Here is a 57,551-nt window from a genome sequence, read left to right on the forward strand (position 1 = left end):
TCAAGGTTTTCAAACGTTCTCTCAAGATCCGAAGACCTTGGACGAGTCGCTTGCCTTGATATTTGGTGATTTATCACCCTCATCGGCAAGCGCCCACATGAATTACCTGATCACATTATTAAAGAGCAGTCGCTTGCGGGCCATAAAACATGACGTGACCGCTGCTAAGCGAGGAAGGAGCATTCTACGCACTTCTAAAGACTTGTCAATCACTGTTTGGCGGAAGCGAAGGAAATGTTCGTCTTACTCACTCTTCCAACCGCTTGCCTAACCTACTGACAAATCAAGGTTTTCAACCTCAACCACCGCTGGCAACGCCGTGCGTCCCCGGCAGCGGATGCGTACTTTACGGTGTTGCTGGCGGGGACGCAAGGGGCGTGCGAAAAAAATTTACCTTTTCGGCTTTGCCTTGCGCATGACGGCCAGTACAGGCCCCGAAAGTACATAGGCACCGAACAGCAGAAGCAGCATGACAGACGGCTCAACGGAGATCATCACAAAGCCCAGCACCACGGCCAGCAGAACCACGAAAGGCACTGGTTTTTTGAAGTCGAGGTCTTTGAAGCTGTAATAACGAATGTTGCTGACCATCAGTACGCCAGCCGCCGCCACAACCACCAGCATCAGCAGCTTGAAACCAAAAGCATCCGCATCGAAGCTATGGAATGTCCATACACTCGCCGCCACCAGGGCCGCGGCCGAGGGACTGGGCAAGCCGAAAAACCATTTCTTGTCCACACTGCCGATCTGCACATTAAAGCGCGCCAGACGCAGTGCCGCGCAAGCAACGTAGAGAAACGCCACCACCCAGCCGGTTTTGCCAATGTCTTGCAGAATCCAGGTAAAAGCAACGAGCGCAGGCGCCATGCCAAAAGAAATCATGTCGGCCAGACTGTCGTACTCGGCACCAAAAGCGCTTTCTGTATTGGTCATACGCGCAACTCGGCCATCCAGGCCGTCAAGCACCATGGCAATAAAGATGGCGACGGCCGCCGCTGTAAAATCACCATTGATACCCGCCACGACGGCAAAGAACCCTGAAAACAGCGCCGACGTAGTAAACAAGTTAGGCAGCAGGTAGATACCCTTGCGGCGAACCTTTTTGCCATCTTCGACCGCTTCTTCAACCACTTCCGTGTCGCGCAAAAAGGCTGCTGCCAAGTCCTCATTGCCGCCTATTTCTGATTGGTCAGCGGTATCTTGTCGCGTATTGCCTGCCTGGTTTTCGCCAGAATGATCTGAACTTGGTTGCTCTTGATCGCGAGCGTCCTGGGTCATAGGTCTCATCCATTAAAAGTAAATCACGGGAACAGCAGTGACCACTTTCATTCTACACGCTGAAGACTTATCAGCCAGCCAATTGCGCCCGAGCGCACATAAACAATCGCACCATACAAAACGGGGCGCGCCAATGCGCACCCCGTCAGTCACCCCTGTGGCGTTAACTGCTTACCACCATCAGTTTTTAGACTTATCAACCAGCTGGTTAGCGGCGATCCACGGCATCATGCCACGCAGCTTGGCACCTACCTGCTCAATGTCGTGCTCGGCATTGAGGCGGCGACGCGCGGTCATTGACGGATAGTTGCTGTTACCTTCATTGATGAACATCTTGGCGTATTCACCGGTTTGAATGCGCTTCAACGCATTGCGCATAGCAGCACGAGACTGCTCATTGATGACCTCGGTGCCGGTCACGTACTCGCCATACTCCGCGTTATTGGAGATGGAGTAGTTCATATTGGCAATGCCGCCTTCGTACATCAGGTCGACGATCAGCTTGAGCTCGTGCAGACACTCAAAGTAGGCCATTTCCGGTGCATAGCCAGCTTCCGTCAGGGTTTCGAAGCCTGCTTTTACCAGCTCAACGGCGCCACCGCACAACACTGCCTGCTCACCGAACAGGTCGGTTTCGGTTTCATCTTTGAACGTGGTTTCGATGATCCCGCTGCGGCCACCACCTACGCCTGCAGCGTAGGAAAGTGCCAGTTCTTTGGCGTTGCCCGACGCATCCTGATGAATGGCAATAAGATCGGGAATACCACCGCCCTTGACGAACTCGGAACGGACCGTATGGCCCGGCGCCTTGGGTGCGATCATGATGACATCGAGGTCTTTGCGCGGCTCGATCTGGTTGTAGTGGATATTGAAGCCGTGAGCGAACGCAAGCGTCGCGCCTTCTTTCAGGTTTGGCTCGACTTCCTGCTCGTAAATCGCCTTTTGGTTTTCATCCGGCGCCAGAATCATCACCACATCAGCGGTTTGGCATGCCTCTGGAACGGTGGCCACTTTCAGGCCAGCACCTTCTGCCTTGGCCGCCGACGAGGAACCTTTGCGCAATGCAACGGTGACATCGACACCTGATTCTTTAAGGTTGTTCGCGTGGGCATGGCCCTGAGAACCATAGCCAACGATGGTGACTTTTTTGGCCTGAATAAGGGACAGGTCACAATCCTTATCGTAATAAACGCGCATGGCGAAACTCCAAAAGCAGGTTGAATCAGAAAGTTGAATAGCGTGCGGTTCAGCGTTGATGGCCACCCGTGCCGTCTTTCGCGGCACTGGGATATGGCATTGAGATCACTCTACGACAGCATCGCCGTTGCGTAAAACGCTATGTTTGCAACATACTATTTCACTTTACGAAATATAGCCGAGAATACTGGCCTGCCATGGACTTCCGCTTACTCAAACACGTGGCCACTCTGGCCGAGACGCTACATTTTGGTCGCGCCAGCGAACTGTGCCATATCAGCCCGTCCACGCTAAGCCGTTCGATCCAACAGGTTGAAGCGGAACTGGGCACTCGCCTGTTTGAGCGCGACAATCGCCATGTCACCCTGACCTCGCAAGGTTTGGCGTTTCACCACTATGCGAAAGAAACGCTGGAACAGTGGGAAACACAAAAGCGGACGCTCGCGGCCACCACCGAACAACTGCGCGGCGAAATCAGTATTTACTGCTCGGTCACCGCCAGCTACAGCTTCCTGTATGAGTTGTTAAGCGATGTCCGCACGCGTCACCCGGGCATTGAGCTCAAGCTGCACACCGGCGACCCCGCCAACGCCATGACCCGCGTGCTGGATGGCGCTGACGATATGGCGATTACGCCGCGCCCGCGCATTCCGCCTGGCGCATTGGCCTTTAAATCGCTCACACGCTCGCCGTTAGTGTTCATTGCGCCCAACGAGACACAGGACTGGCTACCCCTCGAACCCGAAAGCTCGACCGCCGCGCAGTGGCAACGGGTGCCCATGATTCTGTCTGAAGCGGGGCTTTCCAGGGAGCACACCAACACCTGGTTCAAGGCATTGGGCATTGCGCCGCGGATTTATGCCCAGGTGGCCGGGCATGAAGCCATCGTCAGCATGGTGGGCCTGGGGTTTGGCGTGGGTGTCGTGCCGAAAATCGTACTGGATAACAGCCCACTGGCCGGGCGGGTCCAGGTGCTGAACGTGAAGCCTGAGCTACCTCACTACGATGTTGGATTATGCGTACTCAACCGGCGCTTGAAAAACCCCATGATCGACGCCTTCTGGGCCACCGTCAGCGCTCGTTGAAGAACGTCACTTATAAAAAAAGCCGCCCCTTCACAGGGGCGGCCTTCTTGAACAGCATCAACGACCAGCTGTTTAAAGCGACAACACCTTGTCACCACGGGCAATGCCCGACACCCCGGTACGTGCCACTTCCAGAATACCCACCGGCGCCATGGCCTGCAGGAAGGCATCCAGCTTGGCAGCATCGCCGGTGATCTGCACGGTGTAGAGGCTCGGCGTCACGTCGACGACCTGCGCGCGGAAGATATCCACCGTGCGCTTCACTTCATCACGGGCAGCGCCTAGCGCTTTCACCTTCACCAGCATCAGCTCGCGCTCAATATGGTTGCCTTCGGTGAGGTCCACCAGTTTCACCACATCAATCAGCTTGTTGAGGTGCTTGGTGATCTGTTCGATCACCCTGTCATCGCCCACCGTGGTGACCGTCAGGCGGGAGAGCGACGGGTCTTCCGTGGGCGCCACGTTAAGCGTTTCAATGTTGAAGTTTCGCTGGGAAAACAGCCCGACCACACGTGACAGCGCACCCGGTTCGTTTTCCATCAGAATCGAGATGATATGACGCATCAGGTACGCTCCGTTTTAGACAGCAGCATGTCGCGCATGGCGCCTAACGGCACCTGCATCGGATAGACGTGCTCAAAGGGGTCGACCTTCACGTCCAGAAACACCAGTTCATGCTTGTCGGCAAACGCACGCTCCAGCGCTGGTTCCAACTCCTCAAGGGTGGTCACGGTGATCGCAGTAAACCCATAAGCCTCAATCAGCATATGAAAATCGGGCAGCGACTCCATGTAGGAATGGGCGTGGCGTGACTTGTAGTTCAAGTCCTGCCATTGGCGTACCATGCCAAGCGAGGCATTGTTGAGATTGACAATCTTGACGCCGACACCGTACTGCTTGCAGGTCGATAGCTCCTGCATCATCATCTGAAAACTGCCTTCACCGGTGACGCATACCACGTCATCATCCGGGAAGTTCTGCTTGATGCCCATGGCGGCGGGAAAGCCAAACCCCATGGTGCCAAGCCCACCTGAGGTAATCAGTCGGTTGGGTTTATCGAACTTGTAGTACTGTGCCGCAAACATCTGGTGCTGACCGACGTCGGTCGTGACATAGGCTTCACCGCGTGTCACCCGGCACAGCGCCTCGATCACCTCTTGAGGCTTGAGCGCTTCGCCTGGGCTGGACGGCTCATAGAGCTTGCCCTCACGCTCAGCACGCCAATCATCAATTTTCTGCCACCAGTCGGTGAGCGCTTCCGGATGCGCAACTTCCCGACCCTGCACCAGGCTGATCATCTCATTGATGACGCTTGACGCCGGGCCCACGATCGGCACGTCGGCGCGCACGGTCTTGGAGATCGAGCTGGGGTCGACATCAACGTGAACAATCTTCGCCGTTGGGCAGAATTTCGATGTGTTGTTGGTGACGCGGTCATCGAAACGCGCGCCGATGGCGATGATCAGGTCCGCATGGTGCATGGCCATGTTGGACTCATAGGATCCGTGCATCCCAAGCCAACCCAAACACTGCCGGTCACTTTGCGGGTACGAACCAATCCCCATCAGCGTCGTGGTAATGGGAAAGCCCAGTTGCTTGACCAGATCGGTCAAGCCCTCACTCGCTTTATCAAGCACGACGCCGCCACCCGTATAAAATACCGGTCGCTTGGCCTTGAGCATCATGTCAACGGCTTTCTTGATCTGGCCGGTATGGCCCCGGGTGACCGGGTTGTACGAGCGCATCTTGACCTTTTTCGGATAGACGTACTCGTAACGCTCGGTAGGCGCGGTCATGTCCTTGGGAATATCGACCACGACGGGGCCAGGACGACCGGTGGCCGCCAGATAGAAGGCTTTCTTGAGCACTTCCGGGATTTCGGACGGGTGACGAATCGAAAAGCTGTGCTTCACGATGGGACGGGTCACACCGACGATGTCAGTCTCCTGGAAAGCATCATCGCCGATCAGGTGGCTCATTACCTGCCCGCATAGCACCACCATCGGAATCGAGTCCATATAGGCGGTGGCAATACCGGTCACGGCATTAGTGGCCCCCGGGCCTGACGTGACCAGCACGCAGCCGGGCTTGCCCGATGCGCGTGCGTAACCGTCCGCTGCATGGGTGGCCGCCTGTTCATGCCGCACCAGAATGTGCTTCACCTTGTCTTGGCGGAAAAGCGCGTCATATATATGCAGCGCCGCACCGCCGGGATATCCATAAATGTATTCGACGCCCTCATCTTGCAAGAAGCGGGCAATCATATCTGCGCCGGAAAGCAGTTCCACAGTGTTTCTCCCCTGGAGGTCTCGAGTGCGATCCGCAGACGATTCTACGGTGTCGAGTGCGGCGGTATGCCGCTGCCAGCCATTGCTGGCACCTGATGCCAAACCCTGGCATAAGGCCCGGTTAGGGCCTGCACTCTTGTCACGGCGGTTTGCCGTGTCGGGGCGTTGGCCAGGTCGGGCGGTTAGCCCAAGCCCGGAAGTCCTTCGGCGGGTAGAGGCCTTCGCCTACCCTTCGCGCGGGGAGTGGGGGTTACCCGTTGGTTCCGCGCCCGCAAATCAGGAACCCACAAGATTCCATTAGCATCCTCAGCCTGTCAACCTTCGATCCAGCGAAAGCCGACAAACAGCCTGATTCAGGGTAAAAAAAGCCCCGCAGACGTGGTCAAGCGGGGCTGGCAGGTAAAGAAGTAAATTTTAAGAGAAGACTAATTTACCTTCTTCTGCGCTGATATGAATGGTGTCGCCGGGCGAGAACTTGCCGGCCAGCAGATCCTGGGACAAGGGATTCTCAATACGGCTTTGAATCGCCCGCTTGAGCGGCCTTGCCCCATAGACCGGGTCGAAGCCCACCACGGCCAACTGTGCCAAGGCATCGTCGCTGATTTCCAGGCTCAAGTCATGCTCAGCCAGGCGTGCCTTCAGGCGTTCCAGCTGGATACCGGCAATTGCCTGGATTTGCTCCTGACCCAGCGCGTGGAACACGACCACTTCATCGATGCGGTTGATCAGTTCAGGCCGGAAGTGATTGCCCACCACCTCCATGACGCTGTTTTTCATGACGTCATAATTACTGTCCTGGTCATCACCAGCGCCACCGCCCATGCGCTGGATGATGTCAGAGCCCATGTTGGAGGTCATGACGATCACGGTATTGCGAAAATCTACCGTGCGGCCCTGACCGTCGGTCAAACGCCCGTCTTCCAGCACCTGGAGCAGGATATTGAACACATCGGGGTGAGCCTTCTCCACCTCGTCGAGCAGCATCACCGAATAGGGTTTGCGGCGCACGGCCTCGGTCAAGTAGCCACCTTCTTCATAGCCTACATAGCCGGGCGGCGCACCGATCAGGCGAGCCACGGAGTGTTTCTCCATGAACTCCGACATATCGATGCGCACCATAGCCTCCTCGGTATCGAAGAGGTAGTTGGCCAGCGATTTGCACAGCTCGGTCTTGCCCACCCCGGTGGGACCGAGGAACAGGAAGGAACCGTTGGGCCGGTTGGGGTCAGCCAAACCGGCCCGCGACCGGCGCACCGCATTGGCCACGGCCTCGACCGCTTCATCCTGGCCGATCACCCGCTCATGCAGTGCCTCTTCCATACGCAGCAGCTTGTCCCGCTCGCCTTCCAGCATCTTGGCGACCGGAATCCCCGTCCAGCGGGAAACCACCTCGGCAATCTCTTCCTCAGTCACGTTGGAGCGCAACAGCTGATGGCTTGAGGTATCCGTTTCGCTGTCGGCGCTTTCGGCGATTTTCTTCTCCAGCTCAGGGATCTTGCCGTACTGGATCTCCGACATGCGGCCCAGGTCACCCTGGCGGCGGGCCTGCTCAAGATCGATGCGGGCCTGTTCCAGCTCGGCCTTGAACTGCGCCGCCCCCTGAATACTGGCCTTCTCGGCTTTCCAGATCTCATCGAGATCCGCGTACTCGCGCTCCAGCTCGTGAATCTGGTTATTGAGCGCTTCCAGGCGTTTTTTGGTCGCCTCATCGGTCTCTTTCTTAAGCGCTTCGCGCTCCATCTTGAGCTGAATCAAGCGGCGGTCGAGCTTATCCATCTCTTCGGGCTTGGAATCCAGCTCCATGCGAATACGCGAGGCCGCTTCGTCGATCAGGTCGATGGCTTTATCGGGCAGTTGACGGTCCGTAATGTAGCGCGTGGAGAGTTTCGCCGCGGCAATAATCGCCGAGTCGGTGATATCCACGCCGTGGTGGACTTCGTAACGCTCCTTCAAGCCGCGCAAAATCGCCACGGTATCTTCTTCCGAGGGCTCGTCGACCAGCACCTTCTGGAAACGGCGCTCAAGGGCGGCGTCTTTCTCGATATTCTGACGATACTCGTCCAGGGTAGTGGCGCCCACGCAATGCAACTCACCGCGGGCCAGTGCCGGTTTGAGCATATTGCCCGCGTCCATGGCGCCCTCGGCCTTGCCTGCGCCGACCATGGTGTGCAGCTCATCGATAAACAGGATCACCCGGCCCTCTTCCTGAGAGAGCTCCTTGAGCACTGCTTTCAGGCGCTCTTCGAAATCGCCGCGGAATTTGGCCCCCGCCAGCAGCGCGCCCATATCCAGCGACAGCACGCGCTTGTCTTTCAGACCTTCAGGGACTTCGCCATCGACGATCCGTTGCGCCAGACCTTCGACAATGGCGGTTTTACCGACACCGGGCTCACCAATGAGAACAGGGTTGTTCTTGGTGCGCCGCTGCAGCACCTGAATGGTGCGGCGAATTTCGTCGTCGCGGCCAATCACCGGATCAAGCTTGCCGTCCAGCGCGCGCTGAGTCAGGTCTTGGGTGTACTTGTTGAGCGCCTCACGCTGGTCCTCGGCGTTTGGATCGTCCACCTTGGCACCGCCGCGCAAGCTATCAATGGCCGCTTCAAGCGCTTTGCGGGTAAGCCCGACCTGCTTCATCAACTTGGTGATGGCACTGTTCATTTCCAGTGCGGACAGCAGCACCAACTCGCTGGCAATAAACTGATCGCCACGCTTCTGTGCTTCGCGGTCGGTCAGGTTGAAAAGCTTGACCAAATCCCGCGAGGGCTGCACTTCGCCATCGAACTGGCCGACCTTGGGCAAATCGTCCAGTTGCTGAACCAAGCCATCGCGCAGACGCGAGCTGCTGGCCTCGGCTTTCTCGACCAGGGCCTTGATGCCGGTATCTTTGGTATCCAGCAGCGCCAGCAGCAAGTGAGCAGGCTCAAGCTGGTTGTGCCCGCGACCCACGGCCAGCGATTGCGCTTCGGCAATGGCGGCCTGGAGCTTGGCGGTAAATTTATCAAATCGCATAATTTCCTCCTGGGGGTGGCCGCGCGTTTGGACGTGCGGCGTATCCCGATAACCTGTCGTCATTCGTGCTAATCACGATTAGCTTGACTAGTTAAATGGCGTCAGCGCCAGGAGGTTTCAAGGGCAAGAGTGACGGTCTGCTGATTTACTTGATCCAGATCACGCTGGCCATTCTGCCGGTACGGCCACCATCTCGGCGATAGGAGTAAAAGCGTGACTCGCAGGCGGTGCAGAAGTGACCACCGCTGATGTGATGAATGCCCAACGCCTCAAGACGAAAGCGGGCCAACCGGTAGAGGTCGGCCATGTGATGCCCCAGACGATAAGGACTGTGGTCGAACGCATCCGCCGTTTCGGGCTGCGCTGCCACAAAGGCCCCATAGACTTCAGGACCCACTTCAAACTGCGCGTTCGATATCGCCGGCCCCAGCCACACCAGAATATCGTCCGGCTCACTGTTCATCGCCGAGACCGTGGCTTCCAAAACGCCTGTTGCCAAGCCACGCCAGCCCGCGTGGGCAACCGCCACCTGAGTCCCCGCCCGGTTGCAAAACAACACCGGCAGGCAGTCGGCTGTCAGCACCACGCAGGCGTAGTCGCGGTCATTGGCAATCGCCGCGTCAGCCTCTGGCGCCCCGGCCTGAAAAGCCTGCTGAACGCGCGCGCCATGGACTTGATTGAGCCACAGCAAGGGACGCTCATCGCCGAGTTCTTTTCCGAGTAAACGACGGCACAGGTCGACATGGTCGGCGTTATCACCCACATGGGTGGCCGGATTGAAGGCCGCAAAGTCACCTTGGCTGGGCCCTGTCTCACGGGTAGTGACAAACGCCCCCACGTTAGCCGGTGCCGGCCAATCTGGCACCAACAGCGTGGGCTTCAGGTCAATGGCATCGCTCATCGCATGGTCTCGCTATCGTCGCGCAGGTAGTCCAACAACATTAGTAGATCATCGGGCAGGCCCGCGTGGAAAGTCAGTGTTTCGCCGCTAACAGGGTGGACAAACCTCAGCTTGCGCGCGTGCAGCGCCTGGCGGGGAAATTCACGCAGTATGTCTTTCAATGGCCCCGCAGCGCCAGGCGGCAGCTTGGCGCGCCCGCCGTAGAGCTGATCCCCAATCAGCGGGTAGCGGGCGTGGGCCATATGGACCCTGATCTGGTGAGTCCGCCCGGTTTCCAACTGACAGCGGACGTGCGTATGCGCTCGAAAACGCTCTACCACACGAAAATGGGTCACCGCCGGTTTGCCTGAGGCGTTCACCGCCTGTCGCTTGCGGTCTTTGGGATGGCGTCCAATCGGTGCATCGATCGTGCTGCCCGCGATCGGTTTGCCAATCACCACGGCATCGTACTGGCGGGAAACACTGCGCGCCTGTAGCTGCTCAACCAAGGCGGTTTGAGCGGGCAGGGTCTTGGCCACCATCATCAGGCCGGTGGTATCTTTATCCAGCCGATGCACGATGCCTGCCCGGGGAACTTCCGCCAGGGCTGGGTGATGATACAACAGGGCGTTCAGCAGGGTGCCATCCGGGTTGCCCGCCGCCGGGTGAACCACCATATCTGCTGGTTTGTTGACCACCATCACCGTCTCGTCCTCAAAAACGATGTCCAGCGGAATCGCCTGAGGCTCGAAACGCGTATCTTCTTCAAGTGTCGCTTGCAGCACGAGCGTCTCGTTACCGTGCAACTTTGCCTTTGGCTTGGCTTTTTCGCCATCGACCGTCAATTCACCGGCATTGATCCACGCTTTCAACCGTTCACGGGAGTAATCACTGAACAACTCGGCCGCCGCTTGGTCCAATCGGGCACCTGCCAAAGAGGTTGGCACGCGTTGCGTCGCTTCAACACTGCGAGGCATGGGATAATTTCCTTTGACGACACCCCGGCAATGTCATGCGAAGCCTGCGTTTTTTGCCGAGGTGATTTATAGTGGGCTGACTGTGACTTATTCTACCATTTCTACTCATGGCCATCGTCGCTTTTCGGTGATTGAGGCTTGTTTGCAACGAGGATGATGATGCGCGTTTTTTCCGCTGCCAATCGCTTTGGCGTGTTTGCTTTAAGCTTTGCTTTACTTGCTGGGTGCGCCAGCAATGGCAACAACGACACAGCCTACGACGAGGACGAATACGCTGGCGTTGCCGAGCGTGAACTCTACGAACGGGCGCGCGATGCTCTCGATGCGAACCGCTTCAATACCGCGGTAGAACGCCTTGAGGCGCTGGACACCCGCTACCCGTTTGGCGAGCACGCCGAACAGGCGCAGCTGGAGTTGATCTACGCCTATTACGAGAATGGTAACTGGGAAGAAGCGCGCGCCGCCGCCAGCCGATTCATTCGCCTGCACCCCGACCACCCTCAGGTAGACTATGCCTATTACCTGCGGGGCCTGTCTGCCTGGCAGGCGGGGCGCTTCAGCCTGGAGCGCCTGCGCTTGATCGATATCTCCAAGCGCGACCTGGGGGCCACGCGTGATGCTTACAGCGACTTCCGGGAGCTGATTCAACGCTATCCTCAAAGCGAGTATGCGCCGGACGCTCAGCAGCGGATCGTGTATCTGCGTGAATTGCTCGCTCGCCATGAACTGCACGTGGCAGACTACTATCTGCGCCGCGGCGCCTATCTCGCTGCCGTTGAGCGCGGTCGCTGGGTGGTCGAAAAATATCCTGAATCCAACGCTACTCACGACGCACTCGCCACCATGGTGGAAGGCTACCAGGGCCTGGAAATGGACGACCGTGCCAATGAGGTACTCGCGGTGCTGCGTGACAATGCGCCCAACCACGACCAGCTGGAAGGCAACCGGTTTGTGCCCAAGCATATCGATTAGCGCTGCGCGTATCCGCTATGCCAAGCGTTGACGTGAACTAACAAACACGCTGTACAAGTTTTCGGCAAAGACCCATTTAAAAGCCACGCAAATGCGTGGCTTTTTTTAATTTTTATATTCTTATTTATCATAGAGTTATCTCAAAAACCTATCAAACCTGCCAGTGAAAAATTGTACAAAAGCTATATACATGACTACTATCCTCATACCAACATGATCAAGCATCTGAACGGTGCCTAAGGAGAAACTCAATGCTTTTGTCAAACTCACGGTTCACGGGAACCAAGATCAGCACACGCCTTACCCTGGGGTTTTCAGCACTCCTCGCGCTTCTCGTGATATTGACGGGCATTGGCATCTACCAGGTCAACCAGATTGACCGTGACCTCACAATCATTAACGACGTCAACGGCGCAAAGCAGCGTCACGCGATCGACTGGCGCGGCAGCGTCCACGACCGCGCCATCGCGCTGCGCGATATCGTCCTCACTGGCGATGGCAATATTACCGCGCTTCAGGACACCATGCAGCGCTTGCAGGACAACTACGCAAGCGCCTCATCGGGCATGCAGAGCGTTATTGCCGAGAACGCTAACCTGCAAGGTCAAAACAATAGTGAAGAGCAAACTTTGCTCAGTCGTATTGAAGAGCAAGCCGAGTCAACCCGTGCGCTCACCGACGAAGTACTGGATGCCCATGCGCAAGGAAATTATCAAGCGGCTGAGCAGTTACTGCTGACTGAAGCCGGGCCTGCCTACGCTGAATGGCTCAACCGCATCAACCAGTTCATTGATTATCAGGAACAGCTAAATAACGCCACCACTGCGTCCGCTCGCGATACCGCCTCAGGTTTTCAGATGCAGATGCTCGGCCTGACGGTGTTCGCCTTGCTGGTAGGCGGCTTTATTGCGGTCTTCATGACCCGTCAGCTGATGCGTGAGCTGGGCGCCGAGCCCCACGAAGTCAAGGCGTTTGCCGAAGCCATTGGGCGTGGCGAGCTGAATAGCCAGGGGCGTCTGAAGAAGGACGACAAGCGCAGCATCATGGCCTCTCAGGTGGAGATGGCCCGTCAGCTGCAGGGCATCGTCGCCGAAGTGCGGGCATCGGCCCAGGCGGTCGCCAGCAACAGCGAGCAAATTGCCGAGGGCAACAACGACCTGTCATCACGTACCGAGCAACAGGCCAGCGCACTGGCAGAAACTGCCTCTGCCATGGAGCAGCTCAACAGCACCGTCAAACTCAATGCCGACAACTCCGAGCAGGCCAGCCAGGAAGCGGCCAGCGCTTCCCGCACAGCCACACAAGGCGGTGACGCCGTGCGTCAGGTGGCCGACACCATGAACGACCTCAACAAGAGCTCACAGGAAATTGCCGGGATTATCTCCACCATCGATTCCATTGCCTTCCAGACCAACATCCTGGCGCTAAACGCTTCCGTGGAAGCGGCTCGTGCCGGCGAGCACGGCCGCGGCTTCGCCGTAGTGGCGGAAGAAGTGCGCAAACTTGCCCAGCGAAGTGCCGACGCCGCCCGCGAAATCAATGACTTGATTTCCAGCAATCTGGAGCGCGTCAAGCACGGCAACGAACGAGCCGCCGACGCCAACAAGTCAACCGAAGAGATCGTGGCGGCGATTGGTCGGGTCACCGACATCATGAAAGAAATCAGCCATGCCAGCGCCGAGCAGAGTGCCGGGGTACAGGAAGTCGGCCAAGCGGTTACCGAGATGGACCAGGTTACCCAGCAAAATGCTTCCCTGGTACATGAAAGCGCCACGGCGGCCAACAACCTGCGCCAGAATGCTCATAAGCTGATCGACGCCATGTCCATCTTCAGGCTGCCCTCTAGCGGATCCGACCACGCGATGGCCCTGGCCTCGTCTCAGGCCACCGCCAATGCGGCACCAGCCGCCTCTGGCACCGCATTGCGCCAGCAGAAACCCCAGCCCGAGTGGGAAAGCTTCTAAGCTAAAGAACGCTGTTTTCATTGCCACGGATAGGCGCTCACCAAAAGGAAGGCTCCCGATTGGAAGGGAGCCTCTATTTTAGACCCTCTGTGCTGAGGCGGACATGAAGCCCACTCAAAGCCTTATCGTGTTTTTCCTGCTGCCCGTCTTGATGTTTGCCGTTCCTGCCTTCGTGCTGGGCATGCTGGCCCTGAACATTGCCAGAGAACAGTTCCTCGACAGTCATCAGACGCAATCACAAGACCTTGCCAACCTGGTTGAAATGGCCACCTTCGAGCGCCGACTCGGCGCCCTTCATGAACGCCTCAGCCAGGTTCTCGCGGAAGCCGACAACGATCAGCTCAGCGCATTCGATAGCTATAGCGAATACAGCCAGATTCATCTCCAGCTGAACGAAATGGGCCAGCATATCAAGCATTTGGCGTCGTCGGGTCTGGTCAATGGCCTGCACGCCGACAGTGCTGAAACGCTACTGTCAGCTTTTCAAAAATATCGCCGTTTCATCGAAATGGCTAACGAAGCCGCCACGCTGAATCAGACCGACATCAGTTTTTTCATGCAGGAAGCTGAAACCAACTTCAATCATTTCATGATTCTCACTCAAGGTACCTTTGAAACACTCACCGAGCGGGCGAGTGAGCGTCATCAACAAACCTTCCATACCCTGAGCCGGTCTATCAATACCCTTGTCTGGGTAGGGTTGGGGTTATTGGGCATATTGGTCGTCGCCGCCGTCTTTGCCGCCTGGCGTATCAACCGGCGGCTGGTGATGGTCGGCGATGCCATCCTGGCACTCTCCAACACTCGCCAAGCACTGCCTGACTTTGCCGATATTCAACGCCTCAGCCAACGTCATCGGGGGCCACTGAAGCGGATTGCATCCGCACTGCTATCGTTTCGCAAAACCGAGCAGCAGCGTCGCGAGGCCGAGCGCAAGGTACACCGGCTGGCCTACTACGACAGCCTTACCCAACTGCCTAACTGGCAATTAATGAAAGAGCACCTTCACCATTCACTGGACACCAACCAGCGGACGGAGACCTACGGCGCGCTGCTATACCTGGACGTAGACGACTTCAAACGCATCAATGACAGCTGCGGTCACCGGGCAGGTGATAGCCTGCTTCAAGAAATTGCCCGGCGGTTATCGGCCCTTGGCATCGAGGGGACAACCATTGGACGCATAGGCGGCGATGAGTTTGTCATGATTGTCGATGGATTACCGGCAGATCAACTGAAGGCCGCAGAGAAAACCGAGCTGCTCACCGAGAAGCTCCACCGCGCTCTCGGCCAGCCGTATCTGTGGGAAGAAAGAGAGCATTTCCTGAGTACGAGTATTGGCGTTGTCCTGTTTGGCGGCGCTGCATATAGCGTCGACAACCTGTTTCAATATGCCAACGCGGCTGCCCACCTTGCCAAGCAGTCAGCTCCCAACGGCCTGAGGTTTTATGACCCGGCGGTGCAAGCGGAACTTGAAGCCAGGACAGAGCTGGAGCGTGACCTGCGCCTAGCCATTGAACGTCAGGAATTCGTACTCGTTTATCAAACGCAGGTCGATAGCAGCGGTCGGGCGATTGGCGCAGAGGCGTTGATTCGGTGGCAACATCCACGACAAGGCTTTGTCTCGCCAGGCACCTTTATCCCCCTGGCCGAAGAAACCGGACTGATCGTGCCAATCGGCCAGTGGGTGCTTGAAGCCGCATGCGAGCAGTTGGTTGCCTGGGCCGACGATGACAGCACCGCGCACCTGACACTCGCGGTCAACGTCAGCGCTAAACAGTTTCAGCAGCCTGATTTTGTCGATAGCGTAAGCTGCGCTCTCGCCAAGAGCGGCGCCCTACCACAACGGTTGAAGCTGGAAATCACGGAAAGCACGGTGATTGGTAATGTAGACGATACCATTGCCCGCATGCATCAGTTGAAAGCGCTGGGGATCAGTTTCGCCATAGATGATTTTGGTACCGGGTACTCATCGCTTCAGTACCTGAAGCGGCTGCCGCTGGATCAGATCAAAATCGATCAGTCGTTTGTCCGCGACCTGCACAAGGACGCGGACGACATGGCAATCGTGCAAACCATCATTGCCATGGGGCAGGCACTGGGGCTGAACGTGATCGCCGAAGGCGTGGAAACCCAGGAGCATTGGCGCCACCTGAATGATCGCCAATGCCACGCCTACCAGGGCTATTATTTCAGCAAACCGGTCTCTGCTATCGAAATGGTAAAGCGCAGCCTGGCACCGCCACCGATGCTCGACTAGGCCCCGTCATGCCCGACTACTCGCCGGGCTGCCAGCCATTGACGATCGGATAGCGCCGGTCGCGGCCGAAGCCACGCGGGGTGACACGCACGCCCACCGGTGCCTGGCGCCGCTTGTATTCGCAGCGATCGACCAGCTTGACGACCTGATAGACATCCTCCCGGGCAAAGCCTGCCTCAATGATGGCTTCGGCACTCATGTCGCCTTCGATATAGCGCGCCAGGATGGCGTCGAGCACGTCATAGTCGGGCAAGGAGTCGCTATCCTGCTGATCAGGTGCCAGCTCGGCGCTGGGCGGGCGTTCGATGACGCGCTCGGGTATCGCCGGTGACTGAGTATTGCGCCAGCGGGCCAGCCGGTACACCCAGGTCTTGTACACATCCTTGATGGCATTGTAGCCGCCCACCATATCGCCGTAGAGCGTGGCGTAGCCCACCGCCATCTCGCTTTTATTGCCGGTGGTCAGGACCATCAACCCCTTTTTATTAGAAATCGCCATCAGCAGTACGCCACGGCAGCGCGACTGAAGGTTTTCCTCGGTAGTATCCCGCTCGGTACCGGCAAAGCTTTCCGCCAGCGTGCCCATGAACGCCTCCACCATTGGCTCGATGGGCATGATGTCGTAGTGCACGCCCAGTAACCTGGCCTGCTCGGCGGCATCCTGTTTGGAAATATCGGCAGTATAGTGATAGGGCATCATCACTGCCTGGACCCGCTGCGGCCCCAGCGCATCCACGGCAATCGCCAACGAAAGTCCGGAATCAATACCGCCGGAAAGGCCCAGCACCACGCCGTCAAAACCGCTTTTATTGACGTAATCGCGCACGCCGGTCACCAGGGCACAGTAAAGGCTTTCTTCGGGCTCGACCTCAGGCTCTATCTCACCGGGTTGCGGCTCCCAGGTCGCGGCACTGGTTTGCAGTAACTGCACCGGCATCAAGCCGACCTCCCAGTAAGGCGCCAGCACCTGTAGCTGGCCCTGGGCATCGACACAGCAGGAACCGCCGTCAAAGACCAGCTCGTCCTGGCCGCCAATGGTATTGACGTAGACAATGGGCCGCTCGACATCCTGAGCACGCTGCTCGAGCAGGCGAAGGCGTTCACTGGGCTTATCCTGGTGGTAAGGCGAGGCATGCAGGGTAATCAGCACCTCGGCACCGGCCGTTGCCGCCGCTTTGATCGGCGTACCATCCCACAAGTCCTCACAGATGGCGATGCCCAGCTTCACCCCTTTGTGCTCGTGCACCAGCGTCTCGGTGCCCGGCGTGAAGTAGCGCTGCTCGTCGAACACCTGATAGTTGGGCAACGCCTGCTTGGCATACTCGGCCTCCCATTGGCCGTTGTACAACAGCCCTGCCAGGTTGTAACAGTGGCCTTCCCGAACGCCGGGATACCCAATGATCACCAGCACGTCCCGTGACATCTTCTCGGCCATGCGGGCACGCGCTTCACGCAGGCGCGTTTCCATGGAGGGACGCAACAGCAAATCTTCCGGCGGATAACCTGACAAAAACAACTCGGGAAACACGACGATGTCGGCACCGTGCTCGATGCGCGCTTCACGCACGGCCTCAATGGCGCGGGCGGCATTGCCGGGAATATCCCCCACCAAGGGGTCGAGTTGAGCCATGACCAGCGTTAAATCTTGCATGGGCGATAAAATCTCTTGAGAATCTTTTAGAATGGAGACACACCATCAATACGCATTGTCCCGCAAGGGCCGCTCGCAGGCAAAGGCCGCGCTTGCAAATTGCATGAGGGCGCTAACAGGATGAACCTTTTGATTATTCGGCTACTCATTTTCGCGGTACTGTTCTATGCCGGTCTCAAACTTTTCAGCATGTACCGGCAATGGCAGCGTGAACGCCTTACCCAGCAGCATCAGGACCAACAGCACGACGGCGGCCATATGGTACGCTGCCGGTGGTGCGACGTGCATTTGCCCGAAGAGGAAGCGCTGCGTGAAGCAGAACAGTGGTTTTGCTCCAGCGCCCACCGCGACCGCTTCCTGCAGGAGCAACGCAGCCAGCGTAATAACGACACCGACCCATAGCCTACCCGGCAGTTAATCGCTCTGGCGTCATCCGATACGGCGCCGGATCGATCAACGGCGGGCGCCCGAGCAACTGATCCACCAGCAGGTGTGTTGACGCCGGCGCGAGTACCAGACCATTGCGGTAATGCCCCGCGTTCACCGATATGTTCTTCCATCCCGGCAGTTCGCCGATAAAGGGTACGCCATCCGGCGAGCCCGGCCTCAACCCAGCCCAATGATACGCCACCGGATAATCGGCAAGCGCTGGCACGATGTCCTCTGCACTCTGGCGGAGCGAGATCAGAGCCTCCTGATCGGTGGTCTTGTCGAAACCACACGCCTCAAGGGTCGAGCCGACCAACAGCAGACCATCGGCTCGCGGAATCACATAGCGTCCGTCCTTGAGCACCACGCGCTTTACCAGGCCAGGCGGCGTCTGGTAGGCAAGCATCTGGCCTTTTACCGGCCTCACGGGCAGCGACACATCAAGCGCGTTGAGCAGCGTCCCGGCCCAGGCGCCGCCGCAGACAATCGTATGCGCCGCGGTCAGCGTCCGCTGGGCAGTGCTTACACCCTCAATGCGCTCGCCGTGGCGTACAAAATCCTTCACCTCACAATACTCATGCAGCGTCACATTGGGCATCGCCGATAACCGGGCACGCAGCGCCTTGCCAAGGCGCGGGTTACGCACGCTACCCAGCGTTGGCATCCATAGCGCTCCCTCGGTTGGCGGCAGGCAGCTTTCCTTAGCCCGCACCATATCGGCGCTGACGCGCTCTAGCGGCTTACCCATTTGACGCGCCCAGGAAAGCGCAGCCTCTGGGTCATCCACACTCAGGTACAGCAGCCCTTTTTGCCGGTACTCCGGGTCGATGCCGGTTTCTTCCAGCAAGCGCAGGGAGAGGCTTGGGTAGGCGCCTTCCGACCAGCGGGACAGTCGGGAAATGGCTTGAGCGTAACGCCAGGGGTACAGCGGTGAGACAATGCCGCCACCGGCCCACGAGGCTTCCCGGCCACAGTCGCCACGCTCGACCAGACTGACTTGCTGCCCGGCATCGGCTAGCTGGAGTGCGGTCATCATGCCGATGACGCCGCCGCCCACAATTAAGAAATCGCTCACACGCTTTGTCCACTTTGGCTTACATAAAAAAGTATCGGCAACGCCTAAGGTAAGGGTTTCAATACCTGCCGCTCAGTCACGAGCATAACGGCGGGCATCCAAGGGTCAAGCGCAAGGAGGCGATATGCATCAACCATCCATATGCCGCATGAGCGATGCCAAGGCGCGGGGATTTACCCTGCTGGAGCTATTGGTCACCCTGCTGATCATGGGAATCATCGCTGTCTGGGGCATTCCCAGCTTTCAGGCGCTGGGTGAACGATCGGCGCGCACCGGCGAAGTCAATCGACTGCAAACGGCGCTTGGCTTTGCCCGCCAGACGGCCATTACCCAGCGCCAGCCGGTCACGCTGTGCCCCGTTGCCGACATGCATGATACGTTGCGCTGCGGCGAGAACTGGAGCAAGGCACTGATGGTGGTTCGCGGGGATCAAACGGCGGATATTGCGTCGACCGATGTGCTGCGCGCCTTCCCGGCCAGCGAACGCGTCGAGGTTCGCTACAGTCGGGGTTGGCGGCGAATACGCTATGATGCGCTGGGCCACAGCAGCGGCTATAACGGGCGATTTATCCTTTGCCCCCAGGGCGGGAAATCCCGCACCAGGGGCAGCACTCTGATTCTGAGTCAACTGGGACGCTGGCGGATGGCGCCCTCACCGACCGAATGCCCCGACTAGCCAGGCAAGGCGGGGCTATCAGCCTGAAATGCCGTCCAGGTAACGCTCGGCGTCCAACGCCGCCATGCAGCCGCTGCCCGCAGAAGTGATCGCCTGCCGGTAGACATGATCCATGACATCGCCGCAGGCAAAGACACCCGGCACGCTGGTCGCCGTGGCATTGCCTTCCAGGCCGGACTTCACCTTGATATAGCCACCGCTCATATCCAGCTGGCCGTCGAAAATACCGGTATTCGGGCTATGGCCAATGGCGATGAACAGCCCCGGCGCGTGAATATCCTTGAGGCTGCCGTCTTTGGTCGACTTCACCCTCACGCCGGTCACCCCGGTGTTATCACCGAGGACTTCCTCCACCTGCTGAAACCACTCCAGCACGACCTTCCCCGCGTCGACTTTTTCGAACAGCTTGTCCTGGAGGATTTTCTCCGCACGCAAGGTGTCACGACGATGCACCAGGGTCACTTTGGAGGCGATGTTCGACAGGTAAAGCGCCTCCTCGACCGCAGTATTGCCGCCGCCGACCACCACGACTTCTTGATTACGATAGAAGAACCCGTCACAGGTGGCGCAGGCCGACACGCCCTGCCCCATGAACTGCTGTTCGCTGGGAAGGCCAAGGTAACGTGCGCTGGCCCCCGTCGCCACGATCAGCGAATCGCAGGTATATACACCATTGTCGCCTTTCAAGGTAAAGGGTTTATCGCTTACGCTAACCTCATGGATATGATCGAAAAGCACTTCGGTATTGAAACGCTCGGCGTGCAGCTTCATACGTTCCATAAGTTCAGGACCTTGTACGCCCTGCGCATCACCGGGCCAGTTATCCACGTCGGTGGTGGTCGTTAACTGACCACCTGCCTGCAGTCCGGTAATCAGCAGCGGCTTCAAATTGGCGCGCGCCGCATAGACGGCTGCCGTATAGCCCGCCGGGCCAGATCCCAGAATGATTAAGCGCTCGTGACGTGTTTGCATGACACCACCTTGTAAAGAGTCGGCTGATAATTTTGCACAGAGTCTGCCTGAAATGGCGTCAAGTACAAAGGATTGCAAGGCCAGCATGGCGCAAAAAGGTCGCTGCGACTTGAAACCGCAGGCGTACAGACCCACCTCTAATAACAACCAAGGGCCATGATGTTCGGGTGTAACGACCCGGATGAGCCATACTGATAGTCGTCATATCCAAATCAGCCAGAGGAAAGGAAGACAGTGACCGGCGCGCATCGCGCAACGCCAAGCAATAGAGAGGAGAATCGCATGAGCAAGCTTTCTGACACGGAAAAAACATTAACGGTAGGCAATACGTCCTACCATTATTTCAGTCTGCCAGACGCAGCAGACGTCCTTGGCAACATCGACCGGCTACCCAAGACACTCAAAATTCTGCTCGAAAACCAGCTGCGTTTTGCCGACGACGAGAGCGTTTCCCAGGAGGACATGCAGGCCCTGGTCGATTGGCAAAAAGAAGGCAAGTCCAGTCGTGAGATCGGCTATCGCCCCGCCCGCGTGCTAATGCAAGATTTTACCGGCGTGCCGGGCGTGGTCGACCTGGCGTCCATGCGCGCTGCCGTTGAAAAGCTCGGCGAGGATCCCGCAAAGATCAACCCGCTGTCACCGGTGGATCTGGTCATTGACCACTCGGTGATGGTCGACAAATTCGGCAACCCAGCCGCTTTCCAAGAAAATGTCGACATTGAAATGCAGCGCAACCGAGAACGTTACGAGTTCCTGCGCTGGGGTCAGCAAGCCTTCGATAATTTCCGCGTTGTACCGCCGGGCACCGGCATTTGCCACCAAGTCAACCTGGAATACTTAGGCAAAGCCGTGTGGACCAAGCAGGAAGACGGCCGCACCCTTGCCTACCCAGACACCCTGGTCGGCACTGACTCCCACACCACCATGATCAACGGGCTGGGTGTCCTTGGCTGGGGTGTCGGCGGCATTGAGGCCGAAGCGGCCATGCTCGGCCAGCCCGTCTCCATGCTGATCCCCGAAGTGGTCGGCTTCAAGCTCACCGGCAAGCTGCGCGAAGGCATCACGGCCACCGACCTGGTGCTTACCGTGACCGAGATGCTGCGCAAGAAAGGCGTCGTGGGTAAATTTGTCGAATTCTACGGCGACGGCCTGAAAGACCTGCCGCTGGCCGACCGGGCGACCATTGCCAACATGGCCCCCGAGTACGGCGCCACCTGTGGTTTCTTCCCGGTTGACGACGAAACGCTTAACTACATGCGCCTGACCGGCCGTGAAGACGAGCAGGTTGACCTGGTCGAAGCCTACTCGAAGGCCCAGGGGCTATGGCGCGAACCGGGCGACGAGCCTATCTTCACTGACAGCCTGCATCTCGATATGACCGAGGTCGAAGCAAGCCTTGCAGGGCCCAAGCGTCCCCAAGACCGGGTGGCCCTTAAAGACATGGCGTCGGCCTTTGAAAAATTCATGCAGGAAGATACCAAAGCAGAGCCGACCGCCAACGGAAAACTTTCCTCCGAGGGTGGCCAGACCGCCGTGGGGGTTGAGCGCAGCTTTGAGCATGACACCAGTCAGGCGGTGCAGCTCGATGATCAGGACTTCAACCTCAACCCAGGCGCGGTGGTGATTGCCGCCATCACTTCGTGCACCAACACGTCCAACCCCAGCGTGATGATGGCAGCCGGTCTGCTCGCCCGCAAAGCGCGGGAAAAAGGCCTCACCACCAAACCCTGGGTCAAGACATCGCTGGCGCCGGGTTCCAAGGTCGTCACCGATTACCTGGAAGCAGCCGACCTGAATTATGATCTGGACGCGCTGGGCTTCAACCTGGTGGGTTACGGCTGCACCACCTGTATCGGCAACTCCGGCCCGCTTGCCGATGAGATCGAAAAGGCCATCTCCGACGGTGACATGGCCGTTGCCTCAGTGCTGTCGGGTAACCGTAACTTTGAAGGCCGCGTGCATCCGCTGGTGAAAACCAACTGGCTGGCATCGCCCCCCTTGGTCGTTGCTTACGCGCTGGCGGGTAACGTGCAGTGCGACCTGAGCAAGGACCCGCTCGGCGAGGACCGCGACGGCAATCCGGTTTATCTCAAGGATATCTGGCCGAGCCAGGCGGAAATCGCCACCGCCGTCGAGCAGGTCAATACCGCGATGTTCCATAAAGAATACGGCGAGGTGTTTGAAGGCGACGATATCTGGAAGGCCATCAAGGTACCCGAAAGCAATGTCTATCAGTGGCCTGAGTCGACCTACATCCAGCATCCGCCGTTTTTCGAGGGCATGGGCCGCGAGCCGGACGCCATCGAGGACGTCCACAACGCCCGCGTGCTCGCCATGTTGGGCGACTCGGTGACCACCGACCATATCTCCCCGGCCGGCGCCATCAAACCCGATAGCCCCGCCGGGCGCTACCTTCAGGAGAAAGGCGTCAAGCCGGTGGACTTCAACTCTTACGGTTCGCGCCGCGGTAACCACGAAGTCATGATGCGCGGCACCTTCGCCAACGTGCGGATCCAAAACGAAATGCTCGACGGCGTAGTGGGCGGCGAAACCCGTCACGTGCCGAGCGGCGAGCAGATGGCGATCTACGACGCCGCGATGAAGTACAAGGAAGAAGGCAAGCCGCTCGTCGTCATTGCCGGCAAAGAGTACGGCACCGGCTCCTCGCGTGACTGGGCCGCCAAAGGTACCCGCCTGCTGGGCGTTCGCGCCGTACTCGCCGAGTCTTACGAACGCATCCACCGTTCCAACCTGATCGGCATGGGCGTGGTCCCCCTGCAGTTTCCGGAAGGTGAGAGCCGCAAGACGCTGGGGCTTACCGGTGATGAAGAAGTATCGATCGCCGGGCTCAGCGATTTAACCCCGGGCGGCAGCGTCAAGGTCACCATCAAAAATGCCGATGGCGAAAAAACCGTTGATGCCAAGTGCCGGATTGATACAGAAAACGAACTGGCGTACTTCCGTCATGGTGGTATCCTACATTACGTGCTGCGTAACATGATTGGCGCAGCCTAATCGGGAAACCGACCAATGCTTGCTGGCCCCCACTCCGTGGGGGCTTTTTTTTGCATGACGGTCTAGAAAGCGCGCCGCCGGTAGGTGCGGTATTCCGGGTCCCATGAAGCGCGATCAATGGCGGCACGCAGCTCGGTGCCGCCGGTCTTGAGCGCCACCCCGTTCTGTTGCGCCTGGGCCGCCACTTCAAAGGCAATGGACTGACTGATATCGCGAATACGCGACAGCGGTGGCAGCAGCGCGCCCTTGCCTTCCTTGACCAGCGGTGCCTCACGCGCCAAGGCCCGCGAAGCACTCATCAACATTTCATCGGTGACCCGCGATGCCCTGGCGGCCACGACCCCAAGCCCAATGCCCGGGAAAATATAGGCATTGTTACACTGCGCAATCGGATAGGTGCGGCCGTTAAAGACCACCGGAGGAAACGGGCTGCCGGTTGCCACCAGCGCCTGGCCTTCCGTCCAACGGATGACGTCCTCGGGCAGCGCTTCCGCCTGGGATGTCGGGTTGGATAACGGCATGATCACCGGATGCTCACAGCCCGCGTGCATGGTGCGCACCACCTGCTCGGTGAAAATCCCACGCTGGCCACAGACGCCAATCAGTACCGTCGGCTTGATTTGTGCGATGGTTTCTTCGAGTCCTTGCCCGTTCCAGTTGGCGACCAGGCCTGCCTCGTGGGCCAGGCGGCGTTGAAAATCGCGCTGCCAAGGCTGGTCGTCGGTCATCAGGCCTTCGCGGTCCACCATGTAGATGCGCGCCCGGGCTTCGCTCTCGGTCAAGCCCTCCGTCTGCATGGCCACCACCACCTGTTCGGCGATGCCGCAACCGGCAGAGCCACCGCCAACGAAGACCACCCGCTGGTCGGCAATGGTCTGCCCGCGGGCCTGGCAAGCCGCCAGGAGCGTTCCCACCACTACCGAGGCGGTCCCCTGAACATCGTCATTGAAGCAGCACAGCTGGTCACGGTACTGCTCCAGCAAAGGCACGGCGTTGGCCTGGGCGAAATCCTCAAACTGGAGCAGCACATTGGGCCAACGGCGTTTGACGGCCGCAATGAACATCGCCATGAACTCGTTGTATTCTTCCTGGCCGATCCGCTCGTGCCGCCAGCCCATGTACATCGGGTCATCCAGCAGCGACTTATTGTTGGTCCCCACATCCAGCATGATCGGTAGCGTGTACGCGGGGCTGATGCCGCCACAGGCCGTATACAGCGCCAGCTTGCCGATGGGAATGCCCATCCCGCCGATGCCCTGGTCGCCCAGACCCAGAATCCGCTCGCCGTCAGTCACAACGATGACCTTGACGTTGTCCTTGGTGGCGCTGCGCAGGATGTCATCCATGTGCTCGCGGTCCGGGTAGCTGATAAACAGCCCGCGGTGATTGCGGTAGATATTGGAAAATTCCTGGCACGCCTTGCCTACCGTCGGCGTGTAGATGATCGGCAGCATTTCTTCGAGGTGCTGCGATACCAGGCGAAAATACAGCGTTTCGTTATCGTCCTGAATGGCACGCAGGTGAATGTGGCGCTCCAGGTCACTATGGCACTGCTGGTATTGTCGATAGACACGTTCAAGCTGGTCATCAATGGTTTCGACTTTCTGCGGTAACAGGCCGATCAGGTTGAACGCCAACCGCTCCTCCTGAGTAAACGCACTGCCTTTATTCAATAGCGGCATTTCAAGTAGGGAAGGACCGGCGTAAGGAAGGTATAAGGGGCGTTTGCTCGCGGTGGTCATAAGCACTCTCGTTTTTTAGCAAATTTCTATTGCAATGCAGCAACATAGCGCGTCTGCAGCCGTTGAGCGTAATGTAACATGCCCACCCTACAAAGGTAGCAAACAGGCGTTTTAAAGCGACAAAAACGCCCCAACCGAGGTTGAGGCGTCAGATAGAAAAACAGGCTGAAAGTGGCGTTATCTAATGGCTTCTCAACATGTTTTCGCCGTCGGTTTGCGCGCGGCTTCACCGGTGAAAAATAACGGGCGCAGTTTGACGCCTGCCATGTTGCCGACAAATGCCGCCACTAACCAGAGCCAGCCATGCAGGCTGCCGGACGCGATGCCACTGAAATAAGCGCCGATATTGCAACCAAAGGCCAGACGGGCGCCATAGCCCAGCAGCAGGCCACCGATGACCGCCGCCAGTATCGAGCGCAGCGGTATCCTGAAGTTCGGTGCGAAACGCCCGGCAAGGCTGGCCGCCGCTAACGCCCCCAGCATGATACCCACGTTCATTACCGTGGTCACATCGCCCCATACGCTTGCGCCCAGCGCTGCCGCATTACCCGGTGACTGCCAATAGCCCCACTGGGATACGTCGCCGCCCAGCAGTTCGAAGCCTTTAGCGCCCCACAGCGCGAACGCCGAGGTAATCCCCCACGGACGCCCCGCCAGCGCCAGGGTGGCAAAGTTCAAGACCGCCAGGCCAATGGCGCCCGCCACCAGCGGCCACGGGCCCGTTAGCCAGCGCTGATAGCCCTGCTTGTCTACCGGCGCGGCTTGTTCGAGCTTGCCATGGCGGCCTTTTTCCATCACCACGGTAAACGCAGCAATGGCGGCAAACAGCACCAGGCTAATGGCGATACCGCCACCGGCGCCTGCCACGTTCACCAGGGAAACGGGCTGAAAGGCGGGCAGGCTTTGCCACCAGGTAAAGTGCGCGGTGCCAATCACCGATCCAACGACGAAAAAGATCAGCGTGATGACCATGCGGGCATTACCACCACCGGCCGTGAACAGGGTACCCGAAGCGCAGCCACCCCCCAATTGCATGCCCACACCAAACAGGAAAGCGCCGACCAGCACAGAAATACCTATGGGGGCCACAAAGCCATACACCTCTTGACCAAACAGGGTGCCCGCGCCCAATGCCGGGAAAAACAGGATAACGGCCAGCGCGAGCATCACCATCTGCGCCCGCAGCCCACGCCCACGCCGCTCTGTGATGAACACCCGCCATGCAGACGTAAAGCCAAACGCGGCATGATAAAGCACCATGCCAAATAGCCCACCGACAATCATCAGCAGGCCGGTATTGGCTTCAAAGACCACACCGATGATCAGCGCGCCGAGCACAATCGCCGCTGTGGCGATAAGTGGCACGCGATACGTAGCGGCGGGGGTTTCAGTCGTTGTCGACATACAATCACCTTCAGCAACACCAAAAGCGCCAGTCGCGAAACCGGCGCTTTTGGTTGATATGAGTAATAATGACGAGCTTACCGATAGCTAACGATAGCGTAAAATGCTTTATCCAGCATTTTCTATATCATTAAAGAATATAAACGCAGCATCCGGTGACAGGTACGCTTTTTTAGCCGATTCACCTTGAATCCTCGCCGGTGCGGCTGCATATAAAGAGTCAAATTTCCTTATATCGCGAGTCCGTTTATGTCATCCATCATTGATCCTCGCACCGGTGAAGCATTGACCAGTCCTGATACGGGTCAGGACAGCCAGGCCAGTGCCGACCAGCCGCCGGTTCGCCCCGAAGACGTCATCATTGACCTCAACGCCGGTAATATCCAGCAAGTCCTCGAAGCCTCAATGAAAGTCCCGGTACTGATGGACTGCTGGGCGCCGGACTCCGAGCCGTCCAAACAGCTCATGGCGGTATTGGAGCGGCTTGCGGTCGAGTACGGTGGGGCCTTCCTGCTTGCCAAGCTGGATACCCAGGCCAACCCTGAGATTGCCAGCCAGCTGGGCGTGCAATCAGTACCCGATGTTAAGCTGATCAGCCAGGGCGGCCTGGTCGACGGCTTCCAGGGTGCGCTCCCTGAAAAACAGGTGCGTGAGTGGCTGAATCGCTATTTCCCAGCCCCGGAAGACGCGCCACCCAGCCCGGAAGAGCAGGCCGAAGCGGCGCTGAACGAGGGCGACCCGGCCGGGGCACGGGACATTTACCAAAACCTGATCAGCCAGTACCCGGACCACTACCCCTACCAGGTAGGTCTTGCCCGAGCGCTGGTCAGCGAAGGGCGCCGCGATGAAGCCCGCAACCTGCTGGACAACCTGCCCCCGGAAGAACGCGACGCCCCGGCTGCGCGCGGCGTTCGGGCGAGCATCGAGTTCGGCGAACAGGCGCTGTCCAGCGAGGAAATTGCCGACCTGGGCGACCGCACCGATAGCGAAGCCCAGTACCAGCGCGCCCTGCGCCAGGTAGCGGACGGTCAGTACGAAGCCGGACTGGAGGCGCTGCTGACGCTAATGAAGCAGGACCGTGCCTATAACGACGATGCCGCGCGCAAGACCCTGCTGCAGGTCTTCGACGCCCTGGGGGCTGATCACCCGCTGACGGTCACCTACCGTCGCAAGCTGTTTGCCCTGCTTTACTGATCGTTTAACGGGCTAGCAATGCATCCATGCGGGTTAATGCCGCCTCCAGCTGTGAGGCGGTGGTGCCAAAGTTGAGCCGCACAAACCCAGGGTGGCCAAATGCCGCCCCGTCTGAAAGCGCCACGCCCGCCTGCTTGAGCAGTGTCGCCTGCGGCGATTCACCCAGGCCCGCCTGGCGCATATCCAGCCACGCCAGGTAGGTCGACGCGGGCGGGTTCATCTCGACTCCCGGCCAGGTCGCGACCCGCGCCTTGAGCGTCGCACGATGCTCGCGTAGAACCCCCAACAAGGCCTGACGCCAGGGGTCACCGTGGCGATAAGCCGCCTCCGCTGCTACCAACCCCAGCACGTTGCCATCCGGCAGCAAGCCTTTGGTGGCCTGGGCAAAACGCTTCCTCAAGTGGGGATCGGGTATCACCGCGCAGGCAGTGGTCAAGCCTGCCAGGTTGAACGTCTTCGACGGCGCCCAAAGCGTAATGGTGCGCTGGGCAAGTGCCGGGAAAGCTGCCACCAGCGGCTGGTGGTGCGCCCCTTCGTCAAGCAGCAAGTCGCAATGCAGCTCATCCGACACAACCCAAAGGTCGTGGCGTTCGACAAACGCCGCCAATGCGGCCAGCTCGCCATGCGACCATACGCGGCCGGTGGGGTTGTGCGGGTGACACCAGAGCAGCAGACGCGTTTGCGGGGTTACGGCGGCCTCCAGCGCACCGATATCCAGCCGCCAGTTATCGTCGGCGCTGACCGGCGTGGCCAATGCTGCCTGCTGGGGCAACCGGCCAGTACGCTCGGCCACTGCCAGAAATGGCGGGTAAATCGGGGTAACGGTCAACACGCCATCACCCGGTGCCGTCAGCGCCAAGGCCGCCAGATGCAGCGCTGGCACGACACCCGGCAACCACTGTTGCCACTCGGGTTGAATGGGCCACTGATAATGCTTAGCGCTCCACTCGCATAGGGTTTCTGTTAACGTATCAGGCACTTCACCGTAGCCATAAACGCCGTGCGCCACCCTTGCGTGGAGGGCCTCTATCACCGCGGGCGGTGAGCGAAAGTCCATGTCCGCAACCCACAGGGGTAGCACATCATCGGCGTACCGGTGCCATTTTTGCGATGCCCACCCCTCATCGGGGTGGCGTCGTTCAATGGGCGTGGCAAAATCAAATGCCATCATTGCTCTCACTTATCTAATCGGGGGTGCTATAAAGCATGCCGCAAGATGACTTTTATACCAAGGTTCGCGAAGGGTGCCCGGCACTTTTGCGCCAATGGCGCGCGCTGGGCCAGGCTGATGCTGACCGGCTCGCACTGATTCTGGCCGAGACGGCACGGGTCGCCAAGCTAGGCGAACCCAGCGAGACGCCATCAGGCGATGCGCTGGATGCCTGGAGCCAGGCCCAGAACACCGACATTCCATTATGGGCGCCGCGCACGGCGGTATTCCTGCTTAACCAGATGCCCGCACGCCCCGTGCCCAAGAGCGAAGCCGAAGCCTGCGCCTGGGCTTACTGCTGGTTGCGCAACCGCCATTTTGACCACCTGGAAGACGCACACCAAGCGCTGCCCGCTCATTTGCAGGCCCCGTTGCAAAACGCGCTGGCAGCGGCCTGGCGGGACCAGCAAGGGCTTCGCCTGGTGTAATGCCGTGCCATGCGCACTTGACCAAGCGCTTGCTTGGGGTAATCCTGAAGCCTGTCATCGATCAACGGTTAGCTTTTCCACGCCACTGACAACTGGCGACGAACACCACGTTAAATGATCTGTTACTGAAAACCTGTTACCTAACAACCCGTTACCTACAACAAGCATAAAGGATAGCGCCATGTTCACCCGCACCATCGAGCCTGCTTTTTACGATACTGATGCGCTGGGCCATATCAACAACACACGCCTTCCCGCCTGGTTTGAATTGGCCCGTAACGACCTGTTCAGGTTATTCACCCCCGACCTGAACCCGAACGCCTGGCGGCTGATCATGGCGCGGATGGAGGTCGACTACCGTGCTGAACTGTTTTATGGTCACGATATCGAATTACGTACCTACCTGACGCGCCTGGGCAACAGCTCCTTTACTGTCACCCAGGAAGCGCGCCAGCATGGCAAGTTAACCAATGTCGGGCACACCATTCTAGTGCAGTACGATCATCAGGCTAAATGCACCGTGCCCATCGAAGGCGAATTGAGGGAAGCGCTCTCCGCCCATCTACAGGACGCGCCCGCCCCCGCCTGAACCGCGACGCCCCGGCAACGGGGCGGCCAGGAGTGCCCCATGGCGATCCGCTACAATCTATGGCTAGACCCGGACAACACCGCCCAGCACCGCGCCGTCGAGGCCGACCTTGAGCGCTACTTCATGGAACGCTTTGCCGATTACCCGCATATCCGCTTGTTCGGCGCCGACCCCTACGATTATGATGCGCCGTTCAACCGCCTGTACGATGTACTGATGGCGCGAGCGGCTGAATACTGTGAGCGTACCTGGCATTATGTCGCCTCTCCGGAACAGCTCAATCGCTGCTTTTTTCGCGCCGTTGGCCGATCCACCAAGTTTGTCCGGGAATAACCCTGCGCACCACGATTTCCCTTACACCTGATGACTGCCTGCAAGAGACTCGCCCATGGTGATTCGCACCAATCAAGCACCCGACGAACGCCAACTGGCGATTATTACCCAGCAACTCGGTCGCCCACCCAAGGGCATCGAGGCCGTGACGGCGACCGACAGCCATGGCACCCCACTGGTGCTGCGCATGGCCCCGGTTGTCGAGGGCAAGCCTTTCCCAACGCTCTACTGGCTGTGCTCCGACGTGCTCAAAATCGAGATATCGCGCATTGAAGCCGTCGGCGTTATCAAGTCGCTGGAGCAGCAGCTACAGGACGACCCCGACTTTCTCGCCGCCTACCAGCAAAGCCACCGCGACTACGTTGAAACGCGCTGGGCACTGATGAGCGATGCTCAGCGTGCCGAGGTCGCCGAGCGCGGCTACACCGAGGTACTGACCCAGCGCGGTATTGGCGGCATCAGCAACTGGCAGCAGGTTCGCTGCCTGCACACCCAGTACGCCCACCACCTTTGCGGCAACAATGTGATTGGCCAATGGCTGGATGCTCACTACCAGGTCGACGCCTATCTGCCTTGAGCCTTTATCTCGGCCCCATCAGCACAAGGAAGCAAGATGTCCCGAATCTGCGTTTATCTTGGCTCACGGGAAGGCAATAGCCCTGCCTTTCGTCACGCCACCCATGAACTGGGCCACACCCTGGCGGCTCGCGGTCATACACTGGTCTACGGCGGCGCCCGGGTCGGTTTGATGGGTGTACTGGCCAATGCGGCACTTGACGCCGGAGGCGAGGTGATCGGCGTGATGCCGGATCACCTGGTCGAACGCGAGCAGGCCCACTTTGGCCTGAGCGAGCTGATCCGCGTGCCCAACATGCACGAACGCAAGGCCACCATGGCCGCCAATGCCGACGCCTTCATCGCGCTACCCGGCGGCATCGGCACCTTTGAAGAGCTGTTTGAAATCTGGACCTGGGGGTATCTGGGCCTGCATGAAAAGCCGCTTGGGCTGCTCAATGTCGAGGGTTTCTACTCGCCGCTGCTGACGTTTTTGAACAGTACCGTCCAGCAGGGATTCATGGCACAAGCGACGCGAGACATGCTGCTCGATGCCGAAACGCCCGCTGCGCTGCTAGAGGCGCTGGAAAGTTCAGGGGATCGTTAGAAAAAGCCCGATACTTACTGGCAAAGCTGCTGGGTGCGCTGGTAAGTCAGTTGCAGTAACCGCGCATCTTCACCGGCGCGGTGGCGGTGAATACCGCGCTCGGCGATGACCGCCTCTTTGGTATCGCTCCATAGCGCCTGCTGGTCTTCGCTGAGCAGGATTCTCAGCGCTTCCAGGCGAAAGCCCGGCAGCATGCCCGCGTGATGAAACAACAGCGATAGCCAGGTATTGTCGTACCCCCAGCTATCGCTATACGCCTTGCCTTCCCCGCTTAATTCGTCGTTCAGCCAGCGTGCCACCTGACGCACAGGAAAACCCTCGCGGTGCAAGCGCTCCCGGGAGATGCCGTGCAGCAACTCAGCCTTGGGGTCCCAGTGCGTCCATTCATCGAGCGGTTGAATAAGAAACGCACAGGTCGTCCCGTCGGGACGGGCAATACCCACCTCGATCGGGTAGCTACCGCGCCCGAAACCGGACGCCTCAATATCCAACACCGTCGGTAGCGTCTCGGACACGGACGACCTCACTTGCGAAAAAAGGGGCGGCACATCATGCCGCAACAGGGTCAGACGGATCAGCGACCAAGCTCTGCCAATAGGCGGCCTGATCGGCATCCACCGCCAGGCCCAGCTCGCCGACCCGGTAGGCATGCGCCAGACGTTCAGCCGCTAATGAATGGCCGGATTGTGCCGCCCGCGCATACCAGGTCACCGCGTAATCATCACGGCTCGGATACTGCGCGCAGCCGGTCTCATAAATTTTAGCCGCCTGATATTGCGACTTTACATCGCCTGCATGGGCAGCTTCCATTACATAGCGCGCCCCGCGTGCTTTATCGTGGGGCGACAGGCTTCGCTGTAACAGCATGTTGCCATAAACAGAAAGCGCGTCGGGATGGCCCGCCTCAGCGCAGCGCTTGAACAAGTTCAGCGTCAACCGCTGAGTACGCGGTGAGCGTGGCAACAGCCAACGATTTTGAAACAGCCTTTCGGCCAGACGAAACTCGAGCCGAATGAACAAAGATGATGCCTGTGGCATGGCCAACCACCCTGCCTGTTTGTGAAACCTTGGGCCAGCCGTCACTCTCTATGAGACAACCAACCACGCGACAAACCGGCCCTTGGCCGGTCAATGGGCTGGCAAGCATACGCCTGCCATGGCGACGACTCAACCCCTCTTATTTGCTGCCTGGCGAACGCCTCGCTAACATGCCCAACAACCCCGACGCGATGCGCTGAAATTCCCGCGCATTCCGCAGGTCATTGTGTTCATACTAGGAGACCCACCATGCAAACGCGACCACTGGGCAGAACCGGGATGCACGTCAGCCGACTGTGCCTGGGCACCATGACATTTGGCGAACAGAACAGCGAGGCCGAGGCCCACGAACAGCTTGATCGCGCCGTCGCCTTTGGCATCAACTTTATTGATACCGCCGAAATGTACCCGGTGCCCCCCAAGGCCGACACCCAAGGGCTGACAGAGCGCTATGTGGGAAGCTGGCTCAAGCAGCGCGGCGAACGCGACGATGTCATCCTGGCCACCAAGGCCGCAGGACCCGGGCTTGACCATATCCGCGGCGGGCCGCGCCTGACCCGCGACCACCTCTTCAAGGCGATCGACGCAAGCCTTGAGCGGCTACAGACCGACTATGTGGACCTTTACCAGCTGCACTGGCCCGACCGCAGCACCAACTTTTTCGGCAAGCTCGGCTATACACATAACGAAGAAGAAGATGCCACATCCCTCGAGGAGACCTTGAGTGCGCTCAAGGAGCTGGTCGACGCTGGCAAGATCCGCGCCATCGGCCTGTCGAACGACACCCCCTGGGGCACCATGCGCGCCCTGCAGCTCTCCGACCAGCTTGACCTGCCCCGCGTGGCCTCGATTCAAAATCCCTACAACCTGCTCAACCGTTCTTTCGAGGTGGGCCTGGCCGAAATCGCCCACCGCGAAGATGTCGGGCTTTTGGCCTACTCGCCGCTGGGCTTTGGGGTGCTCTCGGGTAAATACCTGAATGGCGCCCAACCACCCAAAGGTCGCCTTACCCTCTATGAACGCTTCAAGCGCTACACCTCGCCGGAAGCCGAAGCGGCCACCAAGGCCTATGTATCGTTGGCGAAGGACTACGGCCTCGACCCCGCGCAGATGGCCCTGGCGTTCGTCAATTCGCGCAGCTTCCTGACCAGCAATATCATCGGCGCCACCACCATGGAACAGCTGGAAAGCAACCTGGCCAGCGAAAGCCTCAAGCTCGACGACGAACTGCTGGAAGCGATCGACGATATCCATCGCCGTATGCCCAACCCCTGCCCTTGATGGCAGACAACGCTATCGACCTTATAGCCTCGGCCATCGCCGAGGCTTGGTATAATACGGATCATTATTTCTGCGACGTCCCAAGGAATCTGCCATGTTGAGCGTTATTTCGCCGGCCAAGACACTGGATTTTGAAACCCCTTCAACCACCCACGACGTCAGCCAGCCGGATTTTCTGACCGACAGCCAAACACTCATCGATATATTGCGCGACTATTCGCCACAGCAAATCAGCGACCTGATGGGCGTCAGCGATAAACTGGCGGGGCTGAACGCGGCACGCTTTGCCGACTGGCAGCCACCGTTTTCGCTGGAAAACGCCAAGCCTGCGGCACAGGCCTTCCAGGGCGATGTTTACACCGGGCTTGAAGCCGATACCTTCAGCGACGCTGAAAACCGCTATGCCCAGCAGCACCTGCGCATCCTCTCGGGGCTCTATGGTCTGTTGCGCCCACTGGATTTGATTCAGCCCTACCGGCTGGAGATGGGCACCAAGCTGCCCAACCCGGCGGGTAAGGATCTGTATGCCTATTGGAAGCCCACGCTCACCTCAGCGCTTGATGCGGCGATTGCCGACAGCGGTTCCAAGGTACTGGTGAATCTGGCTTCCAACGAGTATTTCAAAGCCGTGGATGCCGGAAAGCTGGATGCCCGGATCATTACGCCGGTGTTCAAAGACGAGAAAAACGGCACCTTCAAGATCATCAGCTTCTACGCCAAGAAGGCGCGCGGCCTGATGAGTGCCTGGATCATTCGCCAACAGGTGAACGACCCCGAGGGGCTGAAAGACTTTGACGTGGCAGGCTATCGGTTCGATGCCGCTGCGTCCCAGGGCGACACCTTTGTCTTCACCCGCCGCGAATCGGATCGTTAAGGTTCCCGCTAGAAAAAGCGGACGGTTCTATCGGCACGCGGCTTCAGGAACTGGCGATGCACGGCGCTGAAAGACGCGGTATCGCAGCGGTGAAGCCACTCATAAGCCACCATATCCGCCGAGACCGCCTGCGCCCCCAGGGCGCAGGCCCGCTCGCGCGCCAAGACGGCCTCCTCGACTCGGCGGCTGGCCGTTGCTTCCGTCAGCCAGTAGACCGCATAGCCCTCCTCCAGCAGCCCCAGCGCCGTTTGCAGGACACAGATATGCGCTTCGGTGCCGCATAGCACTACCTGCTGTCTGCCCGAGTCGCTCAGCGCCTCACGAAATTCAGTTTCTTCCATCGCCCCGAAGTGCTGCTTCTGCCAAATCGTTGGCGCCTGCCGTGCTTCCAATAGTGCCGGTGCCGTACCGCCCAGCTTTTCGGGCATCTGTTCGGTCAGCCATACGGGGATGTCCAGGGCATCCGCCACGCCATACAGCCAATGAGCCTCGGCAATGGCCTGGTCACCGCCGTCAATCACCGGCATTAAGCCGGCTTGAAAATCGACCATCAGCAGTAAGCTTTTATCACGTTGCAGACGCACGCCATCACCTCGTTTTAGTGGAAACGGCCAAGCCCTACGGCAGCCCGCAGCCTATCCATGGTCACCGCCGTTTCTTGCCGCGCTCTTTCAGCCCCTTTCTGCAACACCGCTTCAATATGACCGGGGTCTTCCATGAGGGCGTTATAGCGCTCACGGGGTTTTTCCAGGTGGGCGTTGAGGTACTCGAACACCTGGTTCTTGGCATCCCCCCAGCCGATACCGTCGGCATACTGCTGGCGCATGGCCGCCGTTTCCTCGGTCGAGGCAAAGGCCGCATAAATCTGGAACAGCGTGCAGGTATCCGGGTCTTTCGGCTCGCCGGGTTCCAGCGAGTTGGTCTTTATCTTGCGCACCAGCTTCTGCAGCTTTTTCTCGGCGACAAAAAGCGGAATGGTGTTGTTGTAGCTCTTGGACATCTTGCGCCCGTCCAGCCCACCGAGTACCTGGCTCTTTTCGTCCACAACCGCATTGGGCAGGGTGAAATAGTCGCCTTTGTACAGGTGGTTGAAACGCCCCGCGATATCCCGCGCCATCTCGATATGCTGGATCTGGTCGCGCCCGACCGGCACCTTGTTGGCGTTGAACATCAGGATATCCGCCGCCATCAGCACCGGGTAGCCGAACAGCCCCATGGTGATGCCCTTATCCGGATCCTGGTTACCCGCCTCTTCGTTCTCGGCCACGGCGGCCTTGTAGGCATGGGCACGGTTCATCAACCCCTTGGCGCACACGCAGGAAAGCATCCAGGTAAGCTCGGGGATCTCCGGGATATCCGACTGGCGGTAGAAAATGGCGTTGTCGGTATCCAGCCCCAGCGCCAGCCAGGTCGCGGCGATTTCCAGCCGCGACTGCTGCACGCGCTTGGGATCCTGACACTTGATCAGCGCGTGGTAGTCAGCCAGAAAGTAGAACGACTGCACGCTGGGGTCCTGGCTCGCCTCGATGGCGGGTTTGATCGCCCCGACGTAGTTGCCCAGATGGGGCGTACCGGTCGTGGTGATACCGGTAAGGACACGGGTCTGACTCATTGGAAGTTAGCCTATCACTGGAATAATGCGGAACAAACCGAGCATTGGAGTCTACCATGCTGGATATTGCAAGTAGAGGCGTCCTCAACCCCTTAATAGCCTTTACTAAAATGGAGCCCAGGTACTGCTTCCCGATCCGTCAGTTGCGCTACCAGAACCATCAATAAAACTTCGTTCACCGATAATGCGGCCAGCACCCCTTACATCCACGCTTTCTCCCCATAAAGCGCCCCTCAAACCACCACTGCCAAGAATATCAACAGAGGCAAAGGGCGCATAAATCATGGCCATCGCCTGGGAGCTTCCAGCAATTTTGACGTTTTCACCCAATGAGTAAATAGCGAACCTTGGCTTCCCGCTTTCGGTCTTCACAGATAAATTTTGCATCTGCAACGAACTTTTTAGATCTACATTACCTGTCACCAGAACTGTTAAGGAACTATCCCCTGCAAATATAAGCCCTTCATCACCACCGCCTCCAAGGGTTAGGTCGCCATCCACGATAAGCACGGCATCCCCTGTTACTGTTAGGCTGCCGTTTGTTTGGTTAAAGTTCCTCGTTCTCATTACAGGATAATTACCCGTTATCATAGGCACTTCTGATACGTCGTAATCTTCAGCCTCTACCATGACTTGATTTTCACCGGGTTTTTTAGACTCATTAAAACCAACAAGCCCATTGCCGCTTATTGTGGCGTCAACTAAAGGATATCTCCCAACGCGAACATCGCCATATGCATAAGGGCCTTCTGTCAGCGCCTCTGTTTTTCTATCTAAAGAGGCATATACCTCTTCAATACTCAGTGGATCTTGCTGAACCGAGTCAAAAGAAACATTTTCCCGGAAATTTTGTGTGTCATCTTCATCCCAGTAGTTTGGCGAATCAATCACCCCAGCCGCATCAATTGAGTCTGGCACCGAAGCACCGCCTTTAATTTCCACGTCACCGCTTGTCGTTATCCCTCCACTCACACGGGCACTTCCCGTTAATCTAACGCCCCCCTTGCCTGCCACGACCGCTCCGCTACCGAAGCTATTATTACCGCCGCCTCCTTCACCAGGAGAAGAACCTCCACTTGCATCGGGGTAAAGCACATAATAATCGACGGCTATGAACTCATTCACCGAAACATCTGCATTACGTTTAACTTGCCCAACAATGAGCTCTGAGCTTTTGCCGGCATTTTGACATTCGGCAAAATAATACCCTGCCACGACATCGCTATTTCCAGCCGGCGACTCAATGGCATTGAATTTTGAAAAATTTGCGGACGCGGCGGCATTACGTTGAACTGATTTTTTCAGCGCTTCACAGCTCACATCACTATCAATTGTTGAATTTTTCTCGCCTCTGACAATCGCCCCGGACTCTGCCGCCATTTGTGCCAAGGTGGCAGCACGATAATTGCCCGCCAAACGCTCATCTACCAAGGCAGTTTGCATACCTGAGAGACCAAGTGTCATGGCGCCGGCAAGCAGAGCCATGACGATCACTAATGCCGCTCCTTGTTGTTTCATATGCATTTACCTAGTTATTAGGGTTACCACGTCCGCCCGCATTAGCGTTTCCACCATTACCATTACCATTGCCGTTATTGCCGTTATTGCCGTTGTTTCCGTTGTTTCCGTTGTTTCCGTTGTTTCCGTTGTTTCCGTTGTTGCCATCATTCCCGCCATTGTTGCCGTTCCCACCATCGCTGCCATTACCGCCATTTCCCGCATTTTCAATATCCAGCACCGCTGCGCGATGAGCGACATGGAAGATGAGCGACTCACCATTATTTTCGATAGGTAATGCCACGCGATAAAGAGCATCATTACTCTCTAAGGGCTCGCCGAGATCGCGTACCGGCTCTTCGCATTGGCTGGCCATAGCATCACTGGCAAGGTCTTTGCGGAAACTGACCAACGGCTGGTTGCCCTCGTCAGTATCTGCCACGGTGCAGGTGCACTGGTCTTTTTCCTGCACCTGCTCTGACTCACATTCAAGCGTGAAGCGCCCGGGGCCGTTCTGACGGATCTCGCGGGTAACGCGCTGGGCGATAAATACCAGGTTTTCCTGCTTGCGGCTGATCTTGTCGACGTTTTGAAAGGTTTGAAAAGTAGTGAGAAACAGTTGCCCTGCCCCCAGAATGATGATGGTGCCGATCACCATCGCTACCATCAGCTCTACCAGGGTAAACCCGCGTTGAGCGTGCCTCATTCCAGGTCCTCCAGGCTAGGCAGGCGAAAGCGGTAGTCCAACTTGTCGTTATCACCGCTGCCCAGCACCAGGGTGACCGTGAACTGGCAACTGCTACCTCCACTCTCCCGGGTAATATCGCTTTGCGATTCAACGGCGTTGCGCAGCGGCGAATGGTCTTCCTCCTGAAACCAGTGGCTTTGCCAGGCTGTTTGAACCGCCCCGAGGTCGATATCATCGCAATTTTGACTAGGCTCAAGTTTTGCCAACTGCCCCCACATTCGCTCCTGGGCGTCGACGGCGGCGACGCTTGCCACCGAGCGCTGGTAACCCTGGGTCGCACTTTGCAGGGCTTTTAGCTGCATGGCGGCCACGCCCATCAGGCCCAGCGACAACACCAGCAGTGCAATCAGTGCTTCAACTAGACTGAAGCCACGCTGTGACATCATAAGGGCACCTTGCGCAGGCTGCCGGTTTCACGAACCCGAATCGTCACAGGGTCGATAGCGCCTCCCGAGAGCGTAATCTCGCACTGGCCATCACCGTCATCACAGTCGCTGACATCCGCATCGCCCAGGCTTTCAAACACTAAAGAGAATCTGCCTTCGGGCTGGGTAATATTGTCGGTTTGCCCTACGCGCATGACGCTCGCCTCTCCGCCGTCTTGAGCACTTTCGGCCCAGTAACACCACGGGGCGTCGTTGCACGCTTCAGGGCGGCGCGCAGCGTTGAGTTCGTTGGGCGGGGAAAATTCCACCGTGATGGGCTTACGCTGCTTGATCGCTTCGCTACGGGCAAAGGTCAGCACCGATTGCAGCTGGTTAACATCACCGGCCAGTTGCTGGCGTGCCATGAACGTAGTGAAAGCGGGCGCCGCCAGCAGCAGCAACAATGCTGCGATAGCCAGCACGATCATCAGCTCAATGAGGGTAAAGCCGCGTTGAGGCATAGGCCTACCAGCACTCATCGGGTGCTTGCGTGCCCTTGGCATCCAGGGTCAACGGCTCATCGCAGCCATCGTCCTGGCCGTTCCTGGTCGTTGCCGTCAATGTATAACCACCGTCTCCACCCTCACTGGAAAACCCAATGGCATAGTTTTTCTCAGGTGACTGTTTCGTTTCCAGACAGCTCGCGGCATAGGCATAAGTGCGCGTGTAGCACCGCTCAAGCTCGGACGCCGCCTGCATGAGCCCCGCATGGGCGTCGGTGCGCAGCGATTTTTGTGCATAGCGGGTATAGCTGGGGTAGGCAATGGCCGCCACGATGCTGATGATGGCCAGCACGATCATTAATTCAATAAGGGTAAAGCCGCGCTGACCGTGACGTAACAAGGGGGGATGAGAGACGTAATGCAAGCGGCGTTGCTCCTGTATTGGTTGACTCATACCATTTCAGTATGTCGCAAACCCATACGCATTGCATTACGTAGGCTTGGATTGGCTGCCAGGTATTAGCTGCTGGCGATCACCTGCTCGCGCAGTTCACGGGGCATCGAGAAGGTAATCGTCTCTTCCCGGCCAAGCAGTTCCTGGGGCGCGGTGGCGCCCATGGTCTGCAGGCGTTCGATGACACCCTTGACCAGCACTTCCGGCGCGCTCGCCCCGGCGGTTACGCCGATACGGTTGATGCCATTCAACCACTGGGGCTCGATCTGCTCGGCATTGTCGATCAGGTAAGCGGGCGTGCCCATACGCTCGGACAGCTCGCGCAGGCGATTCGAGTTGGAGCTGTTGGGGCTACCCACTACCAGCAATAGATCGCTATCGGCAGCCAGTTCACGCACCGCGTCCTGACGATTCTGCGTGGCGTAGCAGATATCGTCCTTGCGCGGCCCCTGAATCTCGGGGAACTTGTCGCGCAGCGCATCGATCACCTTGGCGGTGTCATCCATCGACAGGGTCGTTTGCGTCACAAAGGCCAACTGGCTTGGGTCTTTAACCTCCAGGTTGGCGACATCGTGCTCGTCTTCCACCAAATAAATGCGCCCACCGCTGGCCGTATCGTAACGCCCCATGGTGCCCTCGACCTCCGGGTGGCCTTGGTGGCCGATCAAGATGCACTCCTGGCCGCGCTTGGCGTAGCGCAGCACTTCAAGATGCACCTTGGTGACCAGCGGGCAGGTGGCGTCAAAGACTTTCAGGCCGCGCTCTTCGGCTTCCTGCTGTACCGCACGGGAGACGCCGTGGGCGGAGAAAATCACGATCACATCGTCGGGTACTTCGTGCAGCTCCTCGACGAACACCGCGCCGCGCTCACGCAGCGTTTCCACCACGAAACGGTTATGGACCACTTCGTGGCGGACGTAGATCGGCGGCCCAAACACATCCAGCGCCCGGTTGACGATATCGATGGCACGGTCGACTCCCGCGCAAAACCCTCGCGGGTTGGCCAGCTTGATCTCGATGGGGTGTGTTTGCTGCTGTGATTGCATAAGTCGCGCCTTGATGCTGAACACCGTTGGATGAATATCGCCCCTGCAGATAGGTGGGCTCTCAGTGTGTCGTGACCGGCTTCACGTCGAGCACTTCCACCTCAAACGTCAGGGTACGCCCCGCCAGAGGATGATTAAAGTCGACCTCGATCCGGTCTCCCTCGATCGTTTTGACCACGCCTGGCAATTCCGTTCCCGCTTTATCGGCAAATGACATCACCATACCAATCTCGGGGACTTCATCACCGAAGTCGTCACGCTTCAGCGTTTGAATATTCTGCGGGTTATGCTGGCCGAACGCATGTTCAGGGGTAATCTCGAAACTGCCTTCCTGCCCCGCCGCCATGCCCTTGATCGGGTGCTCGAAGCCGGGGGGCAGATTGCCGTCGCCATACTGAAAGGTAGCGGGCACTTTCTCTTTGGTCGAATCGACCACCGTGCCGTCTTCCAGCTTGAGCGTGAAGTGCAAGGACACTTCCATACCGTCATCAATTAAATAATCGCTCATTGCGTTACTCGCTGTTGAGGGAGGTTAGGGCCGCTGGGCTTTTTTGCGTCGCCGTTCGCCCATTACCGACTCCCAGATAAGCCCGGCAGCCCCCAGGGTAATGCCAATATCCGCCACGTTAAATGCCGGGTAGTACCAGCCCGCCGCGTGAAAGGACAGAAAGTCGACCACATAGCCGTGAACGAGCCGGTCAAAAAGGTTGCCCAGCGCCCCGCCGATGATCAGCGGCAACGCCACGGCCAGCAGCTTTTCGTCAGCCTTGATCCGCGCGAGCCAAATGCTCAGGCCGATGCTTGCGCCAATCGCGATAATCGCAAAGAACCAGCGCTGCCAGCCGGGATGGTCGGCCAAAAAGCTGAACGCCGCTCCCGGGTTATGCAACAGCGTCAGGTTGAAAAACGGCAGTACTTCCACCGGCTGGGCGTAGCTCAACAGGCTGCTGGCCAGATACTTGGTCGACAGGTCCAGCACGACCACCGCTGCTGCCAGCCACAGCCAGCGCAGCGGCCGGTGCATCGGCGGCCGCTGCGAAGGGGTATCAGGCGTATGGGGCGCGTTAGGCATAGTCACGAATCTCGCCGCTGCCTTCGGGGAGGTTGCTGATACAGCGGCCGCATAGATCGGGATACGCCTCATGGGTGCCTACGTCCGGACGATGATGCCAGCAGCGCTCGCACTTGGTGTGCTCGCTTTGCGCCACCGCGACCTTCAGGCTTTCAAGCTCGGTGGCTTCAGCATTCTGGGCCCCAGCCAGCGGTTTAAGCGTTACCTCGCTGGTCAGCATCACAAAGCGCAGCTCGTCGCCCAGCTTGGTCAGCGTCGCGTTGAGCTCGTCGCTCACGTAAAGCGTGACTTCCGCCGCCAGGCTGCCCTTGATCACCTTCGCATTACGGGCATCTTCCAGACACTTGTTGACCGCGTGCTTGACTTCCAGCACCTGCTCCCAGAAACCACGCCCCATCGCGGCATTATCATCCAGCGTTTCAAGGCCGGTGTAATAGGTTTCCAGCAGGACGCTGTCGCCGCGCTCACCGGGAATATGCTCAAAAATCTCTTCAGCGGTGAAGGACAGGATCGGGGCGATCCAGCGGGAGAGCGCCTCGACCACGTGGTAAAGCGCGGTTTGTGCGCTGCGCCGGGCCAGCGAATCCGCCTGGGTGGTGTACTGGCGATCCTTGATCACATCCAGATAGAAGCCGCCCAGCTCACGGGCACAGAAACCGTGCACCTGCTGATAGACATCCAGGAAGCGGTACTCGTCGTAGGCGGTGTCGATACGCCCCTGCAACTGCGCGGCACGGTCGACCACCCACCGGTCCAGCGCCAGCATGTCGCCAAACGCCACCTTGTCCTTCGCCGGATCAAAGCCGTTGAGGTTGGAGAGCAGGAAGCGTGCGGTGTTGCGAATACGCCGGTAGACATCCGCGGTGCGCTTGAGGATCTCGTCCGAGACCGCCATTTCGCCGGAGTAATCGGTCGAGGCGACCCACAGGCGCAGAATGTCAGCGCCGAGCTTGTCCATGACCGTTTGCGGGACGACCACGTTGCCGATCGACTTGGACATCTTGCGGCCCTGGGCATCCACGGTGAAGCCGTGGGTCAGCAACTGGCGATACGGCGCGTGGCCGTCGATGGCCGAGCCGGTCAGCAGCGACGAATGGAACCAGCCACGGTGCTGGTCGGAGCCTTCCAGGTACAGGTCCGCCCGCGGGCCGCTTTCGTGGCCATGCGGGTGCGAGCCGCGCAGCACATGACGGTGGGTGGTGCCGGAGTCGAACCACACGTCCAAGGTGTCGGTCACCTTGTCGTAATCGGCGGCTTCGGCACCCAGCAGCTCGGACGGGTCGAGCTTGAACCAGGCGTCGATGCCTTCCTGCTCGACGCGCTTGGCGGCTTCTTCCATCAGTTCAACGGTGCGCGGGTGCAGCTCACCGGTCTGCTTGTGCAGGAAGAACGGAATCGGCACACCCCAGTTACGCTGGCGGGAAATACACCAGTCCGGGCGATTGGCGATCATGCTGTGCAGACGCGCCTGCCCCCAGGCGGGGGTAAACTTGGTCGCTGCAATGCCTTCCAGGGCACGCTCGCGCAGGGTTTTGCCGTCTTTGCCCTGGATATCCATGCCCACAAACCACTGGGCCGTAGCACGGTAGATCACCGGCGTTTTATGCCGCCAGCAGTGCATGTAACTGTGGGTGATCGGGGTGTGGGCCATCAGCGCGTTCACTTCACGCAGCTTGTCGACGATATGCGGATTGGCCTTCCAGATCATCTGGCCGCCGAAGAACGGCAGGTCGTCCGCATAAACGCCGTTGCCCTGCACCGGGTTGAGCATATCGTCAAATTCCATGCCGTGCTCGCGGCAGGTAATGAAGTCATCCATGCCGTAGGACGGCGCGGAGTGGACAATACCCGTGCTGCCGACTTCGGCCTCGACGTAGTCGGCGAGGTACACCGGCGACAGGCGGTCATAGAAAGGGTGACGGAAATTGATCAGATCCAGCGCCGCGCCCTTGGCGGTGGCAATTACCTCACCGCTCACTGCATAGCGTTCCAGGCAGCTTTCGACCAGGTCTTCCACCAGCAGCAGCAGACGCTCGCCGGTATCGACCAGCGCGTAGGTGAACTCGGGGTGGACGTTCAACGCCTGGTTGGCAGGGATGGTCCAGGGGGTCGTCGTCCAGATCACCACGGCAGTGGGCTTGGGCAGCGTGTCTAAACCGAATGCGGCCGCCAGCTTGTCGGCGTCTTCAACGGGGAAGGCAACGTCGATAGCGTCGGACTTCTTGTCGGCATACTCGACTTCCGCCTCAGCCAGCGCCGAGCCGCAGTCAAAGCACCAGTTAACCGGCTTCAGGCCCTTGAACACATAGCCCGCGTCGACCATATCGGCTAGCGCACGAATCTCGCCCGCTTCGTTGGCAAAATCCATCGAACGATAGGGGTGATCCCAGTCGCCCACCACGCCCAGCCGTACGAAATCGGTCAGTTGGGTTTCAATCTGCGCGGCGGCGTATTCACGGCACAGCTCCCGGGCGGTGTCCGGCGCCAGGTGCTTGCCGTGGGTGGTTTCCACCTTGTGCTCGATGGGTAGGCCGTGGCAGTCCCAACCCGGTACATAGGGCGCGTCAAAGCCTGCCAGGTTCTTCGACTTGACGATAATATCTTTAAGAATCTTGTTGACGGCGTGACCGATATGAATGCTGCCGTTGGCGTAGGGAGGGCCATCGTGGAGCACGAACAGCGGCGCCCCAGCGCGGGCTTCGCGCAGGCGCTGGTAGAGGTTCATGTCCTGCCATGTGGACACCCGCCCCGGCTCCTGCTTGGGCAGCATACCGCGCATGGGAAAATCGGTTTCTGGCAAGTTTAGCGTGTGCTTATAATCCATAGTCCGGTCAGCCGTCGTTATCTTCGGCGGAATCGCCCGCCAAGGAGGAATCAGAAGATGCGGTCTCTCGCCCGAGCGGGGCCGAGGCCAGCGGGAATGTTGCGTTTTTGCCAGCAGCGGCGGTCGCAAAATAGCGCCGCGCCTGACGCTGATCGCGCCCAATCTGCGCTTTCAACGCCTCGATATCGTCAAACTTCACCTCGCCCCGCAGCCGCGCGCAAGGCACCACCGTCATGCGCTGGCCATAGAGATCACCTAAGAAATCGAACAGGTGAACCTCCAGGGTCGGCCGTGTGGCGCCCACCGTGGGCCGAAAGCCAACGTTGGCCACGCCCAAATGACGCTCGCCGTTTTCCAGTTCGCCAACAACGGCGTATACACCGCGCAGCGTAAGCGGCTGGGGCAGCATGGGCAGATTGGCAGTGGGCACGCCAATAGTGCGCCCCAACTGCTGGTCGCGCACCACCCGGCCATCCACCGAATAGGGCCGCCCCAGCAGACGGGCGGCGGCGGTAAAATTACCGCTGGCCAGCAAGGTACGTACCCGCGAGCTGGAAACGCGTTCATCGTCTACCGTAAAGGTACGGGTATGCTCAACGCCAAAGCCCTGTTCGCGGCCCACGGCTTCCAGCAGGGTAAAATCACCGCGCCGGTCGCAGCCGAAGCGAAAGTCGTCGCCGACTACCAGGTGCTTTACATTCAGACCGTCAACCAGTACCTGATCGATAAACTCACGGCCGGTGAGGCTGCGTAGCGCATCGTTAAACGGCAGGCACAGCACCTGCTCGGCACCGTGATGACCCAGCAAGCGGACCTTTTCACGCAGCCGTGTCAGCCGGGGCGGCGCCTGGTCACCGGCAAAAAACTCCCGCGGCTGGGGTTCAAACACCACCACGGTCAGCGGGCCGCCCAAGCGCGCGGCGTGCTCGCGGCATTGCTGCAAGATCGCCTGATGGCCGCGATGGACCCCATCGAAATTACCGATGGTCGCTACGCAGCCCCGCGATGACGCCGTTAAATTGTGCAAACCTCGAATGACCCGCATGGCACCTCAGCCGTTGCTAGCCCGCTCACCCGCTCAAGAAGCAGGCAGCAAAGCCACCGATTATAACGAACCTGGCCGCTGTCGTGCAGCGTCAGGCGCGCATTTTCAAATGCCGCACCCGTAACCCCAGCGCACCCAGCCAGGCAAAGTACAGCCCCGCGCCCAGCGCCACCAGCCCCGACACCCAGGCGACCCGCTGCCACAGACTCATGGCAAGCCAGGTTGTCCACTCGGGCGCGGTGGCGTACAGCGCAATGCTCATCAACGCGCAGCCGCCTAAAAGTTGCACCGCAAAGCGCCCCCAGCCGGGCTGAAACACCAGTACGCCTTCCTTACGCAGCAGGTAACCAAGCAGCCCGGCATTTAAAAACGCCGACAGCGACGTGGCCAACGCTAACCCGGCGTGGGCTAGCGACCAAACCAGCATCAGGTTGAAGACCATATTGGCGACCATGGCAAAGATGGCCACCTTCACCGGGGTCTTGGTGTTCTGGCGGGCAAAAAAGCCCGGTGCCAGCACCTTGATCAGCATAAAGGCCACCAGCCCAACGGCGTAGGCGCGCAGGCTCATCGCCGCCATCTGGATATCGGTATCGGTCATCGCGCCGTAATGGAACAGCGTGATCAATAGCGGCTCTGCCAATACCACCAGCGCCAGCGCGGCGGGCAGCCCCAGCAGCAGCACCATGCGGATTGCCCAATCGAGCATGGCGGCAAAGTGCGCGTTTGACTGGTCAGCGTGGCGCTTGGAAAGCGCGGGCAAGATCACCGTGCCAATCGCCACGCCAAACACACCCAGCGGGAGCTCCACCAGCCTATCGGAATAATACAACCACGACACGCTACCCGCGGCCAACAGCGAAGCCAGCACGGTATCCAGCAGCAGGTTGATCTGCGATACCGACACGCCAAACAGCGCCGGCCCCATGAGCTTCAATATTCGCCGGACGCCTTCATGCGCCAGGTTGGGCCACGGGATGGGCATCAACCCCAGGCGCAGCAAAAACGGCACCTGGAACACCAGTTGCGCCACCCCGGCAATCAACACGCCCCAGGCCAGCGCCATCGCGGGCTCTGTCATCAACGGGGTGAGCAACAAGGCCGCCCCAATCAGCGACAGGTTCAGCAGCACTGGAGTAAACGCCGGGACCGCAAAGCGGTTCCAGGTGTTCAGCACACTACCGGCAAAGGCGGTAAGCGAAATCAGCAGCAAATACGGGAAGGTCAAACGCAGCATGTCCGCCGTCATGGCGAGCTTTTCCGGATCGCGGCCAAATCCCGGTGCAAACAGCCAGATCAACCAGGGCGCCCCCAGCATGGCAAGCGCGGTAATCAGCGCCAGAATCGCGGTTAAGCTCCCCGCCACGGCATTGAGCAACTCGCGAATTTCCTGCTTGTCGCGCTGGGTCGAGTACTCGGAAAGTACCGGCACAAAGGCCTGATTGAACGCGCCTTCAGCAAACAGTCGGCGCAGAAAATTAGGGATCTTGAAGGCCACGAAAAACGCATCGGCCCCGTCGCCCGCGCCCAGCAGCGCCGCCACCACCACATCGCGCACCAGCCCCATGACCCGCGACAACATGGTCATGGCACTGACTATCAACCCCGAGCGCATCAATCCACGCCCCCGAGGCTGCTCCTGTCCTTGCTGCTGCGAATTCGCGGTCATCGCCTTCGCTATCCTTCCCTTGGCAATCCACAGACACAAAAAAACCGGCCGCAGCCGGTTTTTTAAGGCGCCTGCCGGCTTACGCCGCCAGTGCTTTAATGCGCTTGTTCAAGCGGCTTTTCAGACGTGCGGCTTTCTTCTTGGAAAGGACGTCTTTATCAGCGATGCGGTCAATGACCGGCTGCGCCACTTTAAACTCTTCCATCGCCTTGCCATGGTCGCCTGTCTTAACCGCTTTGAGTACGCGCTTAATGTAGGTACGGACCATGCTACGTTGGCTAGCTTTCAGGACACGACGGTTCTCGGCCTGGCGGGCGCGCTTGCGAGCTTGCTTGCTGTTCGCCACTGGTATCTCCTTGGAGAATAAGGTTGCCGCTAAAGGGCAACGGATTAACTATGTGTTCGTCGCGAGCCGACACGGCCGATGCGACGCTTCCGTAACAACCAATTGTTTTGGCGGCTAATTTTGTGCAATAAGCCGACCAAAATAGTGTAGCGAGCAGTTCAATTCAGCTGCCCGCTCACGGGTCTTGTCTGAGAGGATGGCATAGTCTATCACGCAGAATGCGGGCTTGCTAGCAGTAGTCACTCGACACGATGGCGAAAGCCTTACGGCGCGGCCTGTCCCATGGGCGCCAAAATCTTGCGCAGAAAGTGACGCGTCCGTTCATCCCTTGGCGCGGTAAAAAGCTCCTCGGGCGGGGCCTGCTCGACAATGCCGCCTTCGTCCATGAAAACAACCCGGTCGGCCACTTCCCGGGCGAACTGCATCTCGTGGGTGACCACGATCATCGTCTGGCGCTCAACCGCCAGTTGCTTCATCAGGCTCAATACTTCCTCGACCCACTGAGGATCAAGCGACGACGTGGGCTCATCGAACAGAATCACGTCAGCGTTAGCCGCCATGGCTCGGCCAATGCCTACGCGCTGCTGCTGGCCGCCTGACAAAGACGCGGGGTAAGCATCTGCCTTATCGGCCAGGCCGATACGCTCCAGTATCTCTCTGGCTCGCGCGTGCGCCTTGGCTTTCGGCAGCTTGTCCACCACGATCATCCCCTCACTGATATTATCCAGCGCGGTCTTATTGGCGAAAAGGCCGTAGTTCTGGAAGACAAAGGCCGTGCGCCGACGCAGCGCCAGAATATCGGCCCGGCTGGCGCGTTGGGTATCAACCTTTAAATCGCCCACCTGTAAACGCCCGGCATCCGGCTTTTCCAGGAAGTTAATACAGCGCAGCAACGTTGACTTGCCCGTTCCGGAAGGGCCGATAATCACGATAATCTCGCCCTGCGCGAGGCTCAAATCAATGTCCTGAAACACGGTATGTGTTGCAAAACGCTTGGTAATACCTTGCAGAGAAATCATCGTTGGTAGGCCTTATTCAGGTAGCTTTCTAACCGGCGTTGCCCCCAGGACAGTATTTCCACGATGACCCAGTAGATCACCGCGACCAGTAAAAATGCCTCTAAGTAGAGAAAGCTGCCCGACGCTTCTTTTTGCGTGGCACCCATCAATTCCGTCACCCCCAGCGTAAAGGCCAGCGAGGTCGCCTTGATCATGTCGATGAAGTAATTCATCAACGTCGGCGTTGCCACGAGGGTTGCCTGGGGCAGAATAATGCGGCGCATCAGCTGTGGCTGGGTCATGCCGATGGAAAGCGCGGCTTCGGTCTGGCTACGGTCAATGCCCACAATTGCCGCGCGAATGGACTCGGCCATATAGGCAGAAAAATGCAGTGTCAGCCCCAACACAGCGGCAGTCACGCCGGTAATAGCGATCAACGAACTAAACAGCTGCGGTAAGCCATAGTAGAAAAGAAACAGTTGAACCAGCAGCGGTGTACCGCGGAAAAATGAGATAAACAGCAACGAAAGCCCATTTAAAAACGGCACCTTCGACACGCGAACCACCGCCAGCAGGCACGCCAGTACCAGCGCAAACAGCATGGCAATCGTCGCCATTTGAAGCGTGAGTGGCAAATAGCGCAGCAGAACCGGCAGCAGCCCCCACATATATTCAAGGTTGAGCATAGCAGCATCGCTTATAAGCAAACGGCCGTGGCAATGCCACGGCCGCGTTACACGGAGTAGACCAGCCGTTACGGCTGAGTGATATCAGTATCAAACCACTTTTCCGATATCTTGCGCAGCTCACCGCTCTCGCGTAGCTCTGCCAGGGCATCGCCAACCCGGTCGCGTTGCGCACGGCCCGCTTCGTCATCACGAAACGGCAACGCATTCTGGATGGTCGAGAAAGGCTGGCCCGCCAGCTCTAAAGGCAGGCCTTTCTCCTTGATGACCTGGGTCGCACTCACGCGATCCATCACAAATGCCTCTACCCGCCCCAAGGCCACATCCTGTTCAATGTTGGACTCATAGGTGCGAATATCGATTTCATCGGCATTGGGCTGCTCACGCAGCAACTGCTCGTAGTTAGATCCCAGGTTCACCGCCACGCTTTTGCCGGATAAATCTTCGACACCTTCAATAGTGTCATTTCCAGCCTTTACCACCACCTGTGCACCGTCATAAACATAGGGTTCCGTGAATACATACTTGGCTTCACGCTCTGGGGTAATGGTGATCTGGTTGGCGATCGTATCGATACGCCCCGACTCCAGCATCCCCGCCAGGCCCGAGAAGCTCGCCGTCACGAACTCGATATCATCACCGGTAATCTCGCCAACGGCGTTCATGACATCCACCTCAAAGCCCTTGAGCTCATCCTGCTCTACAAAGGTAAAGGGAAAATAGCCGCCCGACATGCCGACGCGGAGCGTATCAGCTTGGGCCGTGGCGGCAAATACGCCACTGGCAATGCTCAATGAGAGTGCGGTAAGGGTAATCGTCAGTTTGCGTGTCAGTCGCATGGTGGTGATTCCTGTTGGATAGCTAAAAGCAATAGTGCCATTTTACCCCTCCATCAACTGCTAATAAAAGAATATAAAAGCTGCTTTTTATTCCCCATTGATCTTTTTGATAGCTGAAGGCGTTTTCGGCGGTTCATCTAAAACGCTTCCCACTCAGGTTCGTTTCTTTTCGTGTTGCGTTGGTGCGCCTGTTGAGTGGCAGGCTTGGGTAACGACGGCGACGCGCTGCCTGAGGCATCGCCACTAAGCTTGAAGGCATCCACCAGGCGGGTGAGCCGGTTGGCTTCCTGCTGAAGCGACGCCGCCGAGCTGCTGGTTTGCGACACCAACGTGACGTTCTGCTGCGTGGCGGAATCCATTTGCGTCAGCGCCGTACCCACCTGCTGAATACCGGATTCCTGTTCGCGCACGGCCAGCGAAATCTCGTTCATCAGCCCCGATACCTGGCGGATAGCCTCCACCGTATCCTGAATCCCCTCGCCGCTCCGTACCGCTTGCTCGGCGCCGCTGGCGATACGCTGGCTGATATCCGTGATCATCTCGCGAATCTTGTTGGAGGAATCCGCGCTGCGGCTGGCGAGATTGCGCACTTCGCTGGCCACCACCGCAAACCCACGGCCATGCTCACCCGCACGCGCCGCCTCGACCGAGGCATTGAGCGCCAGAATATTGGTCTGGAAAGCAATCGAATCGATGACTTCCACAATCTCGCCCACCTTGCGGGAACTGGCTTCAAGCTCGCGCATCAATTCAACCGAGTGCTGAACCTCTTTGACGCCTTTCTCGGCTTTTTCAGCCGCCTGGCTGGAAATGGTATCGGCATTACTGGCCGACTCGCTGTTCTGGCGCACGATAGAGGACATCTCTTCCATGCTAGACGCCGTTTCCTGGAGGGCGGATGCCTGCTGCTCGGTTCTGGACGCGAGGTCCTCGCTGCCGGAGGCAATCTCGTTCGATGCCACATTGACATTCCGGGCACCATCGCGCACCGCCTGGAAGCTGACATCCATGCGCGCAATAAAGCCATCGAATTCGCGGGCCAATTCGCCAATTTCGTCGCGCCGCTGGCTATCAATACGTGCCGTAAGGTCCCCCTCGCCTTCAGTAATATCGCGAATCCGCCCGCTGACCTGGCGAAGCGCCCGGGACATCAGGTTCGGCCCCATCAAGGCAATCACCAGTGTGGCCAATAACACCAATGCCGTGAAACCCATCACCCAGCGTTGCTGAACGGCGACTGCCGCCAGTGTTTCTTGTTCCAGCGCCAGGCCACGCGCATCAGCGCTTTCACCGGCAATGTTGTAAAGCTCACGCAAAGAGTTAAAAGCCGCTAACGAGTCTCCCTCCAACTGCGCCTCGGCGGCATCAAGCTCGCCGTCTGCATGCAGGTCGAAAACACGCTGGGACGCCGCCTCCCATGCCGTGAAACGATCCTCGAACGGCTCAAGCCCTTCGCTTACCTGCGGATATGCCTCTAGCAACGTGAGGAAGTCATGCATTCGGTCGTACGCCTGCTCGGCATTTTCGCGGTAATCGTCGTACTGAGCGCTTGCCCCCTCACTGCCCGGCGCTTCACGCAGTACTTCAAGTTCGGCCACCCGTGCCTGGTAGAGGTCGCGGTCCGCATTGAGCACCGCTGAAACGGCCGGGTTAAAGGAGCCACTGAACGCCGTCATGCGTTCACGCATCGACTGGACAAGCAGACTATCGACCACCACGACGCCCAGCAGCGACAGGGCCACCAGGATAAACGCCAGGGTGTATTTCACATTGATCTTATGGAGTTTTTCCAGCATTGCATCAGCCTTTGAGTTGTCATCTTTATTATGGTGATAGCCAACCCTGGCAGAATGTAGCTGTGTCCTGTCTTTCTACTATCGGCTTCGACGCGGTGGGCTTGAGTAGATGGCGTAGAGAAATATTGCATTCAATAAACGTTGTATCCACCTGGGGAAAAGCGCGGCGGCTTTATCAACCTAACATCGCCTGGGTATGCTCGCGTTGTTGCTTCACAGCACTGTCGACAATATCCAGCAGGGCTTGGAAGTCTTCGGGGGATGTTCGGTCCAGGCCGTGGGTTTCGGCACGTTCAATTGTCGCTTGGGTATCGCGAATTAACGATTCGAGTTCCTTCGCGACGCGTTCGTGCTCATCCGGGCTCATGGTTGACTCACTTTTCAGCCACCGTATTAGTGGCCTTGCTGAAGGCGTTGCACGCGGTCGTATAAAGCCTTGGCACTTTGTACCGCAACGGTCTCGTGTTTATCTAGCGCCAGCAAGATATCTTGACGATCGTCCCGGGTCACAGCTTGCAACTCATTTTGGTAGCGGCTTAACAGGTGCTGAAGATTCATTCGGATCATCGTCAACTCCAGCTCGAACTCTATTTTGAGGTTTTCGTTCCGTTTTTTCTCAACAGGTGACTGGCTTGCCGTGATCATAGCTTCCACAGTGTTGTTAATTTGCCCTTCCAAAGCGTTGAGCCTGGGAATTAAATCGTACATCACCTCATGGGCAGAAATGCTTTTATGACTCATTGGGTAAGTTTTACCTCTATACGCTTTATGGCTCATCTTATAGAAAAAACGGGGCCTTGCGGCCCCGTTATGTTCACAGCTATTAACCGCTTAGCTAACCGATTAACCCAGCAGAGAAAGAACGTTCTGCGGGATCTGATTGGCCTGTGCCAGTACCGAGGTACCCGCCTGCTGAAGGATCTGGCTGCGAGTCATGTTAGCCACTTCTACGGCATAGTCGGCATCTTCGATACGCGAACGGGCAGCAGAGAGGTTAGTCTCGGTAGTGCTCAGGTTTTCGATCGCTGATTCCATACGGTTCTGGATCGCACCAAGGTCGGAACGCAAACTGTCAACAGTTGAAAGCGCGTCGTCCACATCACCCAGAGACGAACGCTCAGCTTCTGTTGTCGCCTGAGTAGTAAAGTCACCCTCTGCATCTTTATAGATACGCTGTCCAGAATCGTTAGTCACGTTACCGTTTTCCTGGGCAAAGTAGCTGACGTCAGTTGTAGTCTGGTCAGTAAAGCTACCATCATCAGCACTAAGGCGAACGGTAGCATCCGCAGCACCGAGAGCACTCCCCTCGCCATTACCATCATCCGTAAAGGTACCGAACTCAATAGCAGTCACAGCATTACTTGCGACAGTGAAATCGATTGTTTGTGTATCGGTATTGCCAGCGCTATCTTCAATATTCAGCGTGAGGGTATAGTCGTTATCTGCAGCAGCCTTAAGAACGTCATTGACGCCAGACTCGGAAATAGTCAGACCGGTTGCTGCCACTTCACGGCCGTTACCAGAGTAGGTATCACCTGTTGTAGCTGTGCCAGAAGTATTAGCAGCATCAGTGAAAGTGATAGAACCACTGAAGGCAGAAACAGTGTCTGCTACATCTGCTGCCGTAGCTTGGGTAAGAGCCCCACCATTATCATCAGTAGTAAAATTACCGTCTGAATCAATGTAAAGAGCATTCGCACCATCTGTTACAGCACCTGCATCATCAACTGTAATACTTGTAGTTGTGCCATTAAGAGTGACATCAGCAGTGACAGTATTACCGGCAGTTGCAGTAAGACTAGTTGCTGTATCGGCAGAAGTAACTGCAGCACCTCCCTGATCTGTCAAATCAGTGATAGTCGCACCCGTGGTGTAAGTTGCACCACCGTCGATAGCGATACTGTCACCGCTACGTGCTGCCAGTGAGTCTGACAAGTTATCAATAGTTGCAGCAGGGGGGTTGCCAGAGCCATTCTCTGTCAAGTTTCCTGTGGAATCCAGGTACAAAGCATTGCCGCTTGCAGTAGCAGTTATATTACCATCACTTGCAATAGTAATGTCTGTACTTTCACCGCCAATGGATACCGTGGCAGTTTTAGTTTCACCAAGAGCTGGCTCCATAGCTGATTTTATAGTGTCAGCAGGAGTTTCAGCGTAGGTCTGACCAAACTGGTAAGATCCATCATCTTGTTTGGTATAAGTCGTACCTTCAATGGCGATAGAGTCACCAGAAGCCGCCTTACCAAGCACCTCAAGAGTTGATGCGGAATTATTATCGGTGGACAACACGTACTCATTGGTGGTGCCAACTTGAGTTGCTCCCGCCAAGGTTAAATCATCCTTGATAGCAGCCTCGTTATCAATCTCACCGGCACCGGTAACGTTAAAGCCTTCCATGCCCAGCGTTTTAACATTTATTTCTTTCAGGTCGATGGTAATCGCCTCGCCGTCGTTGGCGCCAACCTGAATTTTCATGCCTTCATCAGACTGCAGCACTTTGGTGCCGTTAAAGCTGGTTTCACCAGAAATACGATCAATCTCACCAAGACGCTGATTAATCTCATTCTGGATGGACTCTAAGTCATTAGAAGAGTTGGTGCCGTTTTCAGCCTGAACCGCCAACTCACGAATACGCTGTAGGTTGTCGTTAACTTGGTTGAGTGCACCTTCAGCAGTTTGCGCAACGGAAATACCGTCATTGGCGTTACGCTGCGCCTGGGCTAGACCTGTAATCTGGCTGCTCATACGGTTAGCGATGGCCTGACCAGCTGCATCATCCTTAGCGCTGTTGATACGCAGGCCAGAACTCAAACGCTCCATGGAGGTTTGCAGATCATTCTGAGATTTGTTCAGGTTCTGCTGGCCGATCATCGATGTGATGTTGGTATTGATCACTGACATGGTGTGATTCTCCTTGCTTGGACACTGGCCTAGAAGGCCCGCTTTTCGGCCACTGTGTGTGCCGTTATTTTAATTAACGGCGCGGCGGGGAGAACCTTTAGGGTTAATGCCAAAAAAATAACAAAATACGCCAGAAAAATGTTAACAAACGTAAACACGGTACTTACTGCCATTTTGAGACGCAAACAGGGCCTTTCGGCCCTGTTGATAAAACTCACGCGGTTGCTGGCTAGCTAGCGAACGGGTTACTTGCGGCCCAACTGATGATCCAGCGCATCAAACTGCTGGGTCAAGTATTCGCTGGTACTGTTCATCTGGGCGATCATGGCATCCAGTTGGCCGAACTGAGCGCGATAACGACTAATAGTCCGCTCGATAGTGCTTTCCATACGCTCATAGCGGTCTTTCAAGCTGTCGATGCGATTTTCCGCGCCGCTGATGGCATTGCCCAGGGTACCGTTTTTGCTCATTAGCTGCTCAAGCGTGGTGCTTAGGCTGCTGGCCAACCCTTGAGAGGCATCATTGCCTTCCACGCCTGTAAAGAAGTCACTGAGAGCATCCGGGCTGTTTTTGGCTAAATCGCTGACAGCGTCGTCATCCATTTCCAGCGTGCCGTCGCGCTGCAGGGTAATACCCAGTAGACTCAACGAGGCTAGCTCACCACCCGCCACGCCACTGGTCAGCACGCTGCGCAGGCGGTTTTCAATGGTGCGCACGGTGCTGTCGCCGACCAGCTCGCCTGCCGTATCCGTACCGGCATCATAGTTGGTTGCGGTGCCTATGGTGCTTTTGACGTCATTGAAGGCTTTAACGAATGCGCCGATGGCCTCGCGCACTTTGAGCGTGTTGCGCTCCACGCTGACGGTACTGCTGGCAGTTTCGCCCGCCCCCAGGTTTAGCTCGCCCAGGTTCAGCGTCACACCTTGAATGGCATCGTCAATACTGTTGCTGGCGCTGGTAATCGCAATGCCGTTAACCGTCAGAGCGGCATCCTGGCCGCTTTGTGCGGTGTCGCTCGTGAAGGGGGGCGTGGTAACGTCTGTGCCATCCGCATTCACAAAACTAAAGCCGGTTACCGAGGCATCCAAGCCCGTCTCGCTGGAGCTAAGGGCAAGGCGGTAGCCTTCCCCATCAAAAATCACGCTAGCGCTGACAACTGCATCTTTGCGAGCATTAATGGCATCACGAATATCTTCCAGGCTGCTGTCCGCGGCTATGTCGATATTAACGCTAGCTGTGTCTGGACCTGCAAAAACCAGCCGCAGTTGGGTGGCGCCACCCATATCGAGAGGAGTGTCGCTATCGGTTACCCGCTGAGAAGCTAACGTGCCACTGGTAGCCAGCGCAGTGACTTCGACGCGGTAGCTACCGGGCAAGGCATCCGCGCTGGTGGTCGCGGAGATTTCATCGCCACGCACATTGGCGGAAAGACTTTGGTAGAGCTTGGGATCATTCAGAGCATCAACCGCATCCTGGAATTTATCCATGGATGACTGGATTTTGCCGTAGGCGGAAATCTTGGCTTCCTGTTGTTCCTGCTGACGGGTGATTGGCGCGAGCTTGCCGCGTTCGGCATCGTTCAACTGATCCAACAAGCCGTTGAGGTCAAGGCCTGAGCCAATACCTAGAGAGGTAATCGTTGCCATACTGGGAGTCCTCAGTAAAAGGCTAAACCTATCCACTGCACTGCGGGCCACTCACGCCACGTCAACGCAAATTTAATAAAAATATTATCGGTCAAAGTGAGCGCAACTTTAGCGCTTTTTTATTGCTTTAGATATTGATGGCGACCTCAGGATGCAAAAAAGCCTGCGCAAGGCAGACTTTTAAACGTAACTCGCTGTATTGACTGCGTGTTAGCGACCTAACTGAGCATCCAGTGAATCAAACTGCTGAGTTAAGTAGTTACTGGTCTGGTTCATCTCGGCGATCATGCCGTCCAACTCGCCAAATTGAGTGCGGTAGCGGTCGATGGTCTGGCCGATGGACTGCTCCATGCTGGTGTAGCGGTCGCCGAGTGATTCGATCCGGCTTTCACTGCCGCTGATTGCGCCGCTTACGGTCCCATTTGAGCTCAGCATCTGCTCCACAGCGGTATTCACTTGACCTGCCAGGCCAGTGTTATCGCCACTGCCCGCGAAGAATTCAGATAGAGCCTGCTGGTCGT

At 57.9% G+C, this 57,551-nt stretch carries 54 protein-coding genes (1 of these 54 running past the window's edge); 16 read left to right on the forward strand and 38 right to left on the reverse strand.

The features are described 5' to 3' along the window. Positions 1–271: hypothetical protein (locus NH395_RS16240; RefSeq protein WP_253026336.1), on the forward strand; the 271-nt coding region annotated here is incomplete at its 5' end. A 119-nt stretch (positions 272–390) separates the two neighbouring features. On the opposite strand, the gene pssA is transcribed toward NH395_RS16240, so the two are convergent. Both pssA and ilvC read right to left on the reverse strand, forming a co-directional pair. Further along, a complete protein-coding gene (pssA, locus tag NH395_RS16245; RefSeq protein ID WP_253026338.1) occupies positions 391–1,278 on the reverse strand; it encodes a CDP-diacylglycerol--serine O-phosphatidyltransferase in 888 nt (295 codons plus the stop codon). A gap of 180 nt (positions 1,279–1,458) precedes the next feature. Then, positions 1,459–2,475 carry a ketol-acid reductoisomerase gene (gene ilvC / locus NH395_RS16250; RefSeq protein WP_253026340.1) on the reverse strand — a complete coding sequence of 339 codons (1,017 nt, stop codon included), beginning with the start codon at positions 2,473–2,475 and terminating at the stop codon, positions 1,459–1,461. A 197-nt stretch (positions 2,476–2,672) separates the two neighbouring features. Here ilvC and ilvY point away from each other — a divergent pair, with 197 nt between their 5' ends. Further along, the gene (ilvY, locus tag NH395_RS16255) at positions 2,673–3,560 is read left to right on the forward strand and encodes an HTH-type transcriptional activator IlvY (RefSeq protein ID WP_253026342.1); all 888 of its coding nucleotides are present in this window, start codon (positions 2,673–2,675) and stop codon (positions 3,558–3,560) included. 72 nt (positions 3,561–3,632) lie between these two features. Here the strand turns inward: ilvY and ilvN are convergent, their stop codons facing one another. From ilvN to rluD, 5 genes are all read right to left on the reverse strand, one after another. Continuing rightward, entirely contained in the window at positions 3,633–4,124 is a 492-nt protein-coding gene (gene ilvN, locus NH395_RS16260) for an acetolactate synthase small subunit (RefSeq protein WP_066316765.1), read from the reverse strand. After that, the gene (locus NH395_RS16265; RefSeq protein ID WP_092824057.1) at positions 4,124–5,848 is read right to left on the reverse strand and encodes an acetolactate synthase 3 large subunit; all 1,725 of its coding nucleotides are present in this window, start codon (positions 5,846–5,848) and stop codon (positions 4,124–4,126) included. The genes ilvN and NH395_RS16265 overlap by 1 nt, the downstream gene beginning before the upstream one ends. A 414-nt stretch (positions 5,849–6,262) precedes the next feature. After that, entirely contained in the window at positions 6,263–8,857 is a 2,595-nt protein-coding gene (clpB, locus tag NH395_RS16270) for an ATP-dependent chaperone ClpB (protein ID WP_253026344.1), read from the reverse strand. A gap of 145 nt (positions 8,858–9,002) precedes the next feature. Beyond that, on the reverse strand, positions 9,003–9,758 hold the full coding sequence (gene pgeF / locus NH395_RS16275) for a peptidoglycan editing factor PgeF (RefSeq protein ID WP_066316758.1): 756 nt from the start codon (positions 9,756–9,758) through the stop codon (positions 9,003–9,005). Next, positions 9,755–10,714 (reverse strand): 23S rRNA pseudouridine(1911/1915/1917) synthase RluD, encoded by a 960-nt coding sequence (rluD, locus tag NH395_RS16280; protein ID WP_253026345.1) that lies wholly within the window; start codon positions 10,712–10,714, stop codon positions 9,755–9,757. The genes pgeF and rluD overlap by 4 nt, the downstream gene beginning before the upstream one ends. 159 nt (positions 10,715–10,873) lie before the next feature. On the opposite strand from rluD, the gene NH395_RS16285 reads away from it, so the two are divergent. From NH395_RS16285 to NH395_RS16295, 3 genes are all read left to right on the forward strand, one after another. Further along, the gene (locus NH395_RS16285; RefSeq protein WP_253026346.1) at positions 10,874–11,686 is read left to right on the forward strand and encodes an outer membrane protein assembly factor BamD; all 813 of its coding nucleotides are present in this window, start codon (positions 10,874–10,876) and stop codon (positions 11,684–11,686) included. Positions 11,687–11,937: 251 nt separating this feature from the next. Then, complete coding sequence (locus tag NH395_RS16290) at positions 11,938–13,650, forward strand: methyl-accepting chemotaxis protein (protein ID WP_253026347.1); 1,713 nt, start codon at positions 11,938–11,940, stop codon at positions 13,648–13,650. A gap of 103 nt (positions 13,651–13,753) precedes the next feature. Continuing rightward, the gene (locus NH395_RS16295) at positions 13,754–15,910 is read left to right on the forward strand and encodes a GGDEF domain-containing phosphodiesterase (RefSeq protein WP_253026348.1); all 2,157 of its coding nucleotides are present in this window, start codon (positions 13,754–13,756) and stop codon (positions 15,908–15,910) included. A 16-nt stretch (positions 15,911–15,926) separates the two neighbouring features. Here NH395_RS16295 and NH395_RS16300 read toward each other — a convergent pair whose 3' ends face one another. Further along, positions 15,927–17,561: an NAD+ synthase gene (locus NH395_RS16300; RefSeq protein ID WP_253026349.1), complete on the reverse strand. Its 1,635-nt coding sequence runs from the start codon at positions 17,559–17,561 to the stop codon at positions 15,927–15,929. A 120-nt stretch (positions 17,562–17,681) separates the two neighbouring features. On the opposite strand from NH395_RS16300, the gene NH395_RS16305 reads away from it, so the two are divergent. Next, positions 17,682–17,963, forward strand: a complete 282-nt coding sequence (locus NH395_RS16305; RefSeq protein ID WP_253026350.1) for a PP0621 family protein — start codon at positions 17,682–17,684, stop codon at positions 17,961–17,963. Between the two features lies 1 nt (position 17,964). Here the strand turns inward: NH395_RS16305 and thiO are convergent, their stop codons facing one another. Next, positions 17,965–19,065, reverse strand: a complete 1,101-nt coding sequence (gene thiO, locus NH395_RS16310) for a glycine oxidase ThiO (protein WP_253026351.1) — start codon at positions 19,063–19,065, stop codon at positions 17,965–17,967. A gap of 124 nt (positions 19,066–19,189) precedes the next feature. On the opposite strand from thiO, the gene NH395_RS16315 reads away from it, so the two are divergent. Then, a complete protein-coding gene (locus tag NH395_RS16315) occupies positions 19,190–19,741 on the forward strand; it encodes a GspH/FimT family pseudopilin (RefSeq protein ID WP_253026352.1) in 552 nt (183 codons plus the stop codon). A gap of 18 nt (positions 19,742–19,759) precedes the next feature. Here NH395_RS16315 and trxB read toward each other — a convergent pair whose 3' ends face one another. Then, entirely contained in the window at positions 19,760–20,713 is a 954-nt protein-coding gene (gene trxB, locus NH395_RS16320) for a thioredoxin-disulfide reductase (RefSeq protein ID WP_253026353.1), read from the reverse strand. Positions 20,714–20,995: 282 nt separating this feature from the next. Here trxB and acnA point away from each other — a divergent pair, with 282 nt between their 5' ends. Further along, on the forward strand, positions 20,996–23,728 hold the full coding sequence (acnA, locus tag NH395_RS16325) for an aconitate hydratase AcnA (protein WP_253026354.1): 2,733 nt from the start codon (positions 20,996–20,998) through the stop codon (positions 23,726–23,728). Positions 23,729–23,790: 62 nt separating this feature from the next. Here acnA and NH395_RS16330 read toward each other — a convergent pair whose 3' ends face one another. Next, entirely contained in the window at positions 23,791–25,470 is a 1,680-nt protein-coding gene (locus NH395_RS16330) for an NAD-dependent malic enzyme (RefSeq protein WP_253026355.1), read from the reverse strand. A gap of 192 nt (positions 25,471–25,662) precedes the next feature. After that, positions 25,663–26,874 (reverse strand): YeeE/YedE family protein, encoded by a 1,212-nt coding sequence (locus tag NH395_RS16335; protein WP_253026356.1) that lies wholly within the window; start codon positions 26,872–26,874, stop codon positions 25,663–25,665. 249 nt (positions 26,875–27,123) lie between these two features. Here NH395_RS16335 and NH395_RS16340 point away from each other — a divergent pair, with 249 nt between their 5' ends. Then, the gene (locus NH395_RS16340) at positions 27,124–28,068 is read left to right on the forward strand and encodes a tetratricopeptide repeat protein (protein WP_253026357.1); all 945 of its coding nucleotides are present in this window, start codon (positions 27,124–27,126) and stop codon (positions 28,066–28,068) included. 4 nt (positions 28,069–28,072) lie between these two features. Here the strand turns inward: NH395_RS16340 and NH395_RS16345 are convergent, their stop codons facing one another. Then, positions 28,073–29,236 (reverse strand): PatB family C-S lyase, encoded by a 1,164-nt coding sequence (locus tag NH395_RS16345; RefSeq protein WP_253026435.1) that lies wholly within the window; start codon positions 29,234–29,236, stop codon positions 28,073–28,075. Positions 29,237–29,274: 38 nt separating this feature from the next. Here NH395_RS16345 and NH395_RS16350 point away from each other — a divergent pair, with 38 nt between their 5' ends. The 5 genes from NH395_RS16350 (at position 29,275) to NH395_RS16370 (ending at position 31,790) form a co-directional block, all read left to right on the forward strand. Beyond that, positions 29,275–29,706 (forward strand): hypothetical protein, encoded by a 432-nt coding sequence (locus NH395_RS16350; protein ID WP_253026358.1) that lies wholly within the window; start codon positions 29,275–29,277, stop codon positions 29,704–29,706. Positions 29,707–29,887: 181 nt separating this feature from the next. Next, positions 29,888–30,295, forward strand: a complete 408-nt coding sequence (locus NH395_RS16355; protein WP_066316721.1) for a thioesterase family protein — start codon at positions 29,888–29,890, stop codon at positions 30,293–30,295. Between the two features lie 39 nt (positions 30,296–30,334). After that, the gene (locus NH395_RS16360; RefSeq protein ID WP_066316720.1) at positions 30,335–30,628 is read left to right on the forward strand and encodes a hypothetical protein; all 294 of its coding nucleotides are present in this window, start codon (positions 30,335–30,337) and stop codon (positions 30,626–30,628) included. Between the two features lie 55 nt (positions 30,629–30,683). Beyond that, entirely contained in the window at positions 30,684–31,205 is a 522-nt protein-coding gene (locus NH395_RS16365) for a DUF501 domain-containing protein (RefSeq protein WP_253026359.1), read from the forward strand. 36 nt (positions 31,206–31,241) lie between these two features. Further along, positions 31,242–31,790 (forward strand): TIGR00730 family Rossman fold protein, encoded by a 549-nt coding sequence (locus NH395_RS16370; protein ID WP_253026360.1) that lies wholly within the window; start codon positions 31,242–31,244, stop codon positions 31,788–31,790. 14 nt (positions 31,791–31,804) lie between these two features. Here NH395_RS16370 and NH395_RS16375 read toward each other — a convergent pair whose 3' ends face one another. Further along, entirely contained in the window at positions 31,805–32,305 is a 501-nt protein-coding gene (locus NH395_RS16375; RefSeq protein WP_253026361.1) for a hypothetical protein, read from the reverse strand. Between the two features lie 34 nt (positions 32,306–32,339). After that, positions 32,340–32,828, reverse strand: a complete 489-nt coding sequence (locus NH395_RS16380; protein WP_092824107.1) for a tetratricopeptide repeat protein — start codon at positions 32,826–32,828, stop codon at positions 32,340–32,342. 249 nt (positions 32,829–33,077) lie between these two features. Here NH395_RS16380 and NH395_RS16385 point away from each other — a divergent pair, with 249 nt between their 5' ends. Together NH395_RS16385 and yaaA are read left to right on the forward strand one after the other, a co-directional pair. After that, entirely contained in the window at positions 33,078–34,109 is a 1,032-nt protein-coding gene (locus tag NH395_RS16385; protein WP_253026362.1) for an NADP(H)-dependent aldo-keto reductase, read from the forward strand. A gap of 94 nt (positions 34,110–34,203) precedes the next feature. Next, positions 34,204–34,983, forward strand: coding sequence for a peroxide stress protein YaaA (gene yaaA, locus NH395_RS16390; RefSeq protein ID WP_253026363.1), 780 nt, complete (start codon positions 34,204–34,206; stop codon positions 34,981–34,983). An 8-nt stretch (positions 34,984–34,991) separates the two neighbouring features. Here yaaA and NH395_RS16395 read toward each other — a convergent pair whose 3' ends face one another. The 23 genes from NH395_RS16395 to fliD (NH395_RS16515) all read right to left on the reverse strand — a co-directional run. Next, positions 34,992–35,567 (reverse strand): isochorismatase family protein, encoded by a 576-nt coding sequence (locus tag NH395_RS16395; RefSeq protein WP_253026364.1) that lies wholly within the window; start codon positions 35,565–35,567, stop codon positions 34,992–34,994. Between the two features lie 14 nt (positions 35,568–35,581). Continuing rightward, complete coding sequence (locus tag NH395_RS16400) at positions 35,582–36,595, reverse strand: tryptophan--tRNA ligase (protein WP_253026366.1); 1,014 nt, start codon at positions 36,593–36,595, stop codon at positions 35,582–35,584. A 105-nt stretch (positions 36,596–36,700) separates the two neighbouring features. Then, positions 36,701–38,113, reverse strand: coding sequence for a PilX N-terminal domain-containing pilus assembly protein (locus NH395_RS16405; RefSeq protein WP_253026368.1), 1,413 nt, complete (start codon positions 38,111–38,113; stop codon positions 36,701–36,703). A gap of 10 nt (positions 38,114–38,123) precedes the next feature. After that, positions 38,124–38,798: a prepilin-type N-terminal cleavage/methylation domain-containing protein gene (locus NH395_RS16410; protein WP_253026370.1), complete on the reverse strand. Its 675-nt coding sequence runs from the start codon at positions 38,796–38,798 to the stop codon at positions 38,124–38,126. Further along, on the reverse strand, positions 38,795–39,226 hold the full coding sequence (gene pilV / locus NH395_RS16415; RefSeq protein WP_253026372.1) for a type IV pilus modification protein PilV: 432 nt from the start codon (positions 39,224–39,226) through the stop codon (positions 38,795–38,797). Before pilV ends, NH395_RS16410 begins: the two co-directional genes overlap by 4 nt. After that, on the reverse strand, positions 39,223–39,726 hold the full coding sequence (locus NH395_RS16420; protein WP_253026374.1) for a GspH/FimT family pseudopilin: 504 nt from the start codon (positions 39,724–39,726) through the stop codon (positions 39,223–39,225). The genes pilV and NH395_RS16420 overlap by 4 nt, the downstream gene beginning before the upstream one ends. Before the next feature lie 4 nt (positions 39,727–39,730). After that, positions 39,731–40,162 carry a type IV pilin protein gene (locus NH395_RS18395; protein ID WP_290443878.1) on the reverse strand — a complete coding sequence of 144 codons (432 nt, stop codon included), beginning with the start codon at positions 40,160–40,162 and terminating at the stop codon, positions 39,731–39,733. Positions 40,163–40,227: 65 nt separating this feature from the next. After that, positions 40,228–41,208 (reverse strand): 4-hydroxy-3-methylbut-2-enyl diphosphate reductase, encoded by a 981-nt coding sequence (gene ispH / locus NH395_RS16435; RefSeq protein ID WP_253026376.1) that lies wholly within the window; start codon positions 41,206–41,208, stop codon positions 40,228–40,230. A gap of 61 nt (positions 41,209–41,269) precedes the next feature. Continuing rightward, positions 41,270–41,716, reverse strand: coding sequence for an FKBP-type peptidyl-prolyl cis-trans isomerase (gene fkpB, locus NH395_RS16440; protein ID WP_066316678.1), 447 nt, complete (start codon positions 41,714–41,716; stop codon positions 41,270–41,272). Between the two features lie 24 nt (positions 41,717–41,740). Beyond that, positions 41,741–42,280, reverse strand: coding sequence for a signal peptidase II (lspA, locus tag NH395_RS16445; protein WP_253026439.1), 540 nt, complete (start codon positions 42,278–42,280; stop codon positions 41,741–41,743). Next, positions 42,273–45,104, reverse strand: a complete 2,832-nt coding sequence (ileS, locus tag NH395_RS16450; RefSeq protein ID WP_253026378.1) for an isoleucine--tRNA ligase — start codon at positions 45,102–45,104, stop codon at positions 42,273–42,275. Before ileS ends, lspA begins: the two co-directional genes overlap by 8 nt. 7 nt (positions 45,105–45,111) lie before the next feature. Continuing rightward, the gene (gene ribF, locus NH395_RS16455; RefSeq protein ID WP_253026379.1) at positions 45,112–46,149 is read right to left on the reverse strand and encodes a bifunctional riboflavin kinase/FAD synthetase; all 1,038 of its coding nucleotides are present in this window, start codon (positions 46,147–46,149) and stop codon (positions 45,112–45,114) included. 91 nt (positions 46,150–46,240) lie between these two features. Then, complete coding sequence (gene murJ / locus NH395_RS16460; RefSeq protein WP_253026381.1) at positions 46,241–47,818, reverse strand: murein biosynthesis integral membrane protein MurJ; 1,578 nt, start codon at positions 47,816–47,818, stop codon at positions 46,241–46,243. Between the two features lie 79 nt (positions 47,819–47,897). Continuing rightward, positions 47,898–48,164: a 30S ribosomal protein S20 gene (gene rpsT, locus NH395_RS16465; RefSeq protein ID WP_066316664.1), complete on the reverse strand. Its 267-nt coding sequence runs from the start codon at positions 48,162–48,164 to the stop codon at positions 47,898–47,900. 263 nt (positions 48,165–48,427) lie between these two features. Further along, positions 48,428–49,183: an amino acid ABC transporter ATP-binding protein gene (locus NH395_RS16470; RefSeq protein ID WP_253026383.1), complete on the reverse strand. Its 756-nt coding sequence runs from the start codon at positions 49,181–49,183 to the stop codon at positions 48,428–48,430. Then, a complete protein-coding gene (locus NH395_RS16475; protein WP_253026385.1) occupies positions 49,180–49,848 on the reverse strand; it encodes an amino acid ABC transporter permease in 669 nt (222 codons plus the stop codon). The genes NH395_RS16470 and NH395_RS16475 overlap by 4 nt, the downstream gene beginning before the upstream one ends. Positions 49,849–49,916: 68 nt before the next feature. Next, on the reverse strand, positions 49,917–50,687 hold the full coding sequence (locus tag NH395_RS16480; protein ID WP_253026387.1) for an amino acid ABC transporter substrate-binding protein: 771 nt from the start codon (positions 50,685–50,687) through the stop codon (positions 49,917–49,919). 137 nt (positions 50,688–50,824) lie between these two features. Further along, positions 50,825–52,483, reverse strand: coding sequence for a methyl-accepting chemotaxis protein (locus NH395_RS16485; protein ID WP_253026389.1), 1,659 nt, complete (start codon positions 52,481–52,483; stop codon positions 50,825–50,827). 175 nt (positions 52,484–52,658) lie between these two features. Continuing rightward, entirely contained in the window at positions 52,659–52,850 is a 192-nt protein-coding gene (locus NH395_RS16490; protein ID WP_253026391.1) for a hypothetical protein, read from the reverse strand. Between the two features lie 26 nt (positions 52,851–52,876). Next, the gene (locus NH395_RS16495) at positions 52,877–53,224 is read right to left on the reverse strand and encodes a hypothetical protein (RefSeq protein ID WP_253026393.1); all 348 of its coding nucleotides are present in this window, start codon (positions 53,222–53,224) and stop codon (positions 52,877–52,879) included. A 102-nt stretch (positions 53,225–53,326) separates the two neighbouring features. Then, positions 53,327–55,384, reverse strand: coding sequence for a flagellin (locus tag NH395_RS18400; RefSeq protein WP_290443880.1), 2,058 nt, complete (start codon positions 55,382–55,384; stop codon positions 53,327–53,329). 245 nt (positions 55,385–55,629) lie between these two features. Then, positions 55,630–57,030, reverse strand: coding sequence for a flagellar filament capping protein FliD (fliD, locus tag NH395_RS16510; RefSeq protein ID WP_253026395.1), 1,401 nt, complete (start codon positions 57,028–57,030; stop codon positions 55,630–55,632). 210 nt (positions 57,031–57,240) lie between these two features. After that, positions 57,241–57,551, reverse strand: the end of a protein-coding gene (gene fliD / locus NH395_RS16515; protein WP_253026397.1) for a flagellar filament capping protein FliD. 1,042 nt of this gene lie beyond the right edge of the window; 311 of the gene's 1,353 nt are visible here — the last part of the coding sequence; its start codon lies beyond the right edge, outside the window; the stop codon is at positions 57,241–57,243.

Source organism: Halomonas sp. Mc5H-6, assembly GCF_024124705.1.
Lineage (GTDB): Bacteria > Pseudomonadota > Gammaproteobacteria > Pseudomonadales > Halomonadaceae > Vreelandella > Vreelandella subterranea.

Bases quoted from the DNA above. Each gene is read 5' to 3' on its own strand.
- pssA (WP_253026338.1), bottom strand. From the start codon at position 1,278: ATGACCCAGGACGCTCGCGATCAAGAGCAACCAAGTTCAGATCATTCT.
- ilvC (WP_253026340.1), bottom strand. From the start codon at position 2,475: ATGCGCGTTTATTACGATAAGGATTGTGACCTGTCCCTTATTCAGGCC.
- ilvY (WP_253026342.1), top strand. From the start codon at position 2,673: ATGGACTTCCGCTTACTCAAACACGTGGCCACTCTGGCCGAGACGCTA.
- ilvN (WP_066316765.1), bottom strand. From the start codon at position 4,124: ATGCGTCATATCATCTCGATTCTGATGGAAAACGAACCGGGTGCGCTG.
- clpB (WP_253026344.1), bottom strand. From the start codon at position 8,857: ATGCGATTTGATAAATTTACCGCCAAGCTCCAGGCCGCCATTGCCGAA.
- pgeF (WP_066316758.1), bottom strand. From the start codon at position 9,758: ATGAGCGATGCCATTGACCTGAAGCCCACGCTGTTGGTGCCAGATTGG.
- rluD (WP_253026345.1), bottom strand. From the start codon at position 10,714: ATGCCTCGCAGTGTTGAAGCGACGCAACGCGTGCCAACCTCTTTGGCA.
- NH395_RS16285 (WP_253026346.1), top strand. From the start codon at position 10,874: ATGCGCGTTTTTTCCGCTGCCAATCGCTTTGGCGTGTTTGCTTTAAGC.
- NH395_RS16290 (WP_253026347.1), top strand. From the start codon at position 11,938: ATGCTTTTGTCAAACTCACGGTTCACGGGAACCAAGATCAGCACACGC.
- NH395_RS16295 (WP_253026348.1), top strand. From the start codon at position 13,754: ATGAAGCCCACTCAAAGCCTTATCGTGTTTTTCCTGCTGCCCGTCTTG.
- NH395_RS16300 (WP_253026349.1), bottom strand. From the start codon at position 17,561: ATGCAAGATTTAACGCTGGTCATGGCTCAACTCGACCCCTTGGTGGGG.
- NH395_RS16305 (WP_253026350.1), top strand. From the start codon at position 17,682: ATGAACCTTTTGATTATTCGGCTACTCATTTTCGCGGTACTGTTCTAT.
- NH395_RS16315 (WP_253026352.1), top strand. From the start codon at position 19,190: ATGCATCAACCATCCATATGCCGCATGAGCGATGCCAAGGCGCGGGGA.
- trxB (WP_253026353.1), bottom strand. From the start codon at position 20,713: ATGCAAACACGTCACGAGCGCTTAATCATTCTGGGATCTGGCCCGGCG.
- acnA (WP_253026354.1), top strand. From the start codon at position 20,996: ATGAGCAAGCTTTCTGACACGGAAAAAACATTAACGGTAGGCAATACG.
- NH395_RS16330 (WP_253026355.1), bottom strand. From the start codon at position 25,470: ATGACCACCGCGAGCAAACGCCCCTTATACCTTCCTTACGCCGGTCCT.
- NH395_RS16335 (WP_253026356.1), bottom strand. From the start codon at position 26,874: ATGTCGACAACGACTGAAACCCCCGCCGCTACGTATCGCGTGCCACTT.
- NH395_RS16340 (WP_253026357.1), top strand. From the start codon at position 27,124: ATGTCATCCATCATTGATCCTCGCACCGGTGAAGCATTGACCAGTCCT.
- NH395_RS16345 (WP_253026435.1), bottom strand. From the start codon at position 29,236: ATGGCATTTGATTTTGCCACGCCCATTGAACGACGCCACCCCGATGAG.
- NH395_RS16350 (WP_253026358.1), top strand. From the start codon at position 29,275: ATGCCGCAAGATGACTTTTATACCAAGGTTCGCGAAGGGTGCCCGGCA.
- NH395_RS16355 (WP_066316721.1), top strand. From the start codon at position 29,888: ATGTTCACCCGCACCATCGAGCCTGCTTTTTACGATACTGATGCGCTG.
- NH395_RS16360 (WP_066316720.1), top strand. From the start codon at position 30,335: ATGGCGATCCGCTACAATCTATGGCTAGACCCGGACAACACCGCCCAG.
- NH395_RS16365 (WP_253026359.1), top strand. From the start codon at position 30,684: ATGGTGATTCGCACCAATCAAGCACCCGACGAACGCCAACTGGCGATT.
- NH395_RS16370 (WP_253026360.1), top strand. From the start codon at position 31,242: ATGTCCCGAATCTGCGTTTATCTTGGCTCACGGGAAGGCAATAGCCCT.
- NH395_RS16380 (WP_092824107.1), bottom strand. From the start codon at position 32,828: ATGCCACAGGCATCATCTTTGTTCATTCGGCTCGAGTTTCGTCTGGCC.
- NH395_RS16385 (WP_253026362.1), top strand. From the start codon at position 33,078: ATGCAAACGCGACCACTGGGCAGAACCGGGATGCACGTCAGCCGACTG.
- yaaA (WP_253026363.1), top strand. From the start codon at position 34,204: ATGTTGAGCGTTATTTCGCCGGCCAAGACACTGGATTTTGAAACCCCT.
- NH395_RS16400 (WP_253026366.1), bottom strand. From the start codon at position 36,595: ATGAGTCAGACCCGTGTCCTTACCGGTATCACCACGACCGGTACGCCC.
- NH395_RS16405 (WP_253026368.1), bottom strand. From the start codon at position 38,113: ATGAAACAACAAGGAGCGGCATTAGTGATCGTCATGGCTCTGCTTGCC.
- NH395_RS16410 (WP_253026370.1), bottom strand. From the start codon at position 38,798: ATGAGGCACGCTCAACGCGGGTTTACCCTGGTAGAGCTGATGGTAGCG.
- pilV (WP_253026372.1), bottom strand. From the start codon at position 39,226: ATGATGTCACAGCGTGGCTTCAGTCTAGTTGAAGCACTGATTGCACTG.
- NH395_RS16420 (WP_253026374.1), bottom strand. From the start codon at position 39,726: ATGCCTCAACGCGGCTTTACCCTCATTGAGCTGATGATCGTGCTGGCT.
- NH395_RS18395 (WP_290443878.1), bottom strand. From the start codon at position 40,162: ATGAGTCAACCAATACAGGAGCAACGCCGCTTGCATTACGTCTCTCAT.
- ispH (WP_253026376.1), bottom strand. From the start codon at position 41,208: ATGCAATCACAGCAGCAAACACACCCCATCGAGATCAAGCTGGCCAAC.
- fkpB (WP_066316678.1), bottom strand. From the start codon at position 41,716: ATGAGCGATTATTTAATTGATGACGGTATGGAAGTGTCCTTGCACTTC.
- lspA (WP_253026439.1), bottom strand. From the start codon at position 42,280: ATGCCTAACGCGCCCCATACGCCTGATACCCCTTCGCAGCGGCCGCCG.
- ileS (WP_253026378.1), bottom strand. From the start codon at position 45,104: ATGGATTATAAGCACACGCTAAACTTGCCAGAAACCGATTTTCCCATG.
- ribF (WP_253026379.1), bottom strand. From the start codon at position 46,149: ATGCGGGTCATTCGAGGTTTGCACAATTTAACGGCGTCATCGCGGGGC.
- murJ (WP_253026381.1), bottom strand. From the start codon at position 47,818: ATGACCGCGAATTCGCAGCAGCAAGGACAGGAGCAGCCTCGGGGGCGT.
- NH395_RS16470 (WP_253026383.1), bottom strand. From the start codon at position 49,183: ATGATTTCTCTGCAAGGTATTACCAAGCGTTTTGCAACACATACCGTG.
- NH395_RS16475 (WP_253026385.1), bottom strand. From the start codon at position 49,848: ATGCTCAACCTTGAATATATGTGGGGGCTGCTGCCGGTTCTGCTGCGC.
- NH395_RS16480 (WP_253026387.1), bottom strand. From the start codon at position 50,687: ATGCGACTGACACGCAAACTGACGATTACCCTTACCGCACTCTCATTG.
- NH395_RS16485 (WP_253026389.1), bottom strand. From the start codon at position 52,483: ATGCTGGAAAAACTCCATAAGATCAATGTGAAATACACCCTGGCGTTT.
- NH395_RS16490 (WP_253026391.1), bottom strand. From the start codon at position 52,850: ATGAGCCCGGATGAGCACGAACGCGTCGCGAAGGAACTCGAATCGTTA.
- NH395_RS16495 (WP_253026393.1), bottom strand. From the start codon at position 53,224: ATGAGTCATAAAAGCATTTCTGCCCATGAGGTGATGTACGATTTAATT.
- NH395_RS18400 (WP_290443880.1), bottom strand. From the start codon at position 55,384: ATGTCAGTGATCAATACCAACATCACATCGATGATCGGCCAGCAGAAC.
- fliD (WP_253026395.1), bottom strand. From the start codon at position 57,030: ATGGCAACGATTACCTCTCTAGGTATTGGCTCAGGCCTTGACCTCAAC.